Here is a 55,535-nt window from a genome sequence, read left to right as displayed (position 1 = left end):
TGTCGTACCTGGTGCTCATGAGTGTGGTGGTCCCTTCGGGGGTCAGAGGTGTCGTTTCGCTGGGAACACGATAACCCACCACCGTCCAGGCAGCAAACAGCTCGGTCTACTTTCGGCGAAATGTGCAGGTCAGCACATTGTCACCGGTAGACCGAGCTGTTCAGTGAAGGGGAGCCGCGCGGATCAGGCGTTGCGGGCGGTGAGCCCGTCGATGACCGCGTTGAAGGTGGCGGACGGGCGCATGACCTTCGTGGTCTTCTCCTCGTCGAGCCAGTAGTAGCCGCCGAGGTCCGCTGAGGACCCCTGGCCGCCACGCATCTCCTTCTTGACGGTCTCGTACTTGGCCTCGAGCTCCTCGGCGACGGGGGCGAAGATCTCGGCGAGCTCGGCGTCGTCCGTCTGCTTCGACAGGTTCAGCGCCCAGTAGCGTGCCAGCCAGTAGTGGCTGCCGCGGTTGTCGATCTCGCCGACGACACGGGCGGGGGAGAGGTCCTCGTTGAGGATGCGCTCCGTCGCCGCGTCCAGCGCGTCCGCCAGGATCGGGGTGCGCGGGTTGTTGTCGGTCTCGGCGAGCTTACGCAGCGACTCGGCCAGGGCCAGGAACTCGCCCAGGGAGTCCCAGCGCAGGTAGTCCTCCTCGATGAGCTGCTGGACGTGCTTCGGTGCGGATCCGCCGGCACCGGTCTCGAACAGCCCGCCACCGGCGATCAGCGGCACGATGGACAGCATCTTGGCGCTGGTGCCCAGCTCCATGATGGGGAAGAGGTCGGTGAGGTAGTCACGCAGCACGTTGCCGGAGACCGAGATGGTGTCCTCGCCGGCGCGGATGCGGTCCACGGACAGCTGGCAGGCGTCCACCGGGGAGAGGATGCGCAGGTCCAGGCCCTCGATGTCGCCGACCAGGTCGGTGTCCTTGAGGTACTCCTCGACCTTGGCGGTCATGTTGCGGTCGTGGGCGCGCTCCGGGTCGAGCCAGAACACGGCCGGGGCACCGGTGTCGCGGGCACGGCTCACGGCCAGCTTCACCCAGTCGCGGATCGGCACGTCCTTGGCCTGGCAGGCACGCCACACGTCGCCGGGGGCGACGGTGTGAGACATGAGCACCTCACCGGAGGAGTCGACGACCTCGACGGTGCCGGCGGTGGCGATCTTGAAGGTCTTGTCGTGGGAGCCGTACTCCTCGGCCTTTTGCGCCATCAGGCCCACGTTGGGCACGGTGCCCATCGTGGTCGGGTCGAAGGCGCCGTTCTTCCGGCAGTCCTCGATCACGGTCTGGAACACGCCGGCGTAGGAGGAGTCCGGGATGACGGCGAGGGCGTCCTGCTCCGCGTCGTCCTTGTTCCACATGTGGCCGCCGCTGCGGATCATCGCCGGCATGGAGGCGTCGACGATGATGTCGGACGGCACGTGCAGGCCGGTGATGCCCTTGTGCGAGTTGACCATGGCCAGGTCCGGGCCGTCCGCCAGGCCCTTGTCGAAGGCGGCGCGGATCTCGGCGGCCAGGTCGGCGCCGATCTCGTCGGCGTAGTCCTCGAGGCCGGAGTAGATGGCCGCGAGGCCGTTCTCGCCGTTGAGGCCCTTGGCGAAGAGCGTCTCGCCGTAGGTGTCGAAGACGTCGGAGAAGAAGGCGCGCACCACGTGGCCGAAGATGATCGGGTCGGAGACCTTCATCATCGTGGCCTTCAGGTGTGCGGAGAAGAGGATGCCCTCCTCCTTGGCGCGGGCGACCTGCGCCTTGAGGAAGGCGTCGAGGTCCGTGGCGCGCAGGACGGTCGTGTCGACGATCTCCTTGTCGAGCACCTTCAGGCCGTCCTTCAGGACGGTGGTCTCGCCGTCGTCACCGACGAGGCGGATGGTGAGGGTGTCGTCGCCGTCGATGACCACGGACTGCTCGTTGTGGCGGAAGTCGCCGTCCGACATGGTCGCGACGTTCGTCTTCGAGTCGGCCGACCACTCGCCCATACGGTGCGGGTGCTTGCGGGCGAAGTTCTTGACCGCCTTGGGGGCACGGCGGTCGGAGTTGCCCTCGCGCAGCACCGGGTTGACCGCGGAGCCCTTGACGGAGTCGTAGCGGGCGCGGGCGTCCTTCTCCTCGTCGGTGGACGGCTCGTCCGGGTAGTCGGGCAGGTCGTAACCGTGGGCCTGCAGCTCGGCGACGGCGGCCTTGAGCTGCGGGACGGACGCCGAGATGTTCGGCAGCTTGATGATGTTGGCGTCCGGCTGCTTGGTGAGCTCGCCGAGCTCGGCGAGGGCGTCGTGGACACGCTGGTTCTCCGGCAGGACGTCGTCGAACGCCGAGAGGATGCGGGCGGCCAGGGAGATGTCCCGGGTCTCCACGGCCACGCCGGTGGTGGAGGCGAAGGCCTCGATGACGGGCTTCAGCGAGTAGGTCGCGAGCAGTGGTGCTTCGTCGGTTCGCGTGTAGATGATCTTGGCCATGGGCCGGTGTCTCCCTCTTCGATAGTCACGCCGGTGGTCACCGGCTGGTGCCGCGGCCGGTCGGCCGTCCCCTCGTGAGGGACGCCGACGGGGCGCACCTGCGTAATGTCGTCTCGTTATCTCAGTGAACTGCCCCGCGGGTCCTTCCTGTGGAAAGGTTCCGCCCGGGCATCTACCATCGCGATGATACGGCAATGCCGGTCGCGTCGGCGGGCGAGGGTTGGCTCCGGGACGAAAGAAGGCGCCCGATACCCTACACCCGGGGAGAGACCGTTATCTCGGTATCAGTGAAGTCTCCCCGACAGACGCCTGGAATATATCTGAATCGATACGGGTTGATCATTGACTGTGACCGTGAACTACTGACCGAGGAGCCACCCGTGACCGAAACCGACACCGCGCCGTCGCGCCTGAAGCGGCTCACCGACCTGCCGCGTCCGCACCGTCGTCCGCTGCCACGGCAGACGGAGATGGGGCGCCGCCGGCGCCCCATCGCGATCCTCATGCTCGCCCTCGGCGGGTTCGGCATCGGCACCACCGAGTTCGTCGCGATGGGTCTGCTGAACTACATCGCCGACGACTTCTCCATCTCCGAGGCCACCGCCGGGCACGTCATCACCGCCTACGCCCTGGGTGTGGTCGTCGGCGCCCCGGTGATCACGGCGCTGACCGGGTCGATGCCGCGGCGTCGGCTGGTGCTGATCCTCATGGCGGCGTTCACCGTGGGCAACGCGCTCAGCGTGCTCGCCGGCTCCTACGGGCTGCTGATGCTGTCGAGGTTCATCGCCGGCATCCCGCACGGCGCCTACTTCGCCGCCGCCGCGCTGATCGGCGCGTCCATGGCGGACCCGGGCAAGCGCGGCCGTGCGGTGGCGCAGGTGTCGATGGGGCTGTCGGTGGCCACCGTCGCCGGCGTGCCCGCCGCACAGTGGATCGGCCAGCAGCTCGGCTGGAACGCCGCCTTCGCCCTGGTCGCGGTGATCGGCCTGGTCACCCTGGTCGGCCTGTGGTACTCGCTGCCGCACATGACGATGATGCCGGCGACGCGTCCGGCGACCGAGCTCAGTGCCCTGGTGAACCCGCAGGTGATGCTCACGCTGCTGCTCGGCACGGTCGGCTTCGGCGGCATGTTCTGCGTGTACACCTACATCTCCTGGACGATGACCGAGCGCGCGGGCTTCCCGGAGAGCTTCATGTGGCTGGTGCTCATGGTCTACGGCGTGGGCATGGTCGCCGGCACCTACGTGGGCGGCCGGCTGTCGGACGTCAACGTGGAGGGCACGATCTTCGGCTCCCTGGTGGCCATGGTGGTCATGCTCGGCGCGTTCTACTTCACGAGCTCGGTCGCCTGGCTGGCCATCGTGAACTTCGGGCTGATCGCCATGTCCGGCTCGGTGATGACGATCAACCTGCAGACCCGTCTGATGGACGTCGCCGGGGACGCGCAGAACCTCGCCGCCTCGATGAACCACTCCGCGCTGAACCTGGCCAACGCCGCCGGTGCGGCCGTCGGTGGCGCGGTGATCAGCGCCGGGTACTCCTACTCGGCACCGGCGTTGGCGGGCATGGGCATGGCGTTGTGCGGTATCGCGGTCTTCGTGCCGACCTACCTCCTGCGCCGTCGTGCCGGGACACCGCCCGCTAGTGTCTAGGGCATGAGCATCACAGTCGCCACCGTCAACGTCAACGGCATCCGTGCCGCCGCGAAGGTCCGCAACGAGGACAACCACGGGATCCTGCCGTGGCTGGAGTCCACCCCGGCGGAGGTGGTGCTGCTGCAGGAGGTGCGCGCCACCCCGGAGCAGACGCAGAAGGCGCTGGCCCCGGCACTGGAGGCCGGCTGGCATCTGGTGCAGGCGGAAGCCGCGGCGAAGGGACGCGCCGGGGTCGCCGTCCTGTCGCGCCATGCGATCGAGGACGTGCAGGTCGGTTTCGGGGAGGGCTTCAGCACCGAGTTCGACGACGCCGGACGCTACATCGAGGCCACCACCGCCGGCCTGCGCGTGGCCAGCGTCTACCTGCCGTCCGGCGCGGAGGGGACCGCGAAGCAGGACGAGAAGTTCCGCTTCCTCGACGTCTTCGGCCCCTACCTGGAGCAGCAGGCCGCGGTACACCCGCAGATGGTCGTGGGCGGGGACTGGAACATCTGCCACCGGCGTCAGGACCTGAAGAACTGGCGTCCCAACCGGAAGAAGTCCGGGTTCCTGCCGTCCGAACGCGCGTTCATGGACTCGGTGTTCGGCACCTTCCCCGACGGGGCGACGCAGGTCGGCGACCCCACCGACGCAGGACGCACCGGCAACCCGGCGGGTCAGCCGTCCGACTACGTCGGCGCGGTGGAGTACGTCCCCGCCGGGGCGGCGCCGCAGGCGGCGCAGGAACCGCGCTGGTTCGACGCCCTGCGTCGGCTCCACCCGGACGAGGACGGCCCGTACTCGTGGTGGACGTGGCGTGGCAAGGCCTTCGACACGGGCGCCGGCTGGCGCATCGACTACCAGGCCGCGACGTCCGACCTGATGGACCGCGTCGAGGCCGCCTGGGTGGACCGGGCGGAGCACTACGACCTGCGCTGGAGCGACCACTCGCCGGTGCTGGTCACGTACAGCTGACCTGCCAGTCCCGCCGTGGCGAGGGCGACGTGCAGCACGAGCAGTGCGAGCAGCACGGCGCTGACCCCGTCCAGCCAGGCGGCACCGGTGGCGAGGGACAGGTGGTGGGTGCCCAGGCTGCAGGTGCCGACGGGGAAGGTGCAGGACCACCAGGCGGGGCCGTAGGTGGCGAGGGACGTGGCCGGCGGGGTCCGCAGCAGCGTCCCCCAGTGGACCCGCAGGGCCCACAGTGCGGCGGGGACCCCCAGGGCGAGGACGGCACCGGCGTAGACCGTGCACCCGGCGAGCAGCAGGGCGGCGGTGGCGCTCTGACCGACGATGCCGAGGGGGATCCACGCCGTGGCCGCGGCCGGCGGTTCCGGGTGCCGTCCTGCGGTGAGGTAGACGAGACAGAGGGCGGGGACGCCGGTCAGCAGCGACGCCACGAAACATAGCGTACCGGGCAGCGGGTGGCCCAGCTGGGCGGCGTTGGTGGCGGCCACCATCGGGGTGACCAGGGGTAACGCCGCCGGGAACGTGCGGGGCAGTCTGCCGCGCACCAGGGCCAGGGTCTGCGGAACGAACACGACGACGGCGGCGACGGTCCCGACCAGCCAGGTGACCAGGTGGACCGTGGTGAACCCGAGGGTGGAGTCGGCGGCGGAGCCGAGGGCCAGGACACCCATCGTCACCGTCGACCAGGCCGGCAGGTCGGTGGTCCGCCAGCTTCGGCCCCCGCTGAGCAGCACGACGGCGACAAGGACGGCGACGACGGTCACGACACCGCCCGCGACACTCCCGACGTGGACCCCGACCATCGACGCGGTGACGGAGACTCCCATCAGCGCCCCGCCCCAGGCGGGGCCGGGTGCGGGGAGGGGCGTCGCGGTGGTCATGGTTGCCGACCGTAGCCGGGGCGGACGCGGACCGGGGATAACGGTGCAGGTGGAACGGGGTACAGTGACCATATGTACCCCCACGTCCCGCCGGTCGACCAGATCGCCACCCTCGTCGCCGTCGACGAGCACCGCAGCATCGCCGCCGCGGCACGTGACCTGGGGCTGAGCCAGCAGACGGTCAGCGCCCGGGTGGCCGCGGCGGAGAAGACGCTCGGCGTGGTGGTCTTCCGCCGCGGGGTGGGGGGATCGGAGCCCACGGAGCGGGGCAGGACCGTGCTGGACGCCGCCCGCGACCTGCTCGGCGCGGCGGGCGAGTTCTCCCGCACGGTCGCGGCGACGACGCGTCCGGACGCGGTGCGCTCACTGCCCGTGGCGGTGTCGAACACCGTCGCCGAACTGTACTTCCCGACGTGGGCCGCACGCTTCCACCGGGAGAACCCGGCGGTGCGCCTGCTGTTGCGCTCGCGCAACAGCGCCGAGGTGTGCGAGGCGGTGGCGGGAGGGGAGTGCGTCCTGGGCTTCGTCGAGGGCGCGGAGGTCTCGCACGGCCTGGCGTCCGACGTCGTCGGGGTGGACGACCTCATCCTCGTCGTCCCGCCGACACACCCGTGGGCCGGGACGGGGGTGACCGCGGGGCAGCTGCGCCGCACCCCGCTGATCACCCGGGAGCAGGGCTCGGGCAGCCGCGAGATCGTGGAGGCGGCCCTGGGCCCGCTGGCCGAACCCGCCGGGGAGTTCGGTTCCCTGGCCGCGCAACGCGCCGCGGTGACCGGGATGGGGGAGCCGACGGTGATCGCCGCGCGGGCGGTGTCGGCGCAACTGGCGTCCGGCGAGCTCGTGGCGGTCCCCGTGACCGGCGTGATCTTCCGTCGGATGCTGCGCGCGGTGTACCCGCGGGGCCGTCCGCTGGGAGTGGGGGACCCGGATGCGGAGGCACTGCTACGGATCGCCAAAGTGCGCGGGTAACATGTGCTGCCATGAGCGATGAAGCACAGATCAAGCGCGTCCTGTCCGGCATCCAGCCCACGGCGGACTCCTACCACCTCGGGAACTACCTCGGGGCGGTCCGGCAGTGGATCGACCTGCAGGACGGGTACGACGCCTTCTACTTCATCCCCAACCTCCACGCCATCACCGTGGACCAGGACCCCACCGAACTGCGCGAGCGCACGCTCGCCGGGGTGGCGCAGCTGCTGGCGCTGGGCATCGACCCGGAGAAGTCCACGATCTTCGTGCAGTCCCAGGTGCCCCAGCACGCCGAGCTGGCGTGGGTGCTGACCTGCCTCACCGGCTTCGGCGAGGCCTCGCGGATGACCCAGTTCAAGGACAAGTCCGCCAAGCGTGGTGCCGAGCGCACCTCCGCCGGCCTGTTCATGTACCCGATGCTCATGGCCGCGGACATCCTGCTCTACCGCCCGCAGCTCGTGCCCGTGGGCGAGGACCAGCGCCAGCACCTGGAACTGACCCGCAACCTGGCCGAGCGCTTCAACGCCCGCTTCGGCGAGACGTTCGTGGTGCCGGACGGGTTCATCCCGGAGGGTGCGGCGAAGATCTACGACCTGCAGGACCCCACGGCGAAGATGAGCAAGTCCGGCGACAACCCCAAGGGCCTGGTCAACCTGCTCGACGACCCGAAGACCTCCGCCAAGCGGATCAGGTCCGCGGTGACGGACACCGACGGCGAGATCCGCTTCGACCGGGAGAACAAGCCCGGTGTGTCCAACCTGCTGGTGATCCAGTCCGCCCTCACGCGGCGCAGCGTGGACGACATCGTCGCCGACTACCAGGCGGCCGGGGCGCAGTACGGTGCGCTGAAGGTCGACACCGCCGAGGCACTCACGGCGTTCACCACCCCGCTGAAGGCCCGCTACGACGAGTACATGGCCGACCCCGCCGAGCTGCAGCGCATCCTCGACCGGGGAGCCGAGAAGGCCGGCGTCGTCGCCGAGTCCGTGGTCGCCGACGTGTACGGGAAGATGGGGTTGCTGAGGTAGGGGTCCACGTCGCTGGCCATGAACTAGTGTGGTGCCACGGGTACGACCTTTAATACCGACGACCAAGAGACATACACAAGACCAAGAGACATACACAAGAGGAGTCCTTCCGATGGCTCGCACGATCACCGCCTCCGACCGGGATAAGTTGGACGACCACGGCATCGAACGGTCCACGGACGACTCCCCGGGGGCGATCGACCGCTACCGGGACAAGTGGCCGTGGTTCGACCACGTGATGCGCATGAACGAGCGCTACACCGACCAGGGTGGCAACCACTTCGCCGCCGGCATCACCTACTTCTCGGTCCTGTCGATCTTCCCGCTGATCATGCTGGTCTTCGCGACCGTGGCGATGGTCGTGGCCGGCAACGAGGAACTGCTCGACGAGATCATGGACACCGTGACCGAGTCGGCGGGCGGTGAGCTCGGCGACACGATCAACGACATCATCACCCAGGCGATCGACCAACGTGGCAGCGTGTTCGGCATCGGCCTCGTGCTGGCCCTGTGGACCGGGCTGGGGTGGATGGCCAACCTGCGCATGGGTGTCTCCGAGATGTGGAAGGTCCCCGGCAAGGCGGAGAACTTCCTCAAGGGCAAGATCAGCGACCTGGTCGGCCTGTTCGGCCTGCTCATCGCGCTGGCGGTGGCGTTCGCCGTGACCGCGATCGGCGGCGGCGGTTTCACCACGAGTGCGCTGGACGCCATCGGGCTGGGCGACGTCCCCGGCATCAGGTTCATCACCTGGCTGGTGGCCCTGGTCGTGGCGCTGATCGCCAACTGGATCGTCTTCTTCTGGCTGATGCTCTACCTGCCGCGGTACCGCGTCCCGCGCCCGGCGGCGGCCCGTGCCGCGGTGATCGGGGCGGTGGCCTTCGAGGTCATCAAGCAGGTGGCCACGATGATCTTCTCCAACGCGCTGTCCAACCCGGCGGGCGCGGCCTTCGGCCCGGTCATCGGTGTGATGGTCGTGCTCTACCTGGTCTGGCGGGTCACGCTCTACCTCGCCGCCTGGACCGCGACCACCCCGGAGGCGCTGGCGGAGATGGTGCCGGACGCACCGCCCGCCGCGGTCATCCGCGTGCGCCAGGAGGTGCGGCCCGGGGCGCGTTCCCTCAGCCCCGTCGGGATGGTCGGGATCGGCACCGCCGTCGGTGCGGCCGCGGCCGGCCTGCTCGGCCGGGCCCGACGCCGCCGGTAGGTTCCTGCCGCGTTCAGCGGCGCCGGAAGCGCGCCGCGCCCGCGGCGAGCACGCCGAGCAGCAGGACGGCGATGCCGACGCCGGCGATCGCACGCACGTCCACGCCGTCGGGGGAGTCAGAGGCATCGGACGCGTCCTGCGCCGTGGCGTCCTGCGCGGCGGTCTCCTGCGGGGCGGGTTCCTCCTCCGGTGCGTCGAGCGTGCCGATGGACGCGTCGGCCGGGGCGGCGAAGGCGGCGTCGAGAATGGCGCTGGCCTGCTCCGCGGGGCGTCCTGCGGCGATCGTGGAGTTCAGCAGCACCACGCCGAGGGTGCGTCCGTCGCGTTCCGCGGCGACCGAGAAGGTGTGGCGGGCGTTGTCGGTGAAGCCGGTCTTGCCGCCGATCGTGCCCGGGTAGTTGAACAGCATCTCGTTGTCGCTGGAGAGCTCGAAACCCTCCATGTCGTCGTAGCCGGGGAAGTCCATGGTCTCCTGGCCGAGGATCGCGCGGGCGTCCTCCCGCTGGAAGACCTCGCGGTAGATCAGGGCCATGTCGTAGGCGGTGGTCTGCACCCCGGGGCTGTCGAGCCCGTGCACGGTGACCACGCGGGTGGCCTGCGTGCCCAACGAATCGGCCAGCTCCTGCATCTTCGCCACCGTGGCCTCCTGGCCGCCCATGGCCTCGGCGAGCGCGATCGCGGCGTCGTTGCCGGAACGCATCGCCAGGCCCAGCAGCAGCTCACGGGCGGTGTAGCGTCCGCCCGGGCCCACACCCACCTGGGAACCGTCCACGGCCACGGCCTCGTCACTGACCGGGACGACCTGGTCCATGTCGAGGTTGTCCAGCGCGGTCATCAGCAGCAACGCCTTGATGATCGACGCCGGACGGTACAGCCCGTAGGGGTCCTTGGTGGCCAGCACGTCGCCGGAGTCGACGTCGTACACCATGTAGCTGCCCAGGCTGAGCCGCTCCGGCATGTCCAGGCCCGGTGCGGAGACCGGGCCGCACGTGTCGAGCGCCTCGCCGCCGGGGTCCGGACGCTCCACCGTGATCGGCGCCGGGGCGTCCTGCCCCTCGTCCGGCAGTGCGTCGGCGTCGAACGCCGGGGGGAGCTCCGCGGCGAAGGGGCAGCGGTCCGTGTCGAGGAAACGGTCCGGCGGCAACGGGGCGCCCGGGTCGGCGGTCAACGGCAGCCAGTCGTCCTTCTCCACGCCGTTGAGTCCGGTCTCCGCGAAGGCGGGGGCGGCGAGCGGACCGGCGAGGCTGACCGCCAACGACGCGGTGAGGACGGTGGCCGTGAGGGAGCGGCGGCGGGGGAGAGTGTGTGCGTTCATCGGGCACCTATTCTATCGCCAGCGGGGCCGGGCACGGACATCGTGACTGCGCGGGGCTATCCTGGGTCACCATGACTGACCCCCGAGACAGTGAATCCCAGGAATCCCAGGAAGCCCAGCAGGCCACCGTGGACCCGGACGTGATCCGCCGGCTGCCCAAGGTCGTGCTCCACGACCACCTCGACGGCGGTCTGCGGCCGCAGACCATCATCGACATCGCCGCGGAGACCGGCTACGAGGGACTGCCGACCACCGACGCCGGCGAGCTGGAGAAGTGGTTCTTCGACGCCGCCAACTCCGGCGACCTGCCCACCTACCTCACCACCTTCGACCACACCACCGCCGTGATGCAGACCCGTGACTCCCTGGTCCGGGTGACCCGCGAGGCCGTCGAGGACCTCGCCGCAGACGGTGTCTGCTACGCCGAGCTGCGCTTCGCCCCCGAACAGCACCAGGCCAAGGGGCTCAGCCTGCAGGACGTCGTCGACGCCACCGTGGAAGGTGCGCGGGCCGGTGAGCGCGCCGTCGCCGAGCGCGGCGGCACCATCCACGCCCGGCTGCTGCTGTGCGCCATGCGCCACGCCGACCGTGCCGCGGAGATCGCCCAGCTCACCGTCGACAACCACGGTGTGGACAGCCCCGCGGACGGCTACGTCGTGGGCTTCGACATCGCCGGTGCGGAGGACGGTTTCCCGCCGTCGAACCACGTCGAGGCGTTCCGTATCCTGCGCGAGAACCTCGTGCCCGTCACCGTCCACGCCGGTGAGGCGGCCGGCGTGGAGTCCATCGCCGACGGCCTGCGTCAGGGTGCCGTGCGCATCGGCCACGGTGTGCGCATCTACGAGGACTTCGACGCCTCCATGAGCGGTATCGCGCTCGGCGAGGTCTCCAGGTTCGTGCGTGACCGGCGCATCCCCCTGGAGATCTGCCCGACCTCGAACACGCAGACCGGTGTGTGCGACACCATCGCCGAGCACCCGTTCAACCTGCTCTACGAACTGGGCTTCACCTGCACGGTCAACACCGACAACCGGCTGGTCTCCGGCTGCACGATGAGCGGCGAGATGATCGCGCTGGCCGAGAACTTCGGCCTGGAGTACTGGCAGTTCCTGGAGATGACGACCAACGCCCTGGACAACGCCTTCTGCGACCAGCCGCTGCGCGCCATGCTGGAGCAGGACGTGATCTACCCGGCCTACGCTGAGATCGGCCGCACCCTGGGCGGTGGCGAGGGGGATGCCGCGGGGCTCACCGGGCTGCACGACGAGTACGACCACGGCCACGCGCATGGTGCGGGTGCCGGCGCCGGCGTCGAGGAGGTCCAGCTGTCGATGGAGAACCTGCGGGCCGAGCTCGCGGAGCTGGGTCTGAGCCTCGACGACGAGGATGACGAAGAAGGCACAGAAGGCACGACCGAGAGCTAGCCGGTCAGCCAGTCCCACCAGCTCTTCTTCAGGGGGACGCCGGGTTCGGCGACGGTGATCTTCAGGTCACCGCAGGTGGCGTGCCCGGTGAGGACGACCACGGGTGCGCCCGGGCTGAGCCGCGGCCCCTGGTCGGCCTTGACGTCGCCGAAGACCAGCGACATCCGGTTCTCCACCCGGATGCCGGGTGGGACGGTGAGCTTCACGTCGCCGAAGATCGAGGTGACGTGCAGATGTGTCGTCGGGGCGGAGAGGGACGCCTCACGCAGGTCGAGCCGGACGTCCCCGAACAGCAGGAAGAGCTTCTCCTGCTCGGCGAGCTGCATGTTGCCGCTGCGTTCGAGGTCGCCGAACCACAGGTTCTGCGAGGGGGAGTTCACCTGGGGGACGCCCGGAGGGGGCCCGACGGTGGGGAAGTCGGGGACCGGGGCCGCTGCCTTGGCGGCGAGTTCCTCGACGTCGCGGTGTCCGTCGTTCCCGGTCACCAGGGCCTCGAGCCGGTCGAAGCGCTCGACGTCGGTGGTGGACCAGACCGCGTCGCTGAGTTCGGAGAACTCGGTCAGGTCGATCCGTCCCTGTCCCACGGCCAACGTGAGGGCGTCGTTGAGGCGGTGGCGGCGCTCGTCGGTGATGCGGTCGGGGAGGGGATCCATGGTTTCAGGGTAGCTGTAACCCAGGACACGGTGGGCGCGGCGGGAGTCTGCTCCCACCTTGAGCCCTCAGGTCGTCGCGGGGCCTGGGAATCGACCTGAGGGCTCGAGGTGGCGGCGGAGTGGTCGGGTCGGGCGGGGAAAGGGGGACCGGCTCGCCCCACCGCAGGTAGAGCCACCTGAACCGATCAACTGTATCGGTAAAGCTGCAGGTCAGCCGGTTTGACTTAACCGCTTCAGAGGCATTGACTAGCGCATTGTGACTTTCAAGAAGCGGCTCCGCACCGTCCTGACCGCCGCCACCGCGACCGTCGGACTGACCACAGCACTCGCCGTCGCCGGCTGCTCCGCCACCGGTGGCGCACCCCGTGCCTCGGACGGGGAGGGAGGCGGCGGCACCGTCGACACCCCGCGCTACGTGGTCTCCATGGTCAGCCACGGTGCCCCCGGCGACACCTACTGGGACCTCGTGCGCAAGGGCGCGGAGGACGCCGCCAAGAAGGACAACATCGAGCTGCGCTACAGCTCGGACCCGCAGGCGCCGAACCAGGCCAGCCTGGTGCAGTCCGCCATCGACTCCGACGTCGACGGCATCGCGCTGACCATGCCCAACGCCAACGCCATCGGTCCGGCCGCCCAGCGCGCCGTGGACGCGGGCATCCCCGTCGTCGGCCTCAACGCCGGCATGGAGGACTACGAGCGCTACGGACTCACCGGCTTCTTCGGTCAGGACGAGGCCGTCGCAGGCCAGAAGGCCGGTGAACGTCTCCAGGAGGAGGGGGCGAAGAAGACCCTGTGCGTGGTCCATGAACAGGGCAACTCCTCCCAGGAGGCCCGCTGCGCCGGCATCGACGAGGGCCTCACCGACGGCTCCGTGGAGATCCTCTACGTCAACGGCCAGGACCTCACCTCGGTGAAGTCCACCGTGCAGTCCAAGCTCGCCCAGGACAACTCCATCGACTGGGTCATGGGCCTGGTCACACCGGTCTCCCTCGTCGTCGCCGACGCGGCCGAGGCCACCGGCGCGGACGTCAACATCGGCACCTTCGACACCAACGCCGAGCTCGTCCCCGCGATCCGCGACGGACGGGTCAGCTTCGCCGTCGACCAGCAGCCCTACCTGCAGGGCTACATGGCCGTCGATGCCCTGTGGCTGGCCAAGCGCAACGGCACCACTGTCGGCGGCGGGCGTCCGGTGTACACCGGTCCGAGCTTCGTGGACGAATCCAACATCGACACCATCGCCGACGCCGCGAAGGAGGGCCTGCGATGATCGGGACCCGACTGACCTCCCTGCTGCGCCGCCCCGAGTTCGCCAGCCTCATCGGCGCGGTGGCGATCTTCATCCTCTTCCTCGTCGTCGCCCCGAGCTTCCGCTCCCTGGACGCGGTCGCCACCGTGCTCTACACGTCCTCCACGCTGGGCATCGTGGCGCTGGCCGTGGGCCTGCTGATGATCGGTGACGAGTTCGACCTGTCGACCGGCGTCGCGGTGACCACCACGGCACTGGCGGCCACGATGATCGCCTACAACTTCCACCTGCAGACCTGGGTCGGCTCGCTGCTGGCACTGCTCATCGCCCTGGCCATCGGCTTCTTCAACGGGTGGATGGTCACCCGCACGGGCATCCCCAGCTTCCTGATCACCCTGGCCACCTTCCTCATGCTGCAGGGGCTCAACCTCGCGGTCACGAAACTGGTCAACGACCAGGTCGCCACCCCGGTGATCTCCGACATGCAGGGCTACGAGTTCTGCCGCCGCCTCTTCGCCGGCTCGGTCCACGTCTTCGGCGTGACCGTGCAGGTCACCGTGTTCTGGTGGCTGCTGTTCGTCGCGGTGGCCAGCTGGGTGCTGTTCAAGACCCGGTTCGGCAACTGGATCTTCGCCGTCGGCGGGAACAAGGACGCCGCCCGCGCCGTGGGCGTTCCCGTCGACCGGGTGAAGATCATCCTGTTCATGACCGTCGCCGCGTCCTGCTGGTTCGTCGGCCAGCACAACCTCTACCAGTTCGACTCCATCCAGGCCGGTCAGGGTGTGGGCAACGAGTTCCTCTACATCATCGCCGCCGTCGTCGGCGGGTGCGCGATGACTGGCGGCAAGGGCACCGCCGTGGGTACCGCCATCGGCGCCCTGATCTTCGGCATGACCAACCAGGGCATCGTCTACGCCGGCTGGAACCCCGACTGGTTCAAGTTCTTCCTCGGCGGAGTGCTGCTCCTCGCCGTGCTCGCCAACAACTCCTTCTCGAAGTACTCGGAGGCCCGACAGTGACCAACCCTGAGACCGCCCCCGTAATCGAGCTCCGCGGCGTCGGCAAGAGCTACGGCTCCTTCCGCGCCCTCGACGACATCAACCTGTCCGTGCGGGAAGGCAGCGTCACCTGCGTCCTCGGCGACAACGGTGCGGGCAAGTCAACCCTGATCAAGACGCTCGCCGGACTGCACGGCCCCACCGACGGCGAGATCCTCGTCGACGGAGAGCCCGTGAACTTCGCCAAACCGCGCGACGCACTGGACCACGGCATCGCGACCGTCTACCAGGACCTCGCCGTCGTCGGGCAGATGCCCGTGTGGCGCAACTTCTTCCTCGGCCAGGAGATGACCGGACGCTTCGGCGTCCTGCGCGAGGCGCAGATGCGCGAGATCACCGCCGAGCGCCTGCAGCGCATGGGCGTCGACCTGAAGGACGTCTCGGTGCCGATCGCCTCGCTGTCCGGAGGCCAGCGCCAGGTGGTCGCCATCGCGCGCGCCCTGTACTTCGGTGCGCGCGTCCTGATCCTCGACGAACCGACCGCCGCCCTCGGCGTGAAACAGTCCGGCATGGTGCTGAAGTTCATCGCCGCCGCCCGCGACGAGGGCGTCGGGGTCATCCTGATCACCCACAACCCGCACCACGCGTACCTGGTGGGGGACCATTTCGTCCTGCTGAACCTGGGTGGCAGCGTGCTCGACGCCGCACGCGACGAGGTCACCCTCGAGCAGCTCACCCTGGAGATGGCCGGTGGCGGGGAACTTGATTCCCTGGCGCACGAGCTCGAACGGTAGGACCATGTCGGTATGACGTTTCCCAGCCTGCTGCCCGGCCAGGTCCTCATCGACGACCAGATCGGCCACCGGATCGCGCTCAACCCCGGTCAGTCGATCACCCTCGGCCGCGCCGCGGAGTTCCCCCTCGGCTCCGACGACGAGTTCATGCACCGCCGTTTCCTGCAGGTCTGGGACTCCGACGGCACCTGGATGATCACCAACCTCGGCGGACGCCTGGCGGCCAACATCCAGCCGCGGGCGAGGAACTCCTTCAGCCAGATCCGTCTGGGACGCGGGGCGAGCCTGCCGCTGCCGCTGGGGGAGTCCGCGGTCGTCTTCGCCACCTCGGTGACCACCTACGAACTCGACCTCACCGTCGCCGCGACGCTGCGTCCGCCAGCCGGGACGTCCGCCACGGGCCCCGCCGCCGGGGCGCCCCTGACCGTCGGGGAGCTGATCTTCAACGAGGAACAGGTCCGCCTCCTGTGCGCCCTCGCCGACCCCCTGGTCCGCCGTCCCGGGACGGACCTGTCCGAGGTGCCGACCGTGAGGGACCTGGAGCAGACCCTGGGATGGTCGCAGAAGAAGGTGAACACCAAGATCGACTACCTCTCCAAGGCCCTCGGGAACAGCGGGGTGACCGGATTCTCCGTCCGCAACGGCAATGCCCCGACCAGGCGCCTTGCATTGGCCAGGTATGCTCAGGAAAACTACTGGTCTCTCAGGAAACAACACTGAACGGTCCCCGGACACGGAGGCTGGCGAGAGGACCGCGAAGACACGGAGGAGACGGAGTGGGGAACAACGACTGGGGCACGCCTGCGCCCGGCGGCAACCCCTGGCGGCAGGAACCCGGTGCCGGGAACACAGGGAACACAGGTAAGTCAGGCCGCGCAGGTGGGCTCGCCACCGGCATCATCGTGGCGGCCGTGGTCGCGGTCGTCGCGGTCGTCGTGGTCGTCGGGCTCGCCGTCGCAGGCATGCTGGCCTGGAACAACACCACCGACGACGCGTCCGACGACGGCGGCTCCCCGCTGCAGTTCACCGCCGTCCCCGAGCCGGAGGTGACGAGCGAGACGAGCGAGACCCCGACGTCCGTCCGGTCGCCGGAGCCCAGCACGTCCAGCGCACCGACCACCTCCAGCACGCCGACCACCACTAGCTCACCCGGCACCCCGTCGGACCTGAGCCCGCGGGGATGGCGCGGCGTGAGCGCGGCGTCCTGCAACTCCAGCGACGAGTGGGTCTACGCCGGGACCAACGGCGAGGACTACGCGGTGGTCTGCCGTGTCGGGGAGCGCGGCGACCTCTACTACCGGGGCTTCTACAACGACCGGTCCGCCGAGTACGACATCGACATGGGCCGCGTCAGCGCGGGACGGTGGGTGACCCGCTCCCTCGACGGCAACGGTTCCCGCGTGGAACTCACCGGGTCGGGCGTCCGGGTCATCGACGGCAGCGGCGACGAGGTGTCCTCCCGCGACTTCACCTGGAGCTCCGAGGACGCCGGGTGAGCGGCTGGGGAGAGACCGGCGCGGACGGTCCAGCCGGTCCCGCCGGTCTCGCCGCCGAGCTCGAGTCCCGGCACAACCTCACCGACCTCACCCCGGTCGGCCGGGGCGGCATGGGGCACGTCTACCGCGCCTACGACCGGGGGCTGCACCGCTGGGTGGCGGTGAAGGCGATCCGTCCGGAGATCGTCGGGCCAGGCGGGCCCGGCGCCGGTGACGGCTACCAGCGGTTCCTCGCGGAGATGAGGACGCTGGCCACGATCCGCCACACCTCGGTGGTCAACATCCACTACGCCGACTCCGCAGACGCGACGTCGACCACCGGTACGGCCGCCTACTTCGTCATGGACTACGTCGACGGCGGTGACCTCGCCGAGGCGCTGGAGGAACGTCGCGGCACCGGACGGCGCTTCAGCGTCGACGAGGCGTGCCGCATCCTGCGTCCCGTCGCCGAGGCCCTGGACCACATCCACCACCGCTCGCCGCCGGTGGTGCACCGCGACCTCAAACCGGCGAACATCCTGCTTCCCCGCGACCCGCACGGCAGCGTGGGCACGACGGCACTGCTCACCGACTTCGGCATCAGCATCGCCGGCGACGACACCCGGGTGACCTCCACCGGCATGGTGATCGGCACGGAGAAGTACATGGCCCCGGAGATCTTCACCATGGCCACCACCTACGGCGCACACAAGGTGGACTACAGTGCGGCGACCGACCGCTACGCACTCGCGCTGATCGCCCTGGAGATGCTCACCCTCACCGCGTTCCGCGACACGATGTCCACGGCCGCGTGGCGGGGCGAGCGGACACTGCCCACGCTCACCCCGGACGCGCTGGCACCGCAGGACGGCCCGGCCGCCCCGCACCTCACCGCGGTGCTGCGCCGGGCGCTGGACAACGACCCCGGGCGCCGGTACCCGACCGCCGTGGCGTTCCTCGACGCGCTCGCCGACCCTGCCGCTCCCGCCGCCCCTGTCTCCGCCAACCGGCAGGACGCGCCGACGCGCGAGGTGCCGGTGAACTGGGCGGCGGCGCCGTCGCCGGCTGCGTCCGGGGCGTCCGTCCGGCGCAACGCGGCGCGCACGCCCGTCGTCGTGCTCGGCGTCCTCGCGCTGCTGGCGGTGGTCGGCGTCGGCGGGTTCCTGGGATACCGCCACGTCGTGACGCCGGCGTGGGACGCCGACGACGCCAGGATCGTCAACGCCTTCCCCTCACTCCTGCCTGAGCGGCAAGGGCAGAGCGGATGGCAGGGGATGACCTGCGACAGCGGCGAGCCCCGCGGCGAGGAACAGGCCCGCGTGACCTGCCGCGGCGACGGACTGACCATGGCCGTCGTCGACTTCGGCAGCGAGGAGGTCCGGGCGTCCTACGTCCCCGCCGAGGGGGCTGCACCGTTCGAGTACGACGGATGCCGGATCAGGACGGTCGATGCCGCCGAGACCGGTGGGGCGATGTCGGTGTTCCCGGAGTCCGCGGACCGTACCCGGTACGCCATGCTGCTGACCGGCGAGGCCGTGGACGAGGCGTCCTCGGCGCTCGACGTCATCCAGGGCATGCCCGTATGCTGATCGGCTGGAGAGGTGAGGGCTCACCGGATTCCAGGTATTCGATTCCAGGTATTCGATTGCCAGACTGATGTATTAGAGTGCCCCTGAACGCCCCAGAGACGGACCAGAGACGGTCCAGTGACAGACCAGAAACGGCCGATAGAGACAAGGACTCCCATGGCGAACTACGACCTGTACACCGAACTTCAGCTCGACAAGGACATGCCGCCGCGGGAGATCGCGGAGGTCCTCGACTCCCGCCTGTCCGACCTGCGCGGTCGGGGATTCAGCGGTGACTCGCCCGAGGTAGACCAGATGCAGACCGCCAGGGCGATCCTCGGAGACCCGTACAAGCGCGACCTCTACGAGGCCGCCCTCAACGGGCCGCAGGACGACGTCGTCAACATCCGGTGGCTGCACGACCTCGCGGACACGCAGTCGCCGAACGTGTCCGGCGGATACGACCTCGTCGGGCAGGGTGTCGACCCGGACGTCACGCGGGAGAATCCTGTCGTGTCGGAGCAGGAACCGCTGATCGGCCAGGACGCCCCGGATCTGGGCGAGTCCCCCACGGAGACCGTGCAGGACGCCCCCGACTATCAGGACGACCCGGACAACCAGGATGCGCAGGACGCGCCGGCGCCGAACTCGTGGCAGCAGCCCGCTGCGTCCTCTGTGCCCGGTGGCTACCGCGGGCCGCAGCACGCCGCACCGAACAACCAGTTCCAGCAGGCGCCGGGTCAGGCACCAGGTCAGGCACAGGGACAGGCGCAGCGCCAGACCCCGCAGCTCGACACGAGCACCTGGGGCGTCGGGTCGCGGTCCCGCAGCGAGTCGAAGCTGTACCTCTCGCTGCTGGCGGTCATCGTCGTCGGCATGATCTACCCGCTCATCGTCCTGCTGACCGCCGGAGCCAGCGACGTGAACGCCGGGCTGTCGGTGATGAAGGCCACGCTGTTCACCCTCGCGCACGTCGCCGCCTGGGTCAGCATCAACGAGATCATCTGGGGCGTGCGCAAGATCGTGGCGCCCGACAACCGTTCGGAGCAGTAGCTTGACGGACACCGGCACGCAGGACGCGACGGCGACCCCGTCGAAGGGGCGGGTGGCGCTCGGCCAGGCCCACGCGTTGGCGACCCACCACCTGGTCGTCGCCGCGGCGACGGGTGTACTCGCCCTGCTGGCGGTAGTCGGACTCGCCCTGCCCTGGGGCAGGACCGTGATCACCGCGGCCACGGCCGGGGCGACCGGCTCGACCGGCGCTGAGGACTCCGACATGGTGTTCACCATCTCCGGCTTCGGTACGGTCACCGGTGCGTTCCACTCGATCGGGCTGCAGGAGACCTGGGTGGACGCGACGCTCCTGTCGCTGGCCTGTGGTCTGCTTCTCCTCGTCCTGGCTGCGGCCGTGCTCATCGGATTCACCGCGCTGCGTCGTATCGCTTCGGTGGTGGTCGCCGTCTGCGGAGCAGGTTTCATCGGGTACGCGGTCTACGGGCTGGTCACGGCACTGGGGGTCGACGACGAACTCTTCTCGACCGACGGCGGACCCAGCGGGCAGGACGCTGAGATCCTGCGGGCCCTGCTCGATTCCGTCCGCACGACGACGGGCCCGGGGGAGTACGTGGTGCTCGTCGCCGGCATCCTGCTGCTGGCGCTGGGGGCGTACTTCGCGCTGCGCTCGTCCTACCCCTGGTCGGCGGCACGTGGGGAAGTCCGGTCGTGACTCCCGGCGGGCGGCAGAGCCCGTGGATTATCGTCGGTATCATCGCCGGTGTCGTCGGCATCCTGGTGCTGGTCGCCGCGCTCGTGCTGGCGTTGACACTGTGGTCTGCGCGTTCGGGGGAGGACGCGACTGCCGCGGACGACGCCGCCCTCGAGCTGACCTCGGTGCAACGCTCGCCGGAGTCTGAACAGGCGTCGGAGACGTCCTCCCCGGACGCGACGCAGGACACCGAGACCGTCACGGTCACCGCCGGGCAGGCCGAAACCCGAACCCAGCCGGAGTCCCCGTCTGAGTCTGAGCCGGAACCCCAGCCGGAACCCCAGTCGGAGCCGGACGACGGATTGGCGTGCGACGGCCGTGGGGTGCTCATCGTCTCCTCGGTGATGGGGAATAGCCCCACCTTCCGTTCGGAGGTGGACGGCGCGGTCGCGGCCAACCCGGGGGCGGTGTTGCTGGAGCCCGGGCACTGTCCCTCCCTGAGGCCGGGCGTGGACGGCACGACGGTCCACCCGGTCGTCGTCGACTACGGCGACGACCGGGAGGCGTTGTGCGCTGCCGCTGCGGCGACCCCGGGGAGCAACGCCCGGCTGCTGGACGGGGACACCTCCTACTCCAGCCCGTGCTGAGGCGTCACGGCGGATCCCCGCTGGTCGTCGTGTCCTTGTCCTTGCTCCCGTTGCTCCCCGGTTTCTTCTCTCCCGTCCTCTTGCGCAGTTGATCACGGTAGAGGCGGCGCCTCGCGGCACCGGGGTGGCGGCGCACCGTGGGGTGGTCGTTGTGTACGGCGGTCCGTGTCGGGTCCTCGCCGACGGGCGGTGTCCAGATGACCCGGCGCCCTGTGCCGTCTTCGGCGGTGACGGTCCACCACCGGTCCGGGTTGGTGCGGGAGTCGTCCACCCGGGCGTGCATGGCGGGTGAGACCAACGTCAGGTTGTCGAGGTCGGTCGCGCCGCCGGCGCTCCACCCGTCGATGTGGTGGACGTGGCAGTGCGCGGGGGCGCTGTCGGTGCCCGGTGCCGAACTGATGCCCTCCTCGCCGACGAGGGCGAGGTACTGGTCCAGGCTCCCCAGTCTGCGGGAGCGGCCGAAGCACAGCGTGCGGCCGTCCACGCCGAGAACCTGCAGGCAGGTCTCCAGGCGGTCGGTGTCCTCCAGCAACGTCGCGGCGGGGACGTGCACGCCCACGTCCGTCAGCGCTGTGCCGGTCCGTGCGATCAGCTGTTCGACCGGCATGACCGCGACGATGGTCGTCGCACCGCGGCCGGGGTTCAGGGCCCGTCCGGGGCCGTAACCGGCGTGGACGGCGGCGGCGAGCGCGTCGTGACGCCGCTGCTCCGGGGTGCGGTCGTCCTCGGCGGCGGCGTCCTCGTCCAGGAGGTCGCCGGTCTTGGCGTGGTCCGCCATGAGACGCTGCATCGACGCCGCGAGGTGCGGGGTCAGGGTGCCGCGGATCGGTGTCATCCCGTCCACGCCCTGCCGCCCGAGCGTCAGCGACCTCATCCTGCGGTGGTCCTTCTCGGTGTAGGGCTCGTCGGCCCCGACGAGGTCCAGGAGGAAGTTGCGTAGGGAGTCGAGGATGTCCGGCCCCTGCTTCCTGGCGAGGTCGGCGACGGGTTCGTCGGCGATGCGCGTGATCTCCGGCTGGATCGCGGCCGGCAGCGCCCGGATCTGACGGTCGACTTTCTCCACCCCGGCGGCGTCGAGGAGGCCTTCACCGACCAGTTCTGTCAGGTGCGGCATGTGCTCGACGTGCGGCGCGGTGGGGTCCGGCCCCCACGGGTCCGGCCGTTCGGCGGTGCGGGACCAGCCGGTGAGACGGGTCTTCGCGTCCCGCAGCGTCGTGTTGAGGATCTCGCTCAGTGCACGGGCACGTCGCTGTGGTCCGGCGGGGAGGTCCGCCTCGTGGGCGGAGATGAATGAGGAATCGGCCAGGGCCAGCTTCTTCCTGGCCCGTTCGAGCTTCTGCACGGCCTGCAGCCGGGAGGACTCGTCCATCCTCGACCAGGTCTCGGGGCCGTGGGCGATGACGTCCTGCACCGCGGAATCGAGCCGGTCCAGCGCCTCGCACAGGTCGGTGGTCGACCCGACCAGACCTGCAGGTGGTTCCGTCTCCGACATCCCCGCCGCCCCTCTCGATCATGTGTTCCGTTGGCCCGCCCTACATGAATCTTCTATCTGCCAACTAACAGTAATGTTCGAAAAGGTGTTCGTCAAGGGTTCTGCGCGAGAAAGTTTCCCGGACCTCAGAAGTCTCAGAACCGTCAGAACTTGGTGAAACGGCCGGTCAGGTTCTCCTCCAGACGCGTCCACCCGTTCGCCTCCTCGTCGAAGGGGGGCGTCGGGGTCGCCGCGGAGGGGGACCCCAGCATGTAGGCGATGTAGTCCTGCAGACGCGGGTAGGCGAGGAGCACCTTGTTGACCCCGTCGTCCTGCGCCCAGTCGGCGGCGTCGGCCAACAGCTCGTACGCCCGGCCCAGCTGCTCGGTGTCGACGGCCTCGATACCCTCGGTGATGTCGGAGCGCAGCCCGGTGAACCCGTAGACGTTCGACGGGTGGACCTCCACCTCCAGCTCCCCGGCGTTGGCCAGGGTCACCAGGTCGCCCCAGGTCTCCATCTCCGCGAGGTCGTGGTCGCGTGCGTCGACGATCCAGCGCACCAGTGACCGGGAGGACGGGAAGGTGTTGATCTCCCCGCGGTGACCCAGGAACACCGGGGAGCGGTCGCCCACGTAGCAGCGCAGGGTGTAGACCGTGGTCCCGTCGACCGTGATCCGGATCGGGTCGATGCCCGCCCGGCCCCAGGGGGTGGCGTCGTACGGGTCGGCCGCGTCCTCGTCTGCGCCTTCCTCGTCCGAGCCTGCCGCGGCACCTGCAGCACCTGCGGTGCCAGCGATCTCCTCGTCGGCCTTCTCGTCCGCCCCTGCCTTCTCTCCGGCCTCCTCCTTCTCGGCGGCGGCGTCGATGCGCGCCTGCGCGTCGGCGACGAGCGCCTCGGCGTCCTCCCCGAGATCCGGGGTGACCAGTGCCTCGTCGACGTCGTCGGTGAGCTCGACCCAGTTGTCACGCACGGTCAGTCCCACGCTCGACCACTCGGCCAGCCCGTTCTCCCCGGCGTAGTGGTCCTGGCCGCGGCTGACGTTGGACAGCACGGAGTAGGAGTGGAACCACCGGTTGATGCGGTTGATGCCGCACACGACGCCGAGCGAGCGCAGCACCTGGAAGGCGTTGGCCACCGTCCGGGTGTTCTCGAAGGACGGACGGCCGGCCAGGTTGTTGGGGAGTTCGACGAAGCTGATCCGTCCGCCCTTGCGCGGGGTCACGCGCGCTTCCGCGCCGTCCATGAAGGACGCCCAGGCGGGGTGGTCCGCCAGGTCGTGGGCGGACGTCGAGGTGATGCAGGCCAGCAGTTCCGCCGGCGAGTTGAACGCGAAGACCCCGGACTCGTCGCCGAGGAACGCCTGCCACTGTTCGCCGCGCGACACCCAGCCTGGGGCCCACAGCGTGTAGTACGTGCCGGCGGTGGTCTCGAGCTCGAGGGTGACGATTCCGTTGTCTGCCATGACGACAGATTTTAGCGGGAAGCGTGGCCCGGGTCGATGACCGGACCACCGTGTGCACCGGTGGAGGTGAACAGCTCCGCCTTCAGCACCGGTGGCACGGTCGGCGGTGGTTCGCCGAGGAACTGCTCGACGTTGTATTCGGCGCTGGCCGGCGTGGTGACGATCCTGGCCAGGCCCCGGCGCTGCGACCGTCGGCCCAGCCGGCCCCTGCCCGTGTTGTCGTGGGTCATCGTGGTCTCACCCTCCTCAGGCGGTCGGCCGGTAGAAGCCGAGGAAACCCATGCCGATGTTCTCGGTGCGTACGGGGTTGACCTGCACCGGGTCGCCGGCCTCGATCATCTGCCCGTCGCCGGTGACCATGGCGACGTGGCCGTCCCACACCACGAGGTCGCCGGGGGCGAGGTCGTCGGCGCCCACGGGGGTGCCGACGGCCTGCTGGTCGGCGGTGCGCGGGATGTCGACCCCGGCCTGCCCGTAGGCCCACTGGGTCAGTCCGCTGCAGTCCACGCCGGTGGCCGGTGACGTGCCTCCCCACACGTAGGGCGTGCCGATCGCGGACTTCGCCGCCTCCACGGCCGCCGCGGCCTGCGGGGTGGGTGCGTCTGCCACGTCGGACACGTCGGATACGTCGGACGCTTCGGCGCCGACGGCCACCTCCGGCGGTGGGGACCCCGGGGACCCAGGCGACGCCGATGTCGCGGACGCCGGGGCGTCCGGTGACGGCGGCACCGTGGGTAGCGCGGCGTCGGTGACGTCGACGCGGGTGGTGAGTTCGGCGAGCTCGGCACCGAGGAGGTCCAGGCGTTCCTGGGCGCGGGCGAGGTGCAGGCAGGCGATCTGCAGCGCGGCGGCGGGGGCGCCGGGGGAGAGCGGGGCACCGACGACCGCCACCATGATCTGTCGGATGCACTGCTCGACGATGAGCGTGATGTCCGCCGCCGCGCGTCCGGTCGCCGCCGTCGCCTCCTGCGCCACGGCCTCGACCTCCCCGGCCAGGCGGAGGATCTCGGTGGTGTCGGTGCCTGCCCCGGTGAGCCGGTCGACGGCGACGCTGCCCGCGGTGCCGCGCAGCGCGGCGTCCACCAGCCCGGGGAGCTGGTTCGCCAGCTGGCCGGCCAGGTCGGACGTGCCGGCGTCCACCAGCAGGGCGGCGAGCGGGTGGTTGCCGGCGGACGCCGCCGTTGGCACGAGCCGGCGCACGGGTTCGACGAGGCTGAGCAGGTCGGTCATGCCCCGGGCCCCTGCCAGGTGCCCGAGAAGGCCGCTGCGGAGCCGGCCTCGCCGGCCGCCAGGTCCACCGCGGTGGTCGTCAGCGAGGAGGCGCTGGCACGGTAGAAACCGGAGAACCCCGCCAGGGCGTCCGCCTGCCGCCCGCGGGCGCGCTGCAGCGCGGCGACCAGCCCCGCGGCCTGCGGGACGAGGGCCGGGAGCACGGGCGGGACGGCCGGGCCATCGCCGGACGCACCGGTGGTGAGCAGGTCGGCGACACGATCGGCGCGGGACGCGGCGGAGGTCAGTGCCTCCACGTCCGCCACCAGGCCGGTCGCTGCGTGGGTCGGGGACTCGTGTGCGGGTGCCATGGTGAGAGAGACTCGCCGGCGGGCTCGGAGGTTCCCCGCACCGTGGGCTATTTTGGAGGGTATGGAGGATTCACAGCGAACCAGGCAGACCGGTGCGTCCGGCACGGCGTCGAGCGGGATGGAGGTCGTGCAGGTCGACCACCCGCTGGCCGCCTCACGGCTGACGATCATGCGCGACGCCCGCACCGACAACGTCGCCTTCCGCGGCGCACTCGCCGACCTCGGCGCGATGCTGGTCTACGAGGCGTCCCGCGACCTGCCGACCGAGGAGTTCTCCGTGGAGACCCCCGTGGCGATGGCGACGGGGCGGCGTCTGGCGAATCCGCCGATCGTCGTGCCGATCATCCGCGCCGGGCTCGGCATGATCGACCCCGCGCTCTCGATGATCCCCGACGCGCAGGTCGGTTTCCTGGGCATGGCGCGCGACGAGCAGACCCACGAGCCCGTGCCCTACCTCGAGGCCCTGCCGGACGACCTGTCGGACCGCACCGTGTTCCTGGTGGACCCGATGCTCGCCACCGGTGGTTCCCTGCTGCACGGTCTGCGCCTGGTCGCCGAGCGTGGCGCGACGGACATCGTGGTGGTCTGCATGGTCGCCGCGGTGCCGGGTGTGGAGGCGGTGCGTGACTCCGGCTACCCGGTGAAGCGCCTGGTCACCGCCACCGTCGACCCCGAGCTCGACGACAACGCCTACATCGTCCCCGGCCTCGGCGACGCCGGCGACCGGCTCTACGGCCCCCGCAACATCGACCTGAGCTAGTCGCGGGGCTAACTACCCGGCACAGCCTGGCGCACCGTGGTGGCGAGACCGGCCAGCGCGGACTCCACCGCAGCGGTCCCGTCGTCCGTCCCGCCGGCCACCTGGAGGTAGAACTTCGCCTTCGGCTCCGTGCCGGACGCCCGGGCGATGACCCGGTACCCCAGGCCGTCGTCCGACGTCCAGGTCAACCGCACGCCGGACGCCGCGTTGGTGCCGTCGAGTGGTTCGACGTCCGTCCCGCGCGCGTCCCGACCGGCCGCCAGACCCGCCGGCGGCGACTGCGCCGAGTCGGCGACCAGCGTCGCGGCGTCCTGCGTGGAGTCGCAACGTACCGGGACCTGCGCTGTGCGCACCGGTCCGAACTCGGCGTCGAGCCGGTCGAGCTCGTCCTGCAGTGAGGCGCCGTGGGCCTTGAGTTCCGCGGCCCAGGTGGCGGCGAGCAGCGCGGTGGCGAAACCGTCCTTGTCGGCCACGGCCTGCGGGAACGGGCAGGTGCCGATCGCCTCCTCGTAGGCGTAGGCGAGCTCGCCGTCGGTATCGTCGGCGGCGCGGGCGAGGTTCTTGAACCCGGTCATCGTCTCGCGGAACTCCCAGCCGCGGGCCGCGGCGATGCGTCCCAGCAGGCAGGACGACACCACCGTCGTCGCGACGACGGGCTTGTTCCCTGTGCTGCCAGTGCCCTCAGCGCCATTGTGCTCCAGCGCCCGCTGCGCGAGCAGCGGACCGGTCTCGTCGCCGCGCAGCATCCGGTAGCCCAGCGGCGCCGAGGCGTCCGGGATGCCGAGCATGCAGCGGTCGGCGTCCGGGTCGAGCGCGACCAGCAGGTCAGGACGTTGCGAGGGCGGCGCGGCGGACGCCTGCGCCAGCAGCAGGTCGCACGCTCCCGGCTCCTCGGGGTTGGGGAAGTCGACGGTGGGGAACTCGGGGTCGGGCCAACGCTGCGGCACCACCGTGTCCGGCCGGTTGAACCCGGCGCTGCGGAACGACTCCTCCAGCGTGCTGCCACCCACCCCGTGCAGGGCGGTGTAGAGGACCCGCAGGTCGCGACGCGCCGCGAGCACCTTCCCCTCGCCGGACGCCAGGGGTGCGGCGACGGCGGAGACGTAGCCGTCGACCGCCCCGAGGTCCAGCGACACCGTGGTGGAGCGGGGCACGTCCGGCGCGGAGGGCTGGTCGTCGATGTGCGCCTCGATCTCCCGGTCCGCCGGGCTGACCAGCTGCGAGCCGCCGGCGAGGTAGAGCTTGTAGCCGTTGTCGCCGCGCGGGTTGTGGCTCGCGGTGATCTGCACGCCCGCGTCGAGCCCACGGTGCTTCACCAGCCACGCGATGACCGGGGTGGGCGCCGGGTGGGCGATCAGCGTGACGTCGAACCCCGCCCCGGCGAAGGTCTCCGCCGCCGCACGCGCCATGGCGTGTGAGCCGTACCGCGAGTCGTAGCCGACGGCCACGCTGACGGGACCGTCCTGCCGCCCCTGCCGCCCCTGCCGCTCTGTCAGCCAGGCGGCGACCCCGCCGGTCGCCCGCGTCACCGTGGACACGTTCATCCGGTCCGGCCCCGAGCCCACCGGGGCGCGCAGACCTGCCGTGCCGAACCTCAACGTGCCGCTCATCGTGTGGCCTCCGTTTCTGTTGTGTCTGAGAGCCTTTCGAGCAGCGTGCGCAGCAGCCCGCCGACCTCCGCCGCGGACGCGGCACCCGCGGCGAGTACCTCCTCGTGGTCGAGCGGTTCGCCGGTGATGCCGGCCGCCAGGTTCGTCACCAACGACAGGCCGAGGACCTCGAGGCCCTCGGCACGGGCCGCGACGGTGTCGTGCACCGTGGACATGCCGACCAACCCGGCGCCGAGGGTGCGCAGCATGCGGATCTCCGCCGGCGTCTCGTACTGCGGACCGGGCATCATCGCGTACACGTCCTCGCGTGTGCCCGGACGCAGCTCGCGGACCAGGGCACGCAGGGCAGGGGAGTAGGCGTCGACGAGGTTGACGAAGTCCGCGCCCACCAGCGGGGTGCGTCCGGTCATGTTGAGGTGGTCGCTGATCAGCACCGGCTCCCCGACCTCCATGCCCTCGGCGAGCCCGCCGGCGGCGTTGGTGAGCACCAGCCGCCGGACGCCACACGCCGCGGTGGTGCGCACCGCGTGCACCGTCCGCCACAGCGGGTGCCCCTCGTAGGCGTGGGTGCGTCCCAGCATCACCAGGACGCGCAGCCCGCCGACCTCCAGGCTGCGCACCGTGCCGCCGTGCCCCTCGGCCGTGGGCGGCAGGAAACCGGGCAGCTCGGCCATCGGGAACTCGGTCACCCCGCCAGCCCCGTCCCCGCCGCACAGCACGTCGGCGGCGGGACGCCACCCCGAGCCGAGCACGACGGCGACGTCGTGGGAGTCCCGTCCCGTCCTGCGCGCGATCTCCGTGGCCGCCCGGCGGGCGGTCGCGGCCGGGTCCGGTGTGACGTTCGTGTCCTTCGTGTCGGTCATACGGCCCAGCATAGGGCGCGGCGGGTGTCAGGTGGCCCGGGGTAGGAGAGGAGGGGCACAGTGACTAGAGTGGTGAGGATGGCCGGGAACGGCTGTCCCGCCGCAGCATCCCGACACGATCTTCACCTTGAAGGAGCACCGCCCCAGTGGCCTCAGAGAGCACCCTCGGTTCCGCCGACTCCGTCCCGGTGGCCGACGCCGTCGCCGCCTGGACCGTCGACAACCACGACACGGTGATCGGCTGGCGGCGCCACCTTCACTCCCACCCGGAACTGTCCCACCGCGAGACCGCGACCACGCAGTTCATCGTCGACCGGCTCACCGACGCAGGCCTGTCGCCGCGACGGCTCCCGGGCACCGGGGTCACCGTCGACATCGGCGGGCAGGGGACACGGGACGCCGACCCCGCGATCGCCTTCCGCGCCGACATCGACGCCCTTCCACTCAACGAGGTCACCGGCCTCGACTTCGCCTCCACCACCACCGGTGTGATGCACGCCTGCGGCCACGACATCCACACCACCGTGGTGCTCGGCCTGGCCTGCGCGCTGGCGGAGTACGACCGCGACCACGGCCTCACCCAGCGGGTACGCTGCATCTTCCAGCCCGCGGAGGAGGTCCTCGACGGTGGGGCGACCGACGTCATCCGCGCCGGTGCCCTCGAGGGCGTCAGCCACATCTTCGCCGTGCACGCCGAGCCGAAGCTGCGCGCCGGGCAGATCGGTGTGCGCACCGGTGCGATCACCTCCGCCACCGACGTGGTGGAGCTGGTGGTGCGTGGCGCGGGCGGGCACACCAGCCGTCCGCACCTCACCGCCGACGTGATCTACGCCGTCGGCCTGCTGATCACCCAGCTGCCCGGCCTCCTGTCCAGGCGTGTGGACCCGCGGACCGGCACCGTGCTGACCTTCGGCGCGGTCAACGGCGGGTCCGCCTTCAACGCCATCCCCCAGGAGGCCACGCTGCTGGGCACGCTGCGCACCGGAAGCCCCACGGTCTGGCGCGAGCTGGACGCCCTGTTCCCCCAGCTCGTGGAGCAGATCCTGGCCCCCACCGGGGCCACCGCGGAGATCCGCTACACCAAGGGTGTGCCGCCGGTGACCAACGACGACGCCTGCACCGCCGTGATGGCGCAGGCCGTGAAGGACGTCGACCCGCACGCCCTGCAGGAGGCACCGCAGTCCTCCGGCGGCGAGGACTTCAGCTGGTACCTGGAGCACGTCCCCGGTGCGATGGCGCGCCTGGGCGCGTGGACGGGCCGGGGGGAGAAGCCCGACCTCCACCAGCCCAACATCGTGCTGGACGAGGCGTGCCTGCCGGTGGGCATCCGGATGTTCGCCGGGGTCATCGACCAGTTCATCACCCTCGGGGACCAGTAGTACCGGGACCGTCACCGGGACCCTCGCCGCGACGCGGCCGGAACCGTCCTGCGGCGCCCTTCATCGCGCGCTGCGCCATGTCCATGGCGTCGCCGGTCATCTCCGAGGTGCGCATCTTACGCCGGGCCTTCTGCTCCTCCAGCGCGAGCTGCTGGGTGTGCTGCTGCTCCTCCAACGCCAGCCGGTGTTCGCGGCGCAGCCGGCGCATCCTCGCCCGTTCCAGGGCCTCCGGGCTGGGGGTGTGCCAGGACTCGGGGCCGACCTTCAGCACGTACAGCAGTACCGCGACCGCGGGGATGAGCAGCAGCAGGAGCGCGGAGGCGTCGTTGCCCAGGGCGATGGCCCCGGCGACGGAGCCGAGGGTGGTCAGCGCCATGATGCCGGCGCGGGGGCGTGCGCCACGGCGGTGCTGTTCGGCGAGTTCGCCGGCGGAGTAGACGGACACCGCCCCGCCGGGCTGGCCGGGCTGGCCGGACTGGTTCGGCAGTGCGGGCAGGTCGTGGAACAGGACGTCGAGCTCGTGCCTGGTCTGGGCGGCCGCGGCCTCGCGGCAGCGGTCGTCGTACTCGGTCAGTGTGATCCGGCCGTCGGCGAAGTGGACGGCCAGCACCGACAGCGCGGCCTCACGGTCGGCGTCGCCGATACGGACGGTGGGGTCTCGGGGATCACGTGACATGGTCCCCAGTGTAGGACAGAGGGTCAGGCCCCAAAATCAGGCCCAGCCGAGGGTGCGCTCCACGGCCTTGTTCCACAGGGCGTAGGCCTCGTCGCGGTCGGACGCCGGCACGTCGGGGGTGTAGGTGCGTTCCTCCTGCCACAGCCGGCGGATCTCGTCGAGGTCGGCGAAGAACCCGGTGGCCAGGCCGGCGGCGTAGGCGGCGCCGAGCGCGGTGGTCTCGGTGATCTTGGGGACGGTGACGGGCACGCCGAGCTGGTCGGACTGGAACTGCATCAGCAGGGTGTTCTCCACCATGCCGCCGTCGGCGCGCAGGTGTGTCAGCGGGACGCCGGAGTCGGCGTTCATCGCGTCGACGACCTCGCGGGTCTGGAAGGCGGTGGCCTCCAGGGCGGCGCGGGCGATGTGCGCCTTGGTCACGTAGCGGGTCAGCCCGGCGATGATGCCGCGGGCGTCCGGCTCCCACCGGGGTGCCAGCAGTCCGGAGAACGCCGGCACGACCACGCAGCCGCCTTTGTCGTCCACGCTACGGGCCAGGCCCTCGACCTCGGAGGAGGAGCTGATCAGCCCGAGGTTGTCGCGCAGCCACTGGATCAGTGAGCCGGTGACCGCCACGGAGCCTTCCAGGGCGTACACGGCGGGCTGGTTGCCCAGCCGGTAGGCCACGGTGCTCAGCAGCCCGTGGGAGGACGTCTCCAGGGTGGTGCCGGTGTTCATCAGCAGGAAGTTGCCGGTGCCGTAGGTGCACTTGGCCTCACCGGGTTCGGTGCACGCCTGTCCGAAGGTGGCGGCCTGCTGGTCGCCGAGGATGCCGGCGATGGCCACGTTGTGCACCGGCCCGGAGCGCTGCACCCGCCCGACCTGCTCGGAGGAGCTGACGATCTCCGGCAGCATGGACATCGGCACGCCCATCGCCTCGCACAGCTCCGGGTCCCACTTCTGGGTGCGCAGGTCCATGAGCATGGTCCGCGAGGCGTTGGTGACGTCGGTGATGTGCCGGGCGCGGTGGCGGCGGTTCGTGGAGTTGTGCCGGGAGCGGCGGGTGAGTTCCCAGATGATCCAGGTGTCCATGGTGCCGAAGGCGAGTTCGCCGCGTTCGGCACGCTCACGCACACCCTCGACGTTGTCGAGGATCCAGCGGATCTTCGGGCCGGCGAAGTAGGTGGACACCGGCAGCCCGGTGCGTTCCCGGAAGAGGTCGCCGTGCTCGGCGTCGAGGCGGGAGCAGAAGTCGCCGGTGCGGTTGTCCTGCCAGACGATGGCGTTGTAGACGGGCTCGCCGGTCTCCCGGTCCCAGACCACGGTGGTCTCGCGTTGGTTGGTGATGCCCAGGGCGGTGAGGTCCTCGGTGCCGATGTCGGAGCGGGCGACGGTGTCGCCGATCACGCGGCGGGCGTTGAGGCGGATCTCCTCCGGGTCGTGCTCGACCCATCCGGGACGGGGGAAGATCTGCCGGTGTTCCAGCTGGCTGACGGAGTGCACGGCACCGGCGGCGTCGAAGACGATGGCGCGGGTGGACGTGGTTCCCTGGTCCAGCGACAGGACGTAGCCGCGTCCCGCCTGCCGTCCCTGCCGGGGCCGGAACAGGCCGCTGAGCCGGTCGACCATCAGAGGATCTTCAGCAGCGGCTGCGACTTGGTGACACCGTCCCCGGCGGCCACGCCGAGCTCCTGCACGGTGCCGGCCTTGTGCGCCTTGACGGAGTTCTCCATCTTCATCGCCTCGATGACCAGCAGCGGGTCACCCTCGGCGACCTCGGTACCCTCCTCGACCAGGACGGTGACCACGGTGCCCTGCATGGGGGCGACCGCGGTGTCGCCGGAGACCTTGACCTCGCGGCGTCCGGTGTTCTTGCGGGTGCGGCGACGCGTCCCGCCGGTGCCGACGAGGTCACCTGGGACGCTGACCTCGACGCGGCGTCCGTCGACCTCGACGGCGATGCGGCGGGACGGCACGGGCTCGTCGGCGCCTGCCTCCGCCTCGGCGTCGGTGGCGGCCGGCAGCTGGTTGTCCCACTCCTCCTCGATCCAGCGGGTGTACACGTCGAGGGAGTCGCCGGTGAAGGCGTCGTCGTCGAGGACGGCACGGTGGAAGGGGATGACCGTCGGCAGGCCCTCGACCACGTACTCGTCCAGGGCGCGGCGTGCCCGGGTCAGCGCCTGGTCGCGGTCCTCGCCGGTGACGATGAGCTTGGCGAGCATGGAGTCGAACTGGCCGCCGACGACCGCACCCTGTTCCACGCCGGAGTCGACGCGCACACCCGGGCCGGATGGCTCACGGTAGGACGTCAGCGCACCGGGGGCGGGCATGAAGTTCGCGGCGGCGTCCTCCCCGTTGATGCGGAACTCGATGGAGTGGCCCTGGATCTCCGGGTCGCTGGTGCGCGACAGCTCCAGTCCCTCGGCGATGCGGAACTGTTCACGCACCAGGTCCCAGCCGGTGACCTGCTCGGTGACGGGGTGCTCGACCTGCAGCCGGGTGTTGACCTCCAGGAAGGAGATCAGGCCGTCGGAGCCGATGAGGAACTCCACGGTGCCCGCGCCCTGGTAGTCGGCGGCGCGCAGGATGTCCTTGGCGGAACTGCGCAGCCGGTCGTCCTGCTCGGCCGTGAGGAACGGGGCCGGGGCCTCCTCGACGAGCTTCTGGAACCGGCGCTGCAGCGAGCAGTCACGGGTGGACGCGACGACGTAGTTGCCGTGCGCGTCCGCCAGCACCTGGCACTCCACGTGCCGGGCGCGGTCGAGGTAGCGCTCCACGAAGCACTCACCGCGGCCGAACGCCTTCTCGGCCTCACGGGTGGCGGAGTCGAACAGCTCCGGGATCTCCTCGACGGTGTGGGCGACCTTCATGCCGCGTCCACCGCCGCCGAACGCCGCCTTGATGGCCACGGGCAGGCCGTGCTTTCCGGCGAACTCCACGATCTCCGCGGCGTCCTTCACCGGCTCCCGGGTGCCCGGGACCATCGGGGCGTCCACGCTCTGCGCGTAGTGGCGGGCGGTGACCTTGTCGCCCAGCTCGGCGATGGCGCGCGGCGAGGGGCCGATCCACGTCAGCCCGGCGTCCACCACGGCCTCGGCGAAGTCGGCGCGCTCGGAGAGGAACCCGTAACCGGGGTGGACGGCGTCCGCGCCGGAACGCACCGCGGCGTCCACGATGCGGGTGATGTCCAGGTACGAGTCCGCAGGGGTGGAGCCGCCGAGGGCGAAGGCCTCGTCGGCCATGCGCACGAACGGTGCGTCGGCGTCCGGCTCGGCGTACACCGCGACGGAGGAGATGCCCTCGTCGCGGGCGGCCCGGATCACCCGGACGGCGATCTCGCCACGGTTGGCGATCAGCACCTTCGTCACCTTCGACAGCTTCCGGGTCTCTACCGGCACGTTCACTCCTCACAAAAACGGGTCACACACGACACTCACACAAGGGTCTACGATGTGACGACGTTACTACGTCACCCCGCGACAGGAAGAAACGACGTCGACGGCCCTCTCAGGCGCCGGTGGCGATGGGCATGCGCACCATGTTGCCCCACTCGACCCAGGAGCCGTCGTACGCACGGACGTCCTCCCAGCCCAGCAGGTGGTGCAGCACGAACCACAGGTGCGCGGCCTTCTCGCCGGCATGGCAGTAGGGGACCGTGGACGCGGCGGCGTCGAGCCCGGAGAACACCTCGTCCAGCTCCCCGCGCTTGCGGAAGCGGTGGTTGGGGTGCAGCGTGGCACGCTGCGGGATGTTCACCGCGCCCGGGATGTGCCCGTTGCGGCACACCGTCGCCGGCGCGTCCTCCTCCCCGGAGGTCACGGCACCGATGAAGTCCTCCGGATCCCGCAGGTCCACCAGCTGCACCTCGTCGCGGCGGGCGAGCACCTCGTCGACGAAGATGCGGTGGGAGACGTCGTCACGCTCGACCACCGGGTAACCGGTGGTGGGCTCCGGCGGGGCGTCGTAGGACGTCTCGCGTTCGTCCTGCATCCACGCCTCGCGACCGCCGTCGAGCAGGCGCACGTCCGGGTGGCCGAAGAGCTCGAAGATCCAGAACGTGTAGCTCGCCCAGAGGTTGGAGTCGTTGCCGTAGAGCACCACCGTGTCGTCCCGGGTGATGCCCTTGGCGTCCATGAGCCGGGCGAAGGCCTCGCCGTCGAGGAAGTCCCTGGTGACGGGGTCACCGAGGTCATCGTGCAGGTCGATGCGGATGGCGGTGGGCAGGTGTCCGATGTTGTAGAGGATGGGGTCGGAGTCCGACTCCACCACCTTCAACCCGGGGCCGCCCAGTTTCGCGCCCAGCCAGGAGCTCGTCACGAGCTTGCCCGGGTGGGCGTACTGCCGAAGATTCGGGCTGGGGTCCAGTTCGATTCTCACGGGTGAGGGCACCGCCTTTCATGTCGTCACACGCAGTCTAGCGCCCGTGGCCCGACGAAATGCGATCGCCGCACAATTCCGGTGGGTGATGTGGCCCCCGGCACCTTGAGCCCCCAGGTCGCCCTGGGGCACTCTGAGCGACCTGAGGGCTCACGGTGCCGTACGTGCGATCGCCTTGGTGAGCTGTCCGAGGAGATTGTCGTGGCGCCGGTTGAGCAGCGCGGCGTCGACACGCAATACCTCCCACCTTCAGTTCACGGCAGGCGAGGTCGAGCACCGTCGAACGTCCGGGCAGGTCCACCCGTACCTGTGAGGCCCAGGTGAACGGCTCCGGCAGCAGCGGGTTCGCGACGAGCCGGAGCGTGGTCTCCTGCGGCGACCGGGCACCGGGGTCGCTGAGTCCCATCAGCCGCTCCAGTGTGCGTTGGTCGACCTTGCCCCTGCCGGCGGCGGCCAGGGCCGGCCCGTTCAGCGTGGTGCACTGCCACAGTGCGTCGGGCAGCTCGCTGCGCCGCACCGGGACGATGGCCGGGAGCGCCCGACGTGTGTGGCACGGGCCCCGGTGGACAACGGCGCATCTTGAGCCCTCAGGTCGCCGAGGAGGGTCCGTGGCGGCCTGAGGGCTCAAGATGGCGCAAGGAGGGGAGAGTGTGCGAGCAGCTACCGGTTCCAGAACTCCGAGACGTCCAGCCCGAAGCCGGCGAGGGTGCGCCGCAGCAGGGGCAGCGACAGCCCGATCACGCTGGAGGGATCGCCCTCGATCCGGTCGATGAACCAACCGCCCAGGGCCTCGAGGGTGAACGCACCGGCGCACTGCAGGGGCTCGCCGGTGGCGGCGTAGGCCTCGATGTCGCGGTCGGACGCGTCGGCGAAGTGGACCACGGTCTCGCTGGCGCCGGTCACGGTCTCGTGGCCGGCTGCACCCAGGAAGGTCACGGCGTGCCCGGTGACCAGGGTGGCGCTCCTGCCGCGCTGCTGACGCCACCGCTGCACGGTGCGCTCGGCGGTCAGGGGCTTGCCCTGCAGTTCGCCGTCGAGCAGCAGCATGGAGTCTGCGGCGACGACGACGCTGCCCGGGTCGAGCCGGTCGGCGTACTGGGTGAGCACCGCCTGCGACTTGGTCTGCGCGAGGTGGCAGACGACCTGCGCGGAGGTGGGGGAGGCCACGCGTGTGTGCAGGTCGGCGACGGCGGCGTCCTCGTCCACCCCGGGGACCAGGATGGACGGCTCGACGCCGGCGGAGCGCAGGATCGACAGGCGAGAGGGGGAGGAGGACGCGAGGACGAAGGTGCGCCCAGGAGTGCGCCCAGGAGTGCGCTCAGGCACGGAAGCCGGTGGGGTTGAAGTTCCGCGCGCCGCGGAGGCGTTCGGTGGGGGTTCCCCAGGTGCCGCGGGAGGTGGTGCGGGCGCGCAGCCGGTTGATCTCACGGGGGTCGGCGCCGGTGCCGGAGGAGGCGGACTCGGCCACGAGGACGGCCAGGGCGCGGGCGATGGCCTCGGTCTCGACCTCGTCGGGGTGGCCCTTGACGACGGTGAAGGGCACCGGGGTGGCGGGGGTGGGGGTTGTCATGCTCGTCTCCTCCTACAGTGGCAGGTTGCCGTGCTTGCGGGCGGGGCTGTCGACGACCTTGCGTTCCAGCAGGCCGAGACCGTCGATGAGCCGGGCGCGGGTCTGCGACGGGGGGATCACCGCGTCGACGTAGCCACGCTCGGCGGCGGCGTACGGGTTGACCAGGGTCTTCTCCACCTCGTCGGTGAGCTCCACGGTGAGGGCGTCGACGTCCTTGCGGCGTTTCTCGGCCTTGGCCAGTGTCTCGGCGTGGACGGCGGCGACGGTGTTCTGGGCGTCGGCGTTGGAGATCTGGGCGCTCGGCCAGGCGAAGACGAGGTCGGCGCCGATGTTCTTCGAGCCCAGGGCCACGTAGGACGTCCCGTAGGCCTTGCGCGTCACCACGGTGACGATGCCCACGCTGGCCTCCGCCACGGCGTACAGCAGCGGCGCGGAGTTGCGCAGCAGGCCACCGCGCTCCTCGTCCTTGCCGGGCATGAAGCCGGGGGAGTCCACCACGAAGACGAGGGGGAGGTTGAAGGCGTCGCAGGTGCGGACGAAGCGGGCGGCCTTGCGCGACGCCGCGGCGTCCAACGCGCCGGCGAGCACCATCGGCTGGCTGGCGACGACGCCGACGCTGCGTCCGGCGACGCGGGCGAAGCCGGTCAGCACGTTGCCGGCGTAGTCGGGCTGCAGCTCCAGGAAGGACCCCTCGTCGACGATGCCGGCGAGGACGTCGGTCACGTCGTAGCCGGCCAGCGGGGAGTCCGGGATCACGGCGTCCAGGGCGTCGGTCGCGGAAGAATCCGAAGAATCCGAAGAATCCGAAGAATCCGAAGAATCCGAAGAATCCGAAGAATCCGAAGAATCCGAAGAATCCGAAGAATCCGAGGCATCCTCGCCGAAGGGCACCACCGAGCGGTTGTTGGACGGCAGCTGCGACAGCGCTGCCTGCACGAAGTCGAGGGCGGCGCGGTCGTCGGCGGCGGTGTGGTGCGAGGTGCCCGTCACGGCGGCGTGCACGGCGGCGGAGCCCAGGTCGTCGGCGGTGACGTCCTCACCGACGACACGGCGGGTGATCTCCGGGTCGGTGAGGTACAGCGACGAGGAACCGTCCACCATCACCACCAGGTCGGCCAGGACCGGCTGGTGCGCCTCGGTGCCGGCCGTCGGCCCGGCGATCACCGAGATCTGCGGCACCACACCGGACATGCTGGTGCGCAGCCGGTACAGGCGTGCGGCCATGCCCAGCGACACCACGCCCTCCTTCACCCGCGCGCCGGTGGAGTCGTGCACGCCCACCAGCGGCACACCGGAGCGCAGCGCCAGCTCCATGACCTTGACCAGTTTCTCGGCGTGCACCTCGCCCACGGTCCCGTCGAAGACGGTGCCGTCCTGCGAGAACACGCACACCTGGCGGCCGTCCACGGTGCCGTAGCCGGTGACGACGCCGTCGGACACCGGCCTCGAGCGGTCCATGCCGTAGGCGTTGGCGCGGTGGCGTGCCAGGGCGTCGATCTCGACGAAGGATCCGTCGTCCAGGAGGTGGTCGACCCGCTCGCGGGCGGTGAGCCGGCCGGACCCGTGGATGTCCGCGACGGCCTCGTCGCCGACCGGGGCGGACGTCTCCTCGAGACGGATACGGAGATCCTCGAGTTTCCCTGCGGTGGTAGACGTGTCGACCTGGCGCGGGGCGGGGGTGGGTGAAGTCATGGCCTACAGTCTAGGAGCAAACCCGTCCGGAAGTCCTCACCGCCTGGCCGGTGCGGCCCACTCCGCCGTCGGGGCGCGGGCGCGTTATCCTTGTGGCCATGACAGGTGCCCCGTCTGAATCCGTCGACCCCGGGAACTCTGGCCCCGGGAACTCCCGTGCCGCGCTGGACGCGACCCGCCTCGCCCGCCTCGTGGCGGACGGCGCCGGGGCGGGGGTGGCCGGTCCGCTGACCGTGGTCGGCACCACCGGTTCCACCAACGCGGACCTGGCGGACGCCTACCGCGTCGACCCGGACATCGCCGACCGTTCGGTGATCCTGGCCGAGGAGCAGGTCACCGCCCGCGGACGCTTGGGCCGTCGGTGGTCGGCGCCGGCGGGCGCGCAGGTGATCATGAGCGTCCTGCTGCGTCCGTCCGCCCGGGAGGTGCCGGTGGAACGCTTCGGCGAGCTGCCGCTGCTGGTCGGGGTGGCCGTGGCGGAGGCCGCACGCAGCGTGGGGGTGGACGCGCAGCTCAAGTGGCCGAACGACGTGATCGTGCCGGAGGCCCCCGGCGAGCGCACCCCGCACGGCTACCGCAAGCTCGCCGGCATCCTCGTCGAGGCGGTGAGCACCAACCCGGTCGCCGTGGTCGTGGGGGTCGGGCTGAACGCCTCGATCACCCCGGAGGAGTTCGACGAGGCCGGTGTCGAGGCCGGCACCTCCCTGACCACGCAGGGCGCGTCGTTGGCCTCGGTGGAGGACCGCGAACGCGTCGCCGCCGCGGAACTGCGGAGCATCCTGGCCGTGGACGAGGCGTGGCGCTCCGGCGGGGCGGCGCTGGACGGGCTGCGTCGGCGTTACCGGGAACTGTCCGCGACCCTGGGCACCCGGGTGCGCGCCGAGCTGCCGGGCGGCGAGGAGCTCACCGGCACGGCCGTGGACCTCGACGCCCACGGTGGGCTCGTCATGGAGACAGGCGCGACGGGCACAGGGGAGCGGCGGACCGTCACCGCCGGTGACGTGGTGCACCTGCGCCCCGTCGGACGAGGGTAAGGGGGCGCGGTCGTGCCGAAGATCCAGTTCGCCCCGGACGAGCAGGTTTTCGCCGAGCTCAGCCCCTCGCGGCGCAGCACGCTGTTCCCGGTGCTGGAACTCATCGTGATCACCGGGCTGGTCTGGATGGTCGTGGGCCTGCTCGACTCCTACCTCGGCGGGCTGGCGACCACGTGGGTCGGCTACGTGCCGGACAACATCGGCGACGTCCCGCTGCTCGTCGGCGAGTCGGACGCGTCCACCGCCACCGCGGCGCTGTGGGCGCGCCGGGCGTTGCTGGTGCTGTGGGTGTGGCTGGCGTGGCGGAGGTGCCTGCGTCACCTGCTGTTCCGCCACCGCAGCCGGATGATGCTCACCGACCGCCGGCTCATAACCGCCACGGGGCACCTGCGCAGCCAGGTCGGCGAGGTGCCGTTGGGTCAGATCGTGGACGTGAGCGCGCACAAGTCGGAGGTGCGTGTGTTCCTGCGTGGCGGCGGGCGTCCGCTGGTGCTGCGCGACGTCCCCTACGCCCGCAGGTTCGCCCGCATGGTTCGTTCCCGCATCCCGGTGAACCTGCCGCGGCCGCTATACTGAACCACCGTGACTGACGAGCAGAAGAACCTGGAACCAACTCTGGACCGAACTCTCGCCCGCCCGGAGGCGCACTCCCCGGACATGCCGCTGGTCACCGTGATCGGTGACGGCCAGCTGGCCCGGATGATGCAGCAGGCCGGCATCGAGCTGGGGCTCACCGTGCGACTGCTCGCCGGCTCGGGGGCGTCCTCGGCGTCGCAGGCGACGGCGGACGTGTGGCTGGGGGAGTACACGCGGGAGGACGTGGTCCGCGCGGTCTCGGACGGTGCGGACGCGGTGACCTTCGACCACGAGCACGTGCCGAACGCCTACCTCGAGGGCCTGATCGCCGAGGGCGTCAACGTCCAGCCCCAGCCGTCCGCCCTGATCAACGCGCAGGACAAGCTGGTGATGCGTAAGCGCATGCGCGAGATCGGTGCCCCGGTGCCGCCGTTCCTGGCGGTGGAGACGGTGGAGGACGCCACCGGTTTCTGGGACGCCACCGACGGTGCCGTGTGCCTGAAGGCCCGCCGTGGCGGCTACGACGGCAAGGGCGTGTGGTTCCCCGGCTCGCGTGAGGAGACCGCCACCCTCGTCGCCGAACTGCTGGCGCAGGACGTCCCGCTGATGGCGGAGAAGAAGGTGCGTCTGGTGCGCGAACTGTCGGCGATGGTGGCGCGCACCCCGTCCGGCGAGGTCGCGTCCTGGCCGGTGGTGGAGTCGGTGCAGGCCGACGGGATCTGCTACCTGGCGGTGTCGCCGGCGCCGGTGGCGTCGGACGGCCAGGCGCGTGTGGTGGCCCAGGCCCACGACCTGGCCCGCGAGGTCGCCGCGGAGCTGGGCGTCACCGGTGTGCTCGCCGTGGAGCTCTTCGAGACCGAGGACGAGGCCGGTCAGCCGGAGATCATCGTCAACGAGCTGGCCATGCGCCCGCACAACACCGGGCACTGGACGCAGGACGGCTGCGTGACGAGCCAGTTCGAGCAGCACCTGCGCGCCGTCCTGGACCGCCCGCTGGGCTCCACCGAACAGCTCACCGGTGCCACGGTGATGGCCAACGTCCTGGGGCACGACGAGGCGGACCCGCAGATGCCGATGCCGGAGCGCATGGACGAGGTGTGGCGCCGCTTCCCGACGGCGAAGATCCACCTCTACGGCAAGGACTGGCGGCCGCGCCGCAAGATCGGGCACGTGAACATGTCGTTGCCCTTCGGGCAGGCCGCCGCGGCCGACGCGGTGGAGGCGCTGCGCCGCGACGCGCGCCTGGCGTCCGACTTCCTGGTGACGGCGCGCTGGACGGACGCCTGACGGGGTAGGATCGGTCGGCGTGACTACCGAGAGCAGTGAACACAACGTGGCGCCGACCCCGCTGGTCGGCATCGTGATGGGGTCGGACTCCGACTGGCCGACCGTGGAGCCTGCCGCGCAGGTCCTGGCGGAGTTCGGCGTACCCATGGAGATCGGTGTGGTGTCCGCCCACCGCACCCCCGAGCGGATGCTGGACTACGCCCGCGCGGCGCACACCACCGGGGTGAAGGTGATCATCGCCTGCGCCGGCGGCGCCGCCCACCTGCCCGGCATGGTCGCCGCGGCCACCCCGCTGCCGGTCATCGGTATCCCGCGGGCGCTGAAGAACCTCGACGGGCTCGACTCGCTGCTGTCCATCGTGCAGATGCCGGCCGGTGTGCCGACCGCCACGGTGTCCATCGACGGGGCGAAGAACGCCGGCCTGCTGGCCGTGCGCATGCTGGGGGTGGCCGATCCCCGTCTGCTGGAGGGCATGGTCGCCTACCAGGAGCGCATGCGCGACGAGGTGCTGGAGAAGGACCACCGTCTCAAGCAGCAGCTGATGGGGGAGTAGGAACCGCCGGAATGTCGGGAATGCTGCTGGTCACCGTCCTCGTCGCGGTGGCGGTCGCCGCCACGGCGTGGACGGTGAAGTCGCGGTCGCGCTGGCACGGCAACGGGCTGATGGTGCTGCTCGTCGCCGAGTTGATGTGGGCGTGGCTGATCGTCGCCGCCCACGGCGGCGGTTTCCCGGTGCCGTTGTGGATCTCGTGGGGGATCTCGCAGCTGCTCGTGGCCGGCGTGGGGTGGGTCGTCGCCCGGTGGATGGGAGACGCCCTGCCCGGGGTCGACGGTCGCGGCTGGTTCCATCTGAGCACCGTGGTCGCCGCGGCGATGATGCTGACCCTCGGACTCGGCAGCGCGGTGCTTGCCACGGCCGCGTGGCGCACCTGGCGTAGCTGGGGCCCGGGCGTGAACGACGCCCTGATCGTGCTCACCGTGCTGGGTGCCGCCGGGGTGGTGCTCTGGGTCGCCGCGGTGGGCTCGATGATGCTGTTCCTGTGGCAGGTGCGGCGGGGTCGACACCGGCCGGTGCCGGTGGATTCCGGTGGCGCAGGTGTGGACGCCGTGGTCGTCCTCGGCGCGGGCCTCCACCACGACAAGGTCAGTGCACTGCTGGCCTGCCGGTGCGACCGGGGTGCCGCTGCCTGGCGCACGCTGACCGACGCGGACCCGGGCTCACCGGTGGAGCTGATCGTCTCCGGCGGGATGGGGGAGGACGAGCCCTGCACCGAGGCGGAGGCGATGCACCGCTACCTCGCGTCCCGCGGATTCCCGCGCGAGGTGATCCTGGAGGAGCGGGACGCCACGGACACCACCGAGAACCTCCACTTCAGCCTCGACCTCCTGGCAGGGCAGGGGGTGCGTCACCCGTCGATCGTGGTGTGCACCTCGGACTTCCACGTGATGCGCACCGAGCGCATCGTGGCGATGCTGCAGGAGGAGCGGGGTGGCAACGGGCGTCCCTTCGACGCGGTGGTGCTGGGTGCCCCGACGCCCAAACCGTCGTTGCCGGCGGCGTACCTGCGCGAGTACGTGGCGCTGATGATCCACCGGGTGCTGGGGCGGGCCTGAGACGGTGCGGGGAAGGCTGGCGTCCTTCGTCCTTCAGTCGTAGCGGCGCCACCGGCGCCACACCGCCCACGTGGCGAGGAGGAGCGCGGCGAGCAGCAGGGCGGGCCACACCGCCGGGTCGTCCTGGAGCACGTTCCACACGGCCTGGACGAGGGCCAGGACGCAGAAGAACGCCAGGAATCCGAGGACCGCCTCCAGGACGGTGCGTCGGCGACGGTACTCGGATCTGTCGGGGGTCACTTCACGCCACCGGCGGTCAGCCCGGAGACGATGCGGCGCTGGAACACCAGCACCATGACCACCAGCGGGATGGTCACCAGCGCGCCGGCGGCCATCGTGGCGGCGTAGGGGAACTGGAAGGCGCTCGCCCCGGTGAAGCGGGCGATGGCCACCGTCACCGGCTCGGTCGACGTGGTGGACAGCTGCTTGGCCAGCATGAACTCGTTCCACGTGGCGATGAACGCCAGGATCGCGGTGGTGAACAGCGCCGGGGCGGCGAGCGGCAGGATGACCTTGCGGAAGGCGAGTCCCCGCGACGCCCCGTCCACCCGGGCGGCCTCCTCGAGCTTCCACGGCAGCTCACGGAAGAAGGACGTCAGGGTGTAGACGGTCAGCGGGAGGACGAAGGAGATGTTCGGGATGATCAACGCCTGGTAGGTGCCGATCCAGCCGATGTTGCTGAACAGCTGGAACAACGGGGTCACCAGGGCGATGCCGGGGAACATCGAGGCGGCGAGGATGATGCCGGTGACGAACCCCTTGCCGCGGAAGTCCACGCGTGCCAGGGCGTAGGCGGTGAAGACGCCGACGACCAGGGCGATGGCGGTGGTCGCCACGCCGATGATCAGGCTGTTGCCGATGGCGCGCAGGAAGTTGTTGCCCGCGTCGGTGGCCAGGGCGTCCTTGAAGTTGTCGAGGGTGAGGTGGCTGGGCACCGGGTTGGTGGAGAAGGTGTGGGCCTTGTCGCGGAAGGCGGTGACCACCATCCAGTAGAACGGGGCGAGCGCCCAGACCAGGATGACGAGCACGGGCAGGTAGTTGCGGACGACCTTCATCATCGGGTGGCCTCCGTGGTTTCTTCAGGGGTCTTGTCACCGGTCGTGTCGCCGGTCGTGTGCCGGGGTTCCGGGGGTTCGTCCGGGTCACGTCTGCGTCCGAACAGGCCCCTGCGTGCCGTGCGCGGCATGTTCTGCGTGCCGGCGACGTCGGCGCCGAGGAACTTCACCATCACGAAGGCCACGGCGAAGATGAGCAGGAAGATCAGCGTGGACACCGCCGAGGCGGAGTTGAAGTTGCCGGACTTGGTGTCGGTGATCACCAGCTGGCTGATCACCGCGGTCGGCGAGTTCGTCGACTCGCTGATCATGATCACCGGCAGGTCGTACATGCGCAGCGCGTCCAGGGTGCGGAACAGCACCGCCACCATCAGCGCCGGCTTGATCAGCGGCAGGGTGATGCGGGTGAACTGCTGCCAGCGTGACGCCCCGTCCACCCGCGCGGCCTCGTAGACCCCGCCGGGGACCATCTGCAGGCCGGCGAGGATCAGCAGCGCCATGAACGGTGCGGTCTTCCACACGTCGGCGATGATCACGGCGAAGCGGGCGGCCCAGGGGTCGGTGGTCCAGGCGACGTTCAGCCCGAACATGGAGTTGACGATGCCGTCCGGGGCGAAGATGAACTGCCACAGCTTCGCCGTCACCGCCGTGGGGATCGCCCAGGGGATCAGCACCGCGGCACGCAGCAGGCTGCGTCCCCAGAAGGTCTTCGACATGGTGATCGCCATCCACAGCCCCAGTGCGGTCTCCAGGGCGACGGTGACCACCACGAAGAACAGGGTGATCCACAACGCCGGCCAGAAGTCCGTGGCCAGGTTGCCCGGCGCACAGGTCGTGGCCTCCCCGGTGGGGGACAGGCACCGCTGCGTCAGCCAGTACAGGTAGTGGTCCAGCCCGGCGAACCCGCCGTCGACGAACATACCGGTGTCCGGGTCGAGGTGACGGTCGGCCTGGAAGGACAGGTAGACCGCGCGCAGGATCGGGTAGCCGATGACCACGGCGAGCAGCGCGAGACTGGGGCCGACGAGCCACACGGCGCGCAGGTCACGCTTCTTCTGGGGTGTTACGGAAGTCACAGGGTGAACCTTATCGGTAAAACGCGACGCCCGGAATGCCGTCGACGGGGTGCGACGGCAACCGGGCGCTGCGGCTCTGGCGGGGAGGAGAGCGGGACCGTGGTTAGCCGGTCACGTTCGCGATGGCGGACTCCATGTCGTTCGTCGCGTCCTCGACGCTCTTGCCGCCGGTGATGGCGGCGTAGGCGTTGTCCTGGACCGCCTTGGACAGCGAGTCGTAGGACGGGGACACCGGGCGCGGCTCGGCGTTCTCCAGCGACTCCTTCAGGGCCGGGAGGTAGGGGAACTCCTCGATCAGCGACTCATCGTCGTAGATGGAGGACAGCACCGGCGGGAAGGACTCCTCGGCGAAGGAACGCTGGTTCTCCTCGCTGATGATGAACTGCATGAAGTCCAGGGCGGTGGCCTTGTTCTCCGAGTTCACGTTAATGCCGTTGTTGTAGCCGCCCAGGGTGGAGACGCCCACCCCGTCCTTGCCGACGAGCGGCTGGACCTCGACCTTGCCGGCGACGGCGGAGCCCTCGGCCTCGGCCTCGCCGTACATGTACGGCCAGTTGATCGCCATGGCGTTCTGGCCCTGGGTGAAGCTCAGGTTGGTCTCCTCCTCGGTCGCACCGGTGGAGGAGCGGGAGATCGTGCCGTCCTCGTAGGCGTCGACCAGGGCCTGCAGGCCCTCGCGGGACTCGTCCGAGGTCACGGTGACGTCGCCGTTCTCGTCGAGGATGCCGCCGCCCCAGCCGCTCATGAAGCCGGCGGTGGAGACCGTGAGTCCCTCGTACTGCTTGAGCTGGGTGATCAGGCAGTCGTTGTTGTCGTCGGTGACCTCCTCGCAGGAGGAGACCACGTCGTCCCAGTTCTCCGGGGCCTCGGGCACCATGTCGGTGTTGCGGTACAGCAGCTGGCCGTTGGTGTTCTGCGGCAGCGCGTAGAGCACGTCGTTGTAGGTGGCGGAGTCCACGGTGGCCTCCAGCAGACCGTCGGTGGAGACCTCGAGGTCGTCCTGCAGCGGGGCGAGCCAGCCCTGCGCGGCGAACTGCGCGGTCCAGACCACGTCGAGGGCCATCACGTCGATGTCGGAGGCGCCGGCCTGCAGGGACTGCACGAGCGTGTCACGCTGGGCGTCCGCCTCGCCGGCGAGCTCCTGGAGGGTGACCTGCTCGTCCGGGTTGTCCTCGTTCCACTTGTCGATGATGGGGCGGAGCTTGTCCGTGTCGTTCTTGCCCATCGCGAAGGTGATGGGGCCGTGACCGTCGGAACCGCCGTTGCCCCCGTTCCCCCCGTCGCCGCCGTCGTCGGAGGAGCAGGACACCAGCGCTGCGCTGAGCCCGACGGCCGAGACACCGGCCAGGATCTTCTTTGAGAGGTTGGCCATGGCCCGAACCTTTCTACGTAGGTACGGCTCCGCACGACCACCGCCGACGGAACTCAACTGATGAAACGTCACCCCCACCGTGGCGGGAGGTGCGAGGCACGCCGCCGGGCGGGTTCTTCGGTTGAGTGTAGTATCTGCGCACCGGATCCGGGGTGCAACGGGGGTGTCAGCTCACCCGCCGACCGGACACCGCGTCGAAGAAATGCACCCGGGCTGTGTCGGTGAGGGTGAACGAGACGCTCCCCCCGATGCGCGGGAGCTCCGGTGCCTGCGCCTGCGACTTCGCGGTCACCTGGCCGGCCGCGGTGTCGGCGTAGACGTTGGAGTCCGCGCCGAGCTCCTCGACCAGCGACACCGTGCCGCCGAGACCGTCCTGCCCGGCGCCGACCACCAGGTGCTCGGGACGCACCCCCACCAGCAGCTCGCCGGTGACCCCGTCGGGCCGTCGGACGCCGAGACCGGCCAGCTCGTCCTGCCCGGCGGGCAGGACGAGCAGGTTCATCGCCGGGGAGCCGATGAACCCGGCGACGAAGGCGTTGACCGGCTCGTTGTAGAGCCTCTGCGGTGTGTCGACCTGCTGCAGCCGTCCGTCCCTGAGCACCGCCACGCGGTCGCCCATGGTCATCGCCTCCACCTGGTCGTGCGTCACGTACACCGTGGTCACGCCCAGGTCGTGCTGCAGCTTCACGATCTGGGCGCGGGTCTGCACGCGCAGCTTCGCGTCCAGGTTCGACAGCGGCTCGTCCATGAGGAACACCTGAGGCTCACGCACGATCGCCCGGCCCATCGCCACGCGCTGCCGCTGACCGCCGGAGAGGTCCTTGGGCTTGCGGTCGAGGTAGTCACCCAGGTCGAGCAGGTCGGCGGCGTGCTGCACACGCTCGGCGATCTCGGCCTTGGGCCGCTTGGCGATGGTCAGCGCGAACGCCATGTTCTCGCGCACCGACATGTGGGGGTAGAGGGCGTAGTCCTGGAAGACCATCGCGATGTCCCGGTCACCGGGCTCGACACCGGTCACGTCGCGCCCGCCGATGGTCACCGCGCCCGCACTCGTGGGTTCCAGGCCCGCGAGGGAGCGCAGGATCGTCGACTTTCCGCAGCCGGACGGCCCGACGAGCACGAGGAACTCGCCGTCGCCGATGGCGAGGTTGAGGTCCGGGACGGTGGGGGACTCGGCACCCGGGTACCGGATGTCCACATGCGAGAATTCGACGTCGGCCATGGTGGGGAATCATACCGCAGGACGATCCGTCGCAGGTGGGGACTGCCGTAGGATCTGAGAGCGTGATGGAACAGCCGGAAGTCGCCGTGACAACCCGCCCCCGGGCGCCGAGAGCCCCGCAGGCCCAGCGGGGGCCGTTCTGGCGCGACCGGGGCCTGTGGCTCCAACTCGTCATCCAGTCGGCCGTGTTCTTCCTGTTCGGCGCGTTGGACGCGGGCAACGCCTTCTCCTTCGGCAGTCCGGTGCCGGCCTGGATACTCGTGGTCGGCTACACCCTCGTGTTCGTCGGGCTGCTGGTGCAGCGGTGGCGTGCGGAGCTGGGGCTGGCCATGGTCGCCGTCGGTCTGCTCGCCGCGGGTGTCAGCCTCTCCGGCATCTACCTCCTGGCCTACCTCGTGGTCTGCTACGAGGCCTGGTTCGTCTCCGCGTTCGTCCGGCGCCGCCGACGCATGTGGCTGGCGTTGATCGTGGCGGGCTCGGTCGCCGAGGTGGTGGTCGTCAGCGTGATGTCGGGACGAGGCATGGCCTGGGGCGCGTCGGCGGCCACCGTCGACCCCGCGGTGGAGCAGTACAGTCCGCCGCTGGTCCAGCTCCTGGTGATGTGTGTGGTGCTGGCCCTGCTCGCGGTGATCTCGATCGGCCTGTTCTGGCAGCTGGGCTTGACCACGCGCCGCCAGTACCAGCGCATGGAGTCACTCGCCGCGCGGGCGGAGCTCGCCGCCGTCACCGAGCGCACGCGTATCGCCCGGGAGATGCACGACATCGTCGCCCATTCGCTCACCGCCGTCATCGCGCAGGCGGACGGCGGGCGCTACGCCGGACGTCAGGACCCGGCCAAGGCCATCGAGGCGCTCGACACGATCAGCGCCACCGGACGCGACGCGCTGGCGCAGATGCGCCAGCTACTCAGCGTCCTGCGCAGTGACGGTGGCGCAGGTGTCGGTGCCGGGAGCACCGGCGACACCACCCGGGACACCACCGCCCCGCCCGGGGTGGCAGGGGTGCCGGGCCTGGTGGACGACGCGCGCCGCTCCGGCCTCACCGTGGACTACGAGGTCCTCGGTGTGCCCGTCGACGTGGACGTCGCCACGGGTCTCACGGTGTACCGCACCGTGCAGGAGTGCCTGACCAACATCCTCAAGCACGCCGGGCCGACCCGCGCCCGGGTGCTCGTGGACTGGAACGTGCCGGGCAAGATCCACCTCACCGTGGACAACGCGCCGGGGACCGGGCTCATCGACGGTGACGGGTCCGACGGGCAGGGGCTGGTCGGGTTGCGTGAACGTGCCAGGATCCACGGGGGCACGGCAGAATGGGGTGCGTCGGCGACGTACGTCGGCGGTTGGCGGGTCGACGTGGTGCTCGGCATCTGAGCGCACTGTCCACCAGGGGCACAAGGTATGAGGTACGAGGAGCACGGGAGAGCATGAGCGAACACACGATCACCGTCGGACTGGCCGACGACCAGCAGCTGGTGCGCGCGGGGTTCGGCATGGTGCTGGACTCGCAGCCGGACATCAGTGTGCTCTGGCAGGCGGTCGACGGAGCCGAGGCGGTCCGTCTCACCACGCGGCAGCCGGTGGACATGATCCTCATGGACGTGCAGATGCCCGAGCTCGACGGCATCGCCGCGACGAAGCAGATCGTGGACGCCGGGGTCGCGGGCCCCTCCGGTGAGCCGACCAGGGTGGTGGTGCTGACCACCTTCGACAACGACGAGTACGTGATGGGCTCGATCACCGCCGGCGCCAGCGGCTTCCTGCTGAAGGACGCCGACCCGGAGGAGCTCATCGACGCCGTGCGCACGGTGGGGGAGGCGGAGGCGGTGATCTCGCCGAAGGCGACGGCGCGGCTGTTGCGCCAGGTCAGGGGAGGGGCGGCCCCCGAAACGAACCCCGAAACGAACCCCGAAACGAACCCCGAAACGAACCCCGAGACCGCCCCGTTGGACGTCGCCGCGGCCGCCGCGGCCCTGGACCTTCCGGACCCCCTGACTCCGCGTGAACTCGAGATCCTCGTGCTGGTGGCCCGCGGCTACTCCAACCCCGAGATCGCCCGGCGGCTGTTCGTCTCCCTGCCCACGGTGAAGACGCACGTGGGGCGGATCCTGGCGAAGACGGACTCGCGCGACCGGGTCCACGCCGTGCTCTTCGCCTTCAGCAACGGGCTGGTAGACCCGGTGCGCGTGCTGGAGGACTGAGCCGGAGGACTGAGCTGGAGGACCGGCACGGGGGCGGATCTCATACCGTGGCACGATGCGAACGACGGTCGCAGGAGGCAGACTGTCAGCCATGATCACAGTAGAAGGTTTGACGAAGAGGTACGGACGGCAGGACGCCGTGAAGGACCTGACGTTCACTGTCCCGGACGCCGCGGTCACCGGTTTCCTGGGGCCCAACGGGTCGGGGAAGTCGACGTCGATGCGCTGCATGCTGGGGCTGGACAGTCCCACCGCAGGTCAGGCACTGTTCGACGGGGAACCGTTCGCGAAGGTCGCCGACAAGCCGTCGGTGGCCGGCGCGCTGCTGGAGGCGTCCTGGTTCACCCCCGCGCGCAGCGGACGCTCGCACCTGCGCGTCCTGGCCCGCGGTGCGGGCATCCCCGACTCCCGGGTGGAGGCCTGCCTGGAGCTGGTGGGCCTGTCCGCGGTGGGCGGCAAGAAGGTCGGCGGCTACTCGCTCGGCATGAAGCAGCGCCTCGGCCTGGCCGGGGCACTGCTCGGTGACCCGGCACACCTGATCCTGGACGAGCCGGTCAACGGCCTCGACCCGGAGGGCGTGAGCTGGATGCGCCACACCATCCGCGCGCTGGCCGCGGAGGGACGCTCGGTGCTGGTGTCCTCGCACCTGCTCTCGGAGATGCAGCTCACCGCCGACCGGCTGGTGGTCATCGGCCGCGGCGAGCTGATCGGCGAGTACTCCATGGAGGAGTTCCTCGCCGGCGGCAGCCGCGTGTCGGTCGAGACCGTGGACGCGCGCTCCGCGACGGTCCTGGCGGAGGCGCTGCGCAGCGCTGGTTTCGAGGCCGGGGCGGGAACGGGCGCGCAGGACGTCGTCCTGACCGTCGCCGTCCCCGACGGTGCGAAGGACGCGACGGTACGTCGCGCCGTCGCGGAGACCGCACTCACCAACGGCATCCCGGTCACCGCACTGGGTGTGGAGCACGACAACCTGGAGGCCCGCTTCCTCGAGGCGACGTCCGGGGCCCAGGAATACCGGACCGGAAGGAACTAGACAGACATGCCAACACCAACCTCATTGCTCAACGCCCTGCGCTCGGAGACCACCAAGGTCCTGAGCATGCGCTCGTCGGTGGTCTACACGATCCTGATGGTCGGCTCGCTGTCCGCCCCGGTCGCCCTGTTCATGATCTTCGCCGACGCCCCCGACCAGGTCGTGGACTGGGCGTTGCTCTCCGCCGGCGCGATGATCTTCCAGATCGTGGCGATCATCTTCGCCGCCGCGACCACCGCCGGCGACATCCGCAACAACATGCACGCCCAGGCGTTCCTCACCCAGTCCGACCGCTCCCTCTGGATCCTGGCGAAGGTGGTCGTCACGATGGTGTTCACCGCCGTGACCTACCTGGTGGGTACGGCGCTGGCCCTGGTGGCGGGGCTCGCGTTCGGCGGGACTGCGGAGCTCGGCACCGGCGTCGCGCAGTTCGGTGCGAGCCTGCTGGGCAGCGTCGTCTTCGCCGCCGTGTCCGTGGGTCTGGCCGCGGTGATCCGCAGCCAGGTCGGTGCGGTCGCGCTGCCGATCGTCTGGCTGATGGTCATCGAGGGCATGCTCGCCATGGCCACGGGACGCTACGAGTGGCTGCGTCCGGTCGCAGCCCTGGCCCCGGGACTGCGTCAGGGACAGCTGGCCTACGGCGCCGACCCCTACGAGCTGGGGGTGAGCACCTTCGGCTGCTACGTGATCCTCGTCGGCTGGGTCGTTGTCATGACCGGTCTCGGACTGTGGCGCAACGCGCGCACCGACGTCCGGTAGCGTGTGCCCCATGGAGATCAGCATCGGGGACACCGGCCGCACACTGACCCTTCCGGAGCACTGGCAGGGACTGGACACCGTGCCGGAGGACGCGCCGGGCACGGTGGCCTTCGGGTACCGCACGGCGTCGAGCTTCGCCGCGGTGACCCTCGCCCCGCTCGACGGGCAGATGATGCCGGTCGACCGCGACGACGTGATCTCGGGGATCCGCCCGGCGCTGGAGGAGGCGGACGCCGAACTCGTCGACGTCGACGCCGGGGAGACCCCGTCCGGTGACCTGCTGGTCTACACCATCGTGCGCACCCCGGAGCCGGCGGAGGGCGAAGGCGCCGGGGAGGGCGACCAACTGAACCTCACCCTGCACTTCGCCCTGGAGACCGGCGAGTACATGGCCCCCTACATGGTCCAGGGGTTCCTCCTGGGCGACCAGGACGAGGCCCTCGACCAGGCACGCGACCTGGTCACCCGCGTCATCACCGCGGAGTGACGGTGCCGCGCTCGGTCTCGGCGAGGTGACGCAGCCGCTCGGCGGCGTCGTCGGTGGAGGCCACCACGGAGCCGCCGACGAACAGGGGGAGCAGGGTGTCGACCAGGCCGTCTGTGTCCGCCCACGCGCCGGTGACCGCCCGGGTGCCGGCCTCGAAGCGCTGCGCGGCGCGCTCACGAAGCTGCGCCCCGGTCACCTCCGAACCGTCCGAGGCGTGCAGCAGTACGGTCTCTGCGCCGTCTCGACCGCCGGTCTCCGGACCGGCGTAGCGGTCGCCCTGCACCCGCAGCTCCGGGGAGAGGTCCGTGACCCCGAAGTCGACGTCCCCGCCGGCCTCGGCGACACCGCGTCCGAAGGGGTCGGTGGAGAGCTGGAGGACCTCGGCGTCTGTGTCGGGATGCGCGTCCGGATCCGTGGTCACCACCGCGGCCGCCGATGCCGCGGCGGGCGCGTCCGGTGAGCACACCGCGACCCCGGCCCGCCAGCAGCCGACGACGATGGCGGCGGGCATCCAGTCCGCCGGTGCGTCCACCACGACCACGTCACCGGGGCCCAGCCCCAGCTCACCAGCCATGAGGTTGCCGCCCTTGGCGGCCCAGTTGGCCAGGGTGGCGGCGGAGAGTTCCATGCGCCCGGCGTCCGTGTAGGTCGTCAGGCGGGGGGAGGCGGGGTCGGTCGCGAGGAAGGGGGACAGCAGATCCATGGCGACCACACTAGCGGTAGCGTCCGGTCATCCGACGACCTTGTCCGGGTCGCCGAGCGCCGGGCCCAGGATCACCAGCACCACGAAGACCAGCACCGCCAGTCCCACGGCCGCGGTGAGTACGGTCTGCCACCTCTTCGACCACACCGGACGCGAGGCGAACCAGCAGGCGATCCAGGCACCGAGGGCGGCGCCGGCGGTGTTGCTGATCAGGTCGGTCACGTCCGAGCGTCCCAGGGAGAACACGTACTGCGAGACCTCGATGCCCAGGCTGAAAAGGGCGGCGATGCCCACCGTCCACCTCCACCGGCAGGACAGGACCATCAGCATCATGCCCAGCGGCACGAACAGGGCGAGGTTGCCGAGGATGTCGAAGACCCAGCCGAAGGTGGTCGAGGAGTCCTCGATGATGCCGAAGGGCACGAGACGCAGCTGGCGGACCCGCTGGTTCTCCGGCTTCCACAGCAGCCCGATGGTGTAGAAGGACTTCAGCGTGGTGAGCGCCAGGATGACCCCGGCGTACCCGAGCAGGGTCACCGAGACCCACGTCCGCCAGGGCGTGCGCACGGCAGGTTCCACTTTGGCGGGGGAGGGTACGGCGGTGGTGTCCATGCGAAGAGACATTACCGGGCCGTAGCGTGTGGGTATGAGTCAGCAGGAAGCGTCGCCGAGAAACTACGAGGTCCCGGGCAGTCTGCAGGGTGAGGTGTTCACCGTCGGCGAGGTCCGCGCCGCGGAGCATCCGCTCCTGGAGGCGCAGGACGGGCCGGACGCGCTGATGCGCTCGGCGGCGTCGGCAGTGGCGCAGGCCGCGCGGGTGATGCTCGCCCGCGACAACCGGCTCAGCGCCGACGACCGGGTCCTGGTCGCCGCCGGTGGCGGCGGCAACGGCGGCGACGCCTTGTACGCCGCCGCGGAGCTGGCGGCCGAGGGATGGTCGGTGGACGCCGTCCTGTTCGGACGCGACGGGCGGGTGCACCGCCGGGCGTTGGACGCCTTTCTCGCCGCCGGCGGCACCGTGGTCGAGGTGGACAGTGTGTGGCGCCGTCCCTCGCACCACCGGCTGGTCGTCGACGGGGTGCTCGGCATCGGCGGGGACGGCGGCTTGTCGCAGGGGCCGGCGGTGCTGTTCGCCTACGCCACGGCCTGGTTCGTGCCCGTTCTCGCCGTGGACGTGCCCTCGGGGATCGCCGCGGACACCGGCGCCACCCCGGCGATGATCGACGTGGAGGACCCGCCGGACCCCCGTGCCGAGGAGTGGAACATGCCGGGACTGACGGTGCTGACGCGGACCCGGGTGCCGGCGCACGTCATCGCCGACGTGACCGTCACCTTCGGCGGGCTGCGCCGGGCGCACGCGGTGAGCGCCTACTGCGGGCAGGTGCTGCTCGCCGACGCGGGCCTGGATCCGGAGCGGACGATCTCCGCGGAGTTGTCCGGGACCGTGCGGGACAGGGCCAGACTGTCGGTGACCACCGTGCGCGCGGTGACCCCGGAGTGCGAACGCCCCATGGACGAGGAGTACGACGTCTCCGGAACCCTGCTGCTGACCGGGATCGGATGCGCCCATGCCGACGGTGCGCACGAGCCCGGCCCCGACGACGACAAGTACTCCGGCGGGGTGGTCGGAGTATGCGCCGGCTCGGCGGTGTACCCGGGGGCCGGCGTGCTCACCACGACGGCGGCGGTACGCACGACCAGCTCGATGGTGCGTTACGTGGGGCTGGGCGGGGGAGAAGCAGCGCAGACAGCCGCAGCGGAGGTCGTCCGGGCCTGCCCCGAGGTCGTGTGGTCGCCGGGCGTGGCGCGCACCGGCCGCGTGCAGGCCTGGGTGGCGGGACCAGGAAGGGGCACCGGGGAGGACGCCGCCGGTGAGCTAGCCGAACTGCTCGGCCGCCCGGAACCGTTGGTGCTCGACGCCGACGCGATCACCCTGCTCGCCGGACGTGGGGACCTGCGCTCGGCGCTGCAGGGGAGGGCCCTGCGCGACGAGGCCCCGGCGGCCACGCTGCTGACCCCGCACGCCGGAGAGTTCCGCCGGCTGGCCGAGGTGTTCCCGGAGATCCCCGACCCCGAGGAAGACCGCATCGGCGCGGTCGTGGCGCTGTCGGATGCGCTGAACTGCGCGGTGCTGCTCAAGGGCCGGCGCACGCTGGTCACCGACGGCAGGGCGGTGTCCTGCATCGACGCCGGATCGTCCTGGGGGGCGACCCCGGGTTCCGGGGACGTGCTCTCCGGGATCCTCGGGGCCCTGGCCGCGGAGAGAGAGGCGATGTTCGGTGACGAAGCGAAGGCAGCGCAGGGACGTCCCTCGTTGCCGGACGACGGTGACGGGCGTCGTCCCCGGTGGAAGGCTGCTTTCCCGGCACCCCAGGCGGTGGTGCTGCATGCTGTGGCCGCCGAGTTGTCGGCCCGGACCCCGGCGGGGCACGCCCCGACGTCGGCGAGCCGTATCGCCGAGGCGATCCCCCACGCCGTGGCGTCCTGCGCCCCGACCGTGCGGACGCGGCGCTACTGACGCCGGCGGCGGATCAGTTGATGCACATCGGGCCGTCGCCGCCGGCGTCGATCGCGCCACGGTCGCTGGTGGCGTCCGACTGCTCCGGGGTGCCGGTGTTGCCGACGGTCCCGGAGTCACCGGAATCTCTGCCCTCGGCGCTCTCGTTCTCGCCGAGCACGTCGCCACCGGTGGCGTCCTCGCCGGGTGTGCCCACGTTGTCGGAGCTGCCCGAGCTGCCTGAGGAT

The 55,535-nt window shown here is 70.6% G+C and carries 54 protein-coding genes and 1 pseudogene (1 of these 55 running past the window's edge); 28 read left to right on the top strand and 27 right to left on the bottom strand.

Features of this window, described 5'->3' with window-relative positions; genetic code table 11:
* Both ACT3UN_RS05645 and ACT3UN_RS05640 read right to left on the bottom strand, forming a co-directional pair.
* Nucleotides 1-19, bottom strand: partial view of an O-acetylhomoserine/O-acetylserine sulfhydrylase gene (locus tag ACT3UN_RS05645; protein ID WP_301442478.1) — the start only. The gene continues 1,322 nt to the left of window position 1, outside the view; 19 of the gene's 1,341 nt are visible here — the first part of the coding sequence; it begins with the start codon at nt 17-19; its stop codon lies off the left edge, out of view.
* 164 nt (nt 20-183) lie between these two features.
* Nucleotides 184-2,439, bottom strand: a complete 2,256-nt coding sequence (locus ACT3UN_RS05640) for an NADP-dependent isocitrate dehydrogenase (RefSeq protein ID WP_441579702.1) — start codon at nt 2,437-2,439, stop codon at nt 184-186.
* A 470-nt stretch (nt 2,440-2,909) separates the two neighbouring features.
* On the opposite strand from ACT3UN_RS05640, the gene ACT3UN_RS05635 reads away from it, so the two are divergent.
* Together ACT3UN_RS05635 and ACT3UN_RS05630 are read left to right on the top strand one after the other, a co-directional pair.
* A complete protein-coding gene (locus ACT3UN_RS05635) occupies nt 2,910-4,091 on the top strand; it encodes an MFS transporter (protein WP_301442488.1) in 1,182 nt (393 codons plus the stop codon).
* Between the two features lie 3 nt (nt 4,092-4,094).
* Entirely contained in the window at nt 4,095-5,048 is a 954-nt protein-coding gene (locus ACT3UN_RS05630) for an exodeoxyribonuclease III (protein ID WP_301442480.1), read from the top strand.
* On the opposite strand, the gene ACT3UN_RS05625 is transcribed toward ACT3UN_RS05630, so the two are convergent.
* Complete coding sequence (locus tag ACT3UN_RS05625; protein WP_441579703.1) at nt 4,997-5,923, bottom strand: SLAC1 family transporter; 927 nt, start codon at nt 5,921-5,923, stop codon at nt 4,997-4,999. The two genes, ACT3UN_RS05630 and ACT3UN_RS05625, sit on opposite strands and share 52 nt — an antisense overlap.
* A gap of 72 nt (nt 5,924-5,995) precedes the next feature.
* Between ACT3UN_RS05625 and ACT3UN_RS05620 the strand changes: the two genes are divergently transcribed.
* The 3 genes from ACT3UN_RS05620 (at nt 5,996) to ACT3UN_RS05610 (ending at nt 9,124) form a co-directional block, all read left to right on the top strand.
* Entirely contained in the window at nt 5,996-6,892 is an 897-nt protein-coding gene (locus ACT3UN_RS05620; protein ID WP_444656675.1) for a LysR family transcriptional regulator, read from the top strand.
* A gap of 11 nt (nt 6,893-6,903) precedes the next feature.
* Nucleotides 6,904-7,920 carry a tryptophan--tRNA ligase gene (gene trpS / locus ACT3UN_RS05615; RefSeq protein ID WP_301442483.1) on the top strand — a complete coding sequence of 339 codons (1,017 nt, stop codon included), beginning with the start codon at nt 6,904-6,906 and terminating at the stop codon, nt 7,918-7,920.
* Nucleotides 7,921-8,032: 112 nt separating this feature from the next.
* Complete coding sequence (locus ACT3UN_RS05610) at nt 8,033-9,124, top strand: YhjD/YihY/BrkB family envelope integrity protein (RefSeq protein WP_301442484.1); 1,092 nt, start codon at nt 8,033-8,035, stop codon at nt 9,122-9,124.
* 13 nt (nt 9,125-9,137) lie between these two features.
* Here the strand turns inward: ACT3UN_RS05610 and ACT3UN_RS05605 are convergent, their stop codons facing one another.
* Nucleotides 9,138-10,439, bottom strand: a complete 1,302-nt coding sequence (locus ACT3UN_RS05605; protein ID WP_301442485.1) for a D-alanyl-D-alanine carboxypeptidase family protein — start codon at nt 10,437-10,439, stop codon at nt 9,138-9,140.
* A 71-nt stretch (nt 10,440-10,510) separates the two neighbouring features.
* Between ACT3UN_RS05605 and ACT3UN_RS05600 the strand changes: the two genes are divergently transcribed.
* The gene (locus tag ACT3UN_RS05600; RefSeq protein ID WP_301442486.1) at nt 10,511-11,863 is read left to right on the top strand and encodes an adenosine deaminase; all 1,353 of its coding nucleotides are present in this window, start codon (nt 10,511-10,513) and stop codon (nt 11,861-11,863) included.
* Here the strand turns inward: ACT3UN_RS05600 and ACT3UN_RS05595 are convergent.
* Complete coding sequence (locus ACT3UN_RS05595) at nt 11,860-12,516, bottom strand: LiaF domain-containing protein (RefSeq protein ID WP_441578785.1); 657 nt, start codon at nt 12,514-12,516, stop codon at nt 11,860-11,862. The genes ACT3UN_RS05600 and ACT3UN_RS05595 overlap by 4 nt on opposite strands.
* 286 nt (nt 12,517-12,802) lie before the next feature.
* On the opposite strand from ACT3UN_RS05595, the gene ACT3UN_RS05590 reads away from it, so the two are divergent.
* From ACT3UN_RS05590 to ACT3UN_RS05550, 9 genes are all read left to right on the top strand, one after another.
* Nucleotides 12,803-13,786 (top strand): substrate-binding domain-containing protein, encoded by a 984-nt coding sequence (locus tag ACT3UN_RS05590; protein ID WP_441578790.1) that lies wholly within the window; start codon nt 12,803-12,805, stop codon nt 13,784-13,786.
* Nucleotides 13,783-14,784 carry an ABC transporter permease gene (locus ACT3UN_RS05585; protein ID WP_301442858.1) on the top strand — a complete coding sequence of 334 codons (1,002 nt, stop codon included), beginning with the start codon at nt 13,783-13,785 and terminating at the stop codon, nt 14,782-14,784. The genes ACT3UN_RS05590 and ACT3UN_RS05585 overlap by 4 nt, the downstream gene beginning before the upstream one ends.
* Nucleotides 14,781-15,557, top strand: a complete 777-nt coding sequence (locus ACT3UN_RS05580; RefSeq protein WP_301442859.1) for an ATP-binding cassette domain-containing protein — start codon at nt 14,781-14,783, stop codon at nt 15,555-15,557. The genes ACT3UN_RS05585 and ACT3UN_RS05580 overlap by 4 nt, the downstream gene beginning before the upstream one ends.
* 12 nt (nt 15,558-15,569) lie before the next feature.
* Nucleotides 15,570-16,277 carry a hypothetical protein gene (locus ACT3UN_RS05575; protein WP_301442860.1) on the top strand — a complete coding sequence of 236 codons (708 nt, stop codon included), beginning with the start codon at nt 15,570-15,572 and terminating at the stop codon, nt 16,275-16,277.
* Between the two features lie 56 nt (nt 16,278-16,333).
* Entirely contained in the window at nt 16,334-17,053 is a 720-nt protein-coding gene (locus ACT3UN_RS05570; protein ID WP_301442861.1) for a hypothetical protein, read from the top strand.
* Entirely contained in the window at nt 17,050-18,621 is a 1,572-nt protein-coding gene (locus tag ACT3UN_RS05565; protein ID WP_301442862.1) for a serine/threonine-protein kinase, read from the top strand. Before ACT3UN_RS05570 ends, ACT3UN_RS05565 begins: the two co-directional genes overlap by 4 nt.
* A gap of 156 nt (nt 18,622-18,777) precedes the next feature.
* A complete protein-coding gene (locus tag ACT3UN_RS05560) occupies nt 18,778-19,653 on the top strand; it encodes a hypothetical protein (protein ID WP_301442863.1) in 876 nt (291 codons plus the stop codon).
* A 1-nt stretch (nt 19,654) separates the two neighbouring features.
* Complete coding sequence (locus tag ACT3UN_RS05555; protein ID WP_441578783.1) at nt 19,655-20,326, top strand: hypothetical protein; 672 nt, start codon at nt 19,655-19,657, stop codon at nt 20,324-20,326.
* Nucleotides 20,323-20,952, top strand: a complete 630-nt coding sequence (locus tag ACT3UN_RS05550) for a hypothetical protein (protein WP_301442865.1) — start codon at nt 20,323-20,325, stop codon at nt 20,950-20,952. The genes ACT3UN_RS05555 and ACT3UN_RS05550 overlap by 4 nt, the downstream gene beginning before the upstream one ends.
* Before the next feature lie 4 nt (nt 20,953-20,956).
* Here ACT3UN_RS05550 and ACT3UN_RS05545 read toward each other — a convergent pair whose 3' ends face one another.
* From ACT3UN_RS05545 to ACT3UN_RS05525, 5 genes are all read right to left on the bottom strand, one after another.
* Nucleotides 20,957-22,444, bottom strand: coding sequence for an HNH endonuclease signature motif containing protein (locus tag ACT3UN_RS05545; protein WP_301442866.1), 1,488 nt, complete (start codon nt 22,442-22,444; stop codon nt 20,957-20,959).
* 143 nt (nt 22,445-22,587) lie between these two features.
* On the bottom strand, nt 22,588-23,886 hold the full coding sequence (locus ACT3UN_RS05540; RefSeq protein WP_301442867.1) for a hypothetical protein: 1,299 nt from the start codon (nt 23,884-23,886) through the stop codon (nt 22,588-22,590).
* Between the two features lie 11 nt (nt 23,887-23,897).
* A complete protein-coding gene (locus tag ACT3UN_RS05535; protein WP_301442868.1) occupies nt 23,898-24,116 on the bottom strand; it encodes a hypothetical protein in 219 nt (72 codons plus the stop codon).
* A gap of 16 nt (nt 24,117-24,132) precedes the next feature.
* A complete protein-coding gene (locus tag ACT3UN_RS05530) occupies nt 24,133-25,116 on the bottom strand; it encodes a C40 family peptidase (protein ID WP_444656672.1) in 984 nt (327 codons plus the stop codon).
* The gene (locus tag ACT3UN_RS05525) at nt 25,113-25,466 is read right to left on the bottom strand and encodes a hypothetical protein (RefSeq protein ID WP_301442758.1); all 354 of its coding nucleotides are present in this window, start codon (nt 25,464-25,466) and stop codon (nt 25,113-25,115) included. The genes ACT3UN_RS05530 and ACT3UN_RS05525 overlap by 4 nt, the downstream gene beginning before the upstream one ends.
* A 118-nt stretch (nt 25,467-25,584) precedes the next feature.
* Between ACT3UN_RS05525 and upp the strand changes: the two genes are divergently transcribed.
* The gene (upp, locus tag ACT3UN_RS05520; protein WP_301442760.1) at nt 25,585-26,226 is read left to right on the top strand and encodes a uracil phosphoribosyltransferase; all 642 of its coding nucleotides are present in this window, start codon (nt 25,585-25,587) and stop codon (nt 26,224-26,226) included.
* A gap of 8 nt (nt 26,227-26,234) precedes the next feature.
* Here the strand turns inward: upp and ACT3UN_RS05515 are convergent, their stop codons facing one another.
* Nucleotides 26,235-27,836: a phospho-sugar mutase gene (locus ACT3UN_RS05515; RefSeq protein ID WP_444656670.1), complete on the bottom strand. Its 1,602-nt coding sequence runs from the start codon at nt 27,834-27,836 to the stop codon at nt 26,235-26,237.
* Nucleotides 27,833-28,699, bottom strand: coding sequence for a purine-nucleoside phosphorylase (locus tag ACT3UN_RS05510; protein ID WP_444656668.1), 867 nt, complete (start codon nt 28,697-28,699; stop codon nt 27,833-27,835). The genes ACT3UN_RS05515 and ACT3UN_RS05510 overlap by 4 nt, the downstream gene beginning before the upstream one ends.
* A gap of 146 nt (nt 28,700-28,845) precedes the next feature.
* On the opposite strand from ACT3UN_RS05510, the gene ACT3UN_RS05505 reads away from it, so the two are divergent.
* A complete protein-coding gene (locus ACT3UN_RS05505; RefSeq protein ID WP_441578781.1) occupies nt 28,846-30,078 on the top strand; it encodes an amidohydrolase in 1,233 nt (410 codons plus the stop codon).
* On the opposite strand, the gene ACT3UN_RS05500 is transcribed toward ACT3UN_RS05505, so the two are convergent.
* The 7 genes from ACT3UN_RS05500 to ACT3UN_RS05470 all read right to left on the bottom strand — a co-directional run bounded on the left by ACT3UN_RS05500 (nt 30,059) and on the right by ACT3UN_RS05470 (nt 38,372).
* Complete coding sequence (locus tag ACT3UN_RS05500) at nt 30,059-30,754, bottom strand: DUF1707 SHOCT-like domain-containing protein (RefSeq protein ID WP_301442755.1); 696 nt, start codon at nt 30,752-30,754, stop codon at nt 30,059-30,061. The two genes, ACT3UN_RS05505 and ACT3UN_RS05500, sit on opposite strands and share 20 nt — an antisense overlap.
* A gap of 36 nt (nt 30,755-30,790) precedes the next feature.
* Nucleotides 30,791-32,362 (bottom strand): glycerol kinase GlpK, encoded by a 1,572-nt coding sequence (gene glpK / locus ACT3UN_RS05495; protein WP_301442754.1) that lies wholly within the window; start codon nt 32,360-32,362, stop codon nt 30,791-30,793.
* Complete coding sequence (locus ACT3UN_RS05490; protein WP_367620300.1) at nt 32,362-34,131, bottom strand: acetyl/propionyl/methylcrotonyl-CoA carboxylase subunit alpha; 1,770 nt, start codon at nt 34,129-34,131, stop codon at nt 32,362-32,364. The genes glpK and ACT3UN_RS05490 overlap by 1 nt, the downstream gene beginning before the upstream one ends.
* A 109-nt stretch (nt 34,132-34,240) precedes the next feature.
* Nucleotides 34,241-35,110 (bottom strand): sulfurtransferase, encoded by an 870-nt coding sequence (locus ACT3UN_RS05485; RefSeq protein ID WP_301442752.1) that lies wholly within the window; start codon nt 35,108-35,110, stop codon nt 34,241-34,243.
* A gap of 660 nt (nt 35,111-35,770) precedes the next feature.
* Nucleotides 35,771-36,436 carry a Maf family protein gene (locus ACT3UN_RS05480; protein WP_301442751.1) on the bottom strand — a complete coding sequence of 222 codons (666 nt, stop codon included), beginning with the start codon at nt 36,434-36,436 and terminating at the stop codon, nt 35,771-35,773.
* A complete protein-coding gene (locus tag ACT3UN_RS05475) occupies nt 36,429-36,680 on the bottom strand; it encodes an acetyl-CoA carboxylase subunit (protein WP_301442750.1) in 252 nt (83 codons plus the stop codon). Before ACT3UN_RS05475 ends, ACT3UN_RS05480 begins: the two co-directional genes overlap by 8 nt.
* A gap of 12 nt (nt 36,681-36,692) precedes the next feature.
* Nucleotides 36,693-38,372: an acyl-CoA carboxylase subunit beta gene (locus ACT3UN_RS05470; protein WP_444656666.1), complete on the bottom strand. Its 1,680-nt coding sequence runs from the start codon at nt 38,370-38,372 to the stop codon at nt 36,693-36,695.
* A 98-nt stretch (nt 38,373-38,470) separates the two neighbouring features.
* On the opposite strand from ACT3UN_RS05470, the gene ACT3UN_RS05465 reads away from it, so the two are divergent.
* From ACT3UN_RS05465 to ACT3UN_RS05445, 5 genes are all read left to right on the top strand, one after another.
* A complete protein-coding gene (locus ACT3UN_RS05465; protein WP_444656664.1) occupies nt 38,471-39,406 on the top strand; it encodes a biotin--[acetyl-CoA-carboxylase] ligase in 936 nt (311 codons plus the stop codon).
* A 12-nt stretch (nt 39,407-39,418) separates the two neighbouring features.
* Nucleotides 39,419-39,982: a PH domain-containing protein gene (locus ACT3UN_RS05460; protein WP_301442598.1), complete on the top strand. Its 564-nt coding sequence runs from the start codon at nt 39,419-39,421 to the stop codon at nt 39,980-39,982.
* Between the two features lie 81 nt (nt 39,983-40,063).
* Entirely contained in the window at nt 40,064-41,269 is a 1,206-nt protein-coding gene (locus tag ACT3UN_RS05455; protein ID WP_441578789.1) for a 5-(carboxyamino)imidazole ribonucleotide synthase, read from the top strand.
* Nucleotides 41,270-41,345: 76 nt separating this feature from the next.
* Complete coding sequence (purE, locus tag ACT3UN_RS05450) at nt 41,346-41,822, top strand: 5-(carboxyamino)imidazole ribonucleotide mutase (protein ID WP_075811356.1); 477 nt, start codon at nt 41,346-41,348, stop codon at nt 41,820-41,822.
* 11 nt (nt 41,823-41,833) lie between these two features.
* Nucleotides 41,834-42,883, top strand: a complete 1,050-nt coding sequence (locus tag ACT3UN_RS05445) for a YdcF family protein (protein ID WP_301442597.1) — start codon at nt 41,834-41,836, stop codon at nt 42,881-42,883.
* 33 nt (nt 42,884-42,916) lie between these two features.
* On the opposite strand, the gene ACT3UN_RS05440 is transcribed toward ACT3UN_RS05445, so the two are convergent.
* From ACT3UN_RS05440 to ACT3UN_RS05420, 5 genes are all read right to left on the bottom strand, one after another.
* The gene (locus tag ACT3UN_RS05440) at nt 42,917-43,123 is read right to left on the bottom strand and encodes a hypothetical protein (protein ID WP_301442596.1); all 207 of its coding nucleotides are present in this window, start codon (nt 43,121-43,123) and stop codon (nt 42,917-42,919) included.
* Nucleotides 43,120-43,938, bottom strand: coding sequence for a carbohydrate ABC transporter permease (locus ACT3UN_RS05435; protein ID WP_301442601.1), 819 nt, complete (start codon nt 43,936-43,938; stop codon nt 43,120-43,122). The genes ACT3UN_RS05440 and ACT3UN_RS05435 overlap by 4 nt, the downstream gene beginning before the upstream one ends.
* Nucleotides 43,938-45,014 (bottom strand): carbohydrate ABC transporter permease, encoded by a 1,077-nt coding sequence (locus ACT3UN_RS05430; RefSeq protein WP_441578776.1) that lies wholly within the window; start codon nt 45,012-45,014, stop codon nt 43,938-43,940. The genes ACT3UN_RS05435 and ACT3UN_RS05430 overlap by 1 nt, the downstream gene beginning before the upstream one ends.
* Nucleotides 45,015-45,117: 103 nt before the next feature.
* Complete coding sequence (locus ACT3UN_RS05425) at nt 45,118-46,386, bottom strand: ABC transporter substrate-binding protein (RefSeq protein ID WP_301442594.1); 1,269 nt, start codon at nt 46,384-46,386, stop codon at nt 45,118-45,120.
* A gap of 166 nt (nt 46,387-46,552) precedes the next feature.
* Complete coding sequence (locus tag ACT3UN_RS05420) at nt 46,553-47,608, bottom strand: ABC transporter ATP-binding protein (RefSeq protein WP_301442593.1); 1,056 nt, start codon at nt 47,606-47,608, stop codon at nt 46,553-46,555.
* Nucleotides 47,609-47,673: 65 nt separating this feature from the next.
* Between ACT3UN_RS05420 and ACT3UN_RS05415 the strand changes: the two genes are divergently transcribed.
* The 5 genes from ACT3UN_RS05415 to ACT3UN_RS05395 all read left to right on the top strand — a co-directional run bounded on the left by ACT3UN_RS05415 (nt 47,674) and on the right by ACT3UN_RS05395 (nt 52,087).
* Complete coding sequence (locus ACT3UN_RS05415) at nt 47,674-48,981, top strand: sensor histidine kinase (protein ID WP_441582982.1); 1,308 nt, start codon at nt 47,674-47,676, stop codon at nt 48,979-48,981.
* Between the two features lie 53 nt (nt 48,982-49,034).
* Nucleotides 49,035-49,808, top strand: a complete 774-nt coding sequence (locus ACT3UN_RS05410; protein ID WP_444656661.1) for a response regulator — start codon at nt 49,035-49,037, stop codon at nt 49,806-49,808.
* A 91-nt stretch (nt 49,809-49,899) separates the two neighbouring features.
* Nucleotides 49,900-50,841: an ABC transporter ATP-binding protein gene (locus ACT3UN_RS05405; protein ID WP_301442590.1), complete on the top strand. Its 942-nt coding sequence runs from the start codon at nt 49,900-49,902 to the stop codon at nt 50,839-50,841.
* A gap of 6 nt (nt 50,842-50,847) precedes the next feature.
* Nucleotides 50,848-51,600 (top strand): ABC transporter permease, encoded by a 753-nt coding sequence (locus ACT3UN_RS05400; protein ID WP_441578773.1) that lies wholly within the window; start codon nt 50,848-50,850, stop codon nt 51,598-51,600.
* 10 nt (nt 51,601-51,610) lie between these two features.
* On the top strand, nt 51,611-52,087 hold the full coding sequence (locus tag ACT3UN_RS05395; RefSeq protein ID WP_301442588.1) for a hypothetical protein: 477 nt from the start codon (nt 51,611-51,613) through the stop codon (nt 52,085-52,087).
* Here ACT3UN_RS05395 and ACT3UN_RS05390 read toward each other — a convergent pair.
* Nucleotides 52,074-52,790 (bottom strand): TIGR03089 family protein, encoded by a 717-nt coding sequence (locus tag ACT3UN_RS05390; protein WP_441582984.1) that lies wholly within the window; start codon nt 52,788-52,790, stop codon nt 52,074-52,076. The genes ACT3UN_RS05395 and ACT3UN_RS05390 overlap by 14 nt on opposite strands.
* A gap of 27 nt (nt 52,791-52,817) precedes the next feature.
* Nucleotides 52,818-53,402: a VanZ family protein gene (locus tag ACT3UN_RS05385; RefSeq protein WP_441582985.1), complete on the bottom strand. Its 585-nt coding sequence runs from the start codon at nt 53,400-53,402 to the stop codon at nt 52,818-52,820.
* Nucleotides 53,403-53,436: 34 nt separating this feature from the next.
* On the opposite strand from ACT3UN_RS05385, the gene ACT3UN_RS05380 reads away from it, so the two are divergent.
* The gene (locus ACT3UN_RS05380; protein WP_441582986.1) at nt 53,437-55,308 is read left to right on the top strand and encodes a bifunctional ADP-dependent NAD(P)H-hydrate dehydratase/NAD(P)H-hydrate epimerase; all 1,872 of its coding nucleotides are present in this window, start codon (nt 53,437-53,439) and stop codon (nt 55,306-55,308) included.
* 13 nt (nt 55,309-55,321) lie between these two features.
* Here the strand turns inward: ACT3UN_RS05380 and ACT3UN_RS05375 are convergent.
* Nucleotides 55,322-55,535 (bottom strand): annotated as a pseudogene (locus ACT3UN_RS05375) (hypothetical protein); the annotation flags it as partial.

Origin of the sequence: Corynebacterium sp. AOP12-C2-36, from assembly GCF_052379185.1 — a bacterium.
Taxonomy (GTDB): domain Bacteria; phylum Actinomycetota; class Actinomycetes; order Mycobacteriales; family Mycobacteriaceae; genus Corynebacterium.
The sequence above is the reverse complement of the archived record's forward strand: the minus strand, read 5'-3'. Positions and strand labels throughout refer to the sequence as shown.

Excerpts from the sequence above, each read along its gene's own strand:
- ACT3UN_RS05545 (WP_301442866.1), bottom strand. The coding sequence starts at position 22,444 with ATGTCGGAGACGGAACCACCTGCAGGTCTGGTCGGGTCGACCACCGAC.
- ACT3UN_RS05605 (WP_301442485.1), bottom strand. The coding sequence starts at position 10,439 with ATGAACGCACACACTCTCCCCCGCCGCCGCTCCCTCACGGCCACCGTC.
- ACT3UN_RS05455 (WP_441578789.1), top strand. The coding sequence starts at position 40,064 with ATGCCGCTGGTCACCGTGATCGGTGACGGCCAGCTGGCCCGGATGATG.
- ACT3UN_RS05510 (WP_444656668.1), bottom strand. The coding sequence starts at position 28,699 with ATGACCGACACGAAGGACACGAACGTCACACCGGACCCGGCCGCGACC.
- ACT3UN_RS05385 (WP_441582985.1), bottom strand. The coding sequence starts at position 53,402 with ATGGACACCACCGCCGTACCCTCCCCCGCCAAAGTGGAACCTGCCGTG.
- ACT3UN_RS05560 (WP_301442863.1), top strand. The coding sequence starts at position 18,778 with ATGGCGAACTACGACCTGTACACCGAACTTCAGCTCGACAAGGACATG.
- ACT3UN_RS05600 (WP_301442486.1), top strand. The coding sequence starts at position 10,511 with ATGACTGACCCCCGAGACAGTGAATCCCAGGAATCCCAGGAAGCCCAG.
- ACT3UN_RS05410 (WP_444656661.1), top strand. The coding sequence starts at position 49,035 with ATGAGCGAACACACGATCACCGTCGGACTGGCCGACGACCAGCAGCTG.
- ACT3UN_RS05435 (WP_301442601.1), bottom strand. The coding sequence starts at position 43,938 with ATGAAGGTCGTCCGCAACTACCTGCCCGTGCTCGTCATCCTGGTCTGG.
- ACT3UN_RS05500 (WP_301442755.1), bottom strand. The coding sequence starts at position 30,754 with ATGTCACGTGATCCCCGAGACCCCACCGTCCGTATCGGCGACGCCGAC.
- ACT3UN_RS05640 (WP_441579702.1), bottom strand. The coding sequence starts at position 2,439 with ATGGCCAAGATCATCTACACGCGAACCGACGAAGCACCACTGCTCGCG.
- ACT3UN_RS05630 (WP_301442480.1), top strand. The coding sequence starts at position 4,095 with ATGAGCATCACAGTCGCCACCGTCAACGTCAACGGCATCCGTGCCGCC.
- purE (WP_075811356.1), top strand. The coding sequence starts at position 41,346 with ATGGGGTCGGACTCCGACTGGCCGACCGTGGAGCCTGCCGCGCAGGTC.
- glpK (WP_301442754.1), bottom strand. The coding sequence starts at position 32,362 with ATGGTCGACCGGCTCAGCGGCCTGTTCCGGCCCCGGCAGGGACGGCAG.
- ACT3UN_RS05525 (WP_301442758.1), bottom strand. The coding sequence starts at position 25,466 with ATGGCACCCGCACACGAGTCCCCGACCCACGCAGCGACCGGCCTGGTG.
- ACT3UN_RS05425 (WP_301442594.1), bottom strand. The coding sequence starts at position 46,386 with ATGGCCAACCTCTCAAAGAAGATCCTGGCCGGTGTCTCGGCCGTCGGG.
- ACT3UN_RS05530 (WP_444656672.1), bottom strand. The coding sequence starts at position 25,116 with ATGACCGACCTGCTCAGCCTCGTCGAACCCGTGCGCCGGCTCGTGCCA.
- ACT3UN_RS05620 (WP_444656675.1), top strand. The coding sequence starts at position 5,996 with ATGTACCCCCACGTCCCGCCGGTCGACCAGATCGCCACCCTCGTCGCC.
- trpS (WP_301442483.1), top strand. The coding sequence starts at position 6,904 with ATGAGCGATGAAGCACAGATCAAGCGCGTCCTGTCCGGCATCCAGCCC.
- ACT3UN_RS05380 (WP_441582986.1), top strand. The coding sequence starts at position 53,437 with ATGAGTCAGCAGGAAGCGTCGCCGAGAAACTACGAGGTCCCGGGCAGT.
- ACT3UN_RS05420 (WP_301442593.1), bottom strand. The coding sequence starts at position 47,608 with ATGGCCGACGTCGAATTCTCGCATGTGGACATCCGGTACCCGGGTGCC.
- ACT3UN_RS05515 (WP_444656670.1), bottom strand. The coding sequence starts at position 27,836 with ATGAGCGGCACGTTGAGGTTCGGCACGGCAGGTCTGCGCGCCCCGGTG.
- ACT3UN_RS05390 (WP_441582984.1), bottom strand. The coding sequence starts at position 52,790 with ATGGATCTGCTGTCCCCCTTCCTCGCGACCGACCCCGCCTCCCCCCGC.
- ACT3UN_RS05465 (WP_444656664.1), top strand. The coding sequence starts at position 38,471 with ATGACAGGTGCCCCGTCTGAATCCGTCGACCCCGGGAACTCTGGCCCC.
- ACT3UN_RS05610 (WP_301442484.1), top strand. The coding sequence starts at position 8,033 with ATGGCTCGCACGATCACCGCCTCCGACCGGGATAAGTTGGACGACCAC.
- ACT3UN_RS05575 (WP_301442860.1), top strand. The coding sequence starts at position 15,570 with ATGACGTTTCCCAGCCTGCTGCCCGGCCAGGTCCTCATCGACGACCAG.
- ACT3UN_RS05475 (WP_301442750.1), bottom strand. The coding sequence starts at position 36,680 with ATGACAACCCCCACCCCCGCCACCCCGGTGCCCTTCACCGTCGTCAAG.
- ACT3UN_RS05400 (WP_441578773.1), top strand. The coding sequence starts at position 50,848 with ATGCCAACACCAACCTCATTGCTCAACGCCCTGCGCTCGGAGACCACC.
- upp (WP_301442760.1), top strand. The coding sequence starts at position 25,585 with ATGGAGGTCGTGCAGGTCGACCACCCGCTGGCCGCCTCACGGCTGACG.
- ACT3UN_RS05635 (WP_301442488.1), top strand. The coding sequence starts at position 2,910 with ATGGGGCGCCGCCGGCGCCCCATCGCGATCCTCATGCTCGCCCTCGGC.
- ACT3UN_RS05395 (WP_301442588.1), top strand. The coding sequence starts at position 51,611 with ATGGAGATCAGCATCGGGGACACCGGCCGCACACTGACCCTTCCGGAG.
- ACT3UN_RS05535 (WP_301442868.1), bottom strand. The coding sequence starts at position 24,116 with ATGACCCACGACAACACGGGCAGGGGCCGGCTGGGCCGACGGTCGCAG.
- ACT3UN_RS05540 (WP_301442867.1), bottom strand. The coding sequence starts at position 23,886 with ATGGCAGACAACGGAATCGTCACCCTCGAGCTCGAGACCACCGCCGGC.
- ACT3UN_RS05470 (WP_444656666.1), bottom strand. The coding sequence starts at position 38,372 with ATGACTTCACCCACCCCCGCCCCGCGCCAGGTCGACACGTCTACCACC.
- ACT3UN_RS05595 (WP_441578785.1), bottom strand. The coding sequence starts at position 12,516 with ATGGATCCCCTCCCCGACCGCATCACCGACGAGCGCCGCCACCGCCTC.
- ACT3UN_RS05625 (WP_441579703.1), bottom strand. The coding sequence starts at position 5,923 with ATGACCACCGCGACGCCCCTCCCCGCACCCGGCCCCGCCTGGGGCGGG.
- ACT3UN_RS05415 (WP_441582982.1), top strand. The coding sequence starts at position 47,674 with ATGGAACAGCCGGAAGTCGCCGTGACAACCCGCCCCCGGGCGCCGAGA.
- ACT3UN_RS05405 (WP_301442590.1), top strand. The coding sequence starts at position 49,900 with ATGATCACAGTAGAAGGTTTGACGAAGAGGTACGGACGGCAGGACGCC.
- ACT3UN_RS05585 (WP_301442858.1), top strand. The coding sequence starts at position 13,783 with ATGATCGGGACCCGACTGACCTCCCTGCTGCGCCGCCCCGAGTTCGCC.
- ACT3UN_RS05445 (WP_301442597.1), top strand. The coding sequence starts at position 41,834 with ATGTCGGGAATGCTGCTGGTCACCGTCCTCGTCGCGGTGGCGGTCGCC.